A 57,671-nucleotide genomic window follows, 5' to 3' on the forward strand; every position below is an offset into this window, starting at 1 on the left:
GCGTTCAGCACCGCGCTGAGCAGCGCGGTCAGCCCGTAGAAGATGATCCCCGGCAGCACCAGGTAGGCGAACGCGGTGACCAGCGCCGGGTTCGCGGTGGGCGAGTCGGCGATGAAGAGCTTGGTCAGCAACGGCGCGCACGCCACCGCGACCACCGTGCCGACGGCGAGGACCGCCATGCCCATGCTGATCAACCACTGGGCGTACGACTCACCGCCGTCGCCGTCCTCCTTCTCGGCCCTGACCAGCAGCGGGATCGCCACGCTGGTCAGGATGCCGCCCAGGAGCAGCTCGTTGATCATGGTCGGCAGCGTGGAGGCCGCCTGGTACGAGTCGTTGAGAGTGGTGACGCCGAGCGCCGACACCAGCAGGACCTTCGACAGCAGGCCGGTGATGCGGCTGACGATCGTGGCGATCGCCATGGAGCCGCTGGCCCTGGCTACCGAGGGTGCCTGCTTCTGCTGCCCTGGCTCGGTGGTCGTGGCTGACTCGCTCACGCGCTCGACTTCTCCGGTGTCACGTTCTCGATGGACGGTGCGTCGTCGCCGTTCTCGCCGTTGCGAGCCCGGACCCGCCTGATGATCCGCCGTCCCGAGAGCAGGACGAGCGCGATCGCGGCCACCACGGTGACGATCACCGTGGTGGTGCCGTAGGCGGACGACGACACCTCCAGCTTGACAGTGTCACCCAGAGCGACGCCGTCGGGAGTGGTCAGCCGGACGTTGACCGGGAACCGGCCGGAGCGCAGCACCTCGACCGGCACCCGCACGACCCGCTCGCCGCGGGCGGGCAGCACCTGGTCAGCGAGCTCCTTGGCGCGGATGCCGGGCGTCTCGGCCAGCACGATCCGCACGGTCACGCGGACGTCGAGCTTGTTCGTGATGGTGACGGGGATGGGGCTGTCACCGGAGCCGAGCAGGATCGAGCTGTTCGGCGGCGTGACGCTCACGAGGCCGGACAGCCGGTTGATCTCGCTGTCGCTGATGTACGCCGCGGTGCGCGCGCCGTTCTCGTCACCGCGCCACGCGCTCGACATCGCCCGCAGCTGGCCCAGGCGCAGCGGGCCGGCCAGGTCGGCGGGAGCGGCGTGCTCGCGGTCCTCCTGCTGCATCGACTTCACCAGACCGGCGAGCGCGAGGTTCTGGCTCGCGACCGAGTCGGCGATCGAGGCGGGGATCTCCCGCGCGCCGGCCTCCGCCGGGTAGGTGAGCTTGGCTCCGGACGCCTCCGGCTTGGCCCTGACCAGCTCCTCCAGCCCGACCTGGGTCGCGTAGCCGGCCGTGACCAGGCGCTGGGCCGCCGACAGGAGCTCGTTCATCTCCGACAGCGGCGCGTTCCACCGGCGCGGCGGCGTGACCAGCACGGTGCGGCCGTCGCCCTGCCACCCGGCCCGGAACGCGAGCGCGGCCAGTGCGTTCTGCACGGACACCGGCTGGCTCTCCACCGGCGTCGTGACCCCGGACAGCGTGCGCGGGCGGGACTCGCCGCCCTGCAGCGCGTCGGACACCATCGAGTCGATCCGCACCGCGGTGACCGGGCGGTCCACGGAGAGCAGCCGGACGGGTGCGGTGCCGGGCGCGTCCGCGACGGCGGACGGCGCGAGCAGCACGGACTTCATGCCGTTGTAGTCGAGGTCCTCGTCAGAGGGGTGGTCCTGCCCTGAGCCCAGCTCGTCGAACGTCGCCTGGTCGAGCAGGCCGTCCTCGGGCCACACCAGCTCGGGCAGCGGCTGGACGGCGAGGATTCGCCTGACCTCGTTCACGCCGCCGCTGAGCGCGAGCGTGCGCATGTCGCCGAGCTTGGCCTTGGTGAGCGCCACGAGGTCGGCGTCGGCGTCCGGCATGGCCACGACGCACCGGCCGGCGACCGCGCGCTTGAGCCGGTCGAGCCACAGCTGGGCCTCCGCCCGGCCCCTGCCCTCGGCGCCACCGCGAATCCGGTAGCCGGTGGTCATCGCCTCGACGGTGCGCAGCAGGTCGGGGTCGACGGCCAGGCACAGCGAGGTGCTCATCGACGACACGGCCTGCTCGTAGGCCTGCAGCAGGCCGTACAGCCGGCCGTTGACCGACAGCGACAGCGCCAGCTCGTCGTCGACCAGCTCGGAGTCGCCCTCGCCGCCCAACCGGGCCAGCCTGGGCTTGTCCGCGATCGGCCACAGCATGGTCAGCTTCGCGGGGTCCCCCGCCTTGGTCTTCGTGCCGCCGCCGGGCACGCCGAGCACCGGCAGCAGCGTCGACAATGCGGCCAGCCGCGCCGTGCCGCCGTAGTCCGGCTTGCCGTTGATGTTGGCGAGGACCGGGTAGATGCCCGGCTCCTCGATGCCGAGCGAGGTGGGCGCGGAACCGCGCAACGGCACCTCGAGCGTGAAGTCGCGCTGCTGGCCCGGCTGGAGCTCGTCGGCGACCTCGGTGAACCTGGGCTGGACGAACTCGGCGGCCGCCGGCTCGCGCAACGCCTTGCGCAGGTCGTCCTCGGTGCCGAGCGGCTCACCGCGCTCCAGGCGCAGCACGATGTCGGACACCTTGCGGTCGCCGACGTTGACGACCCGGCCGCTGATCGTGATCTTGTCCGGCGAGTCGCCGGTGACGAACCGCGGGGTCAGCTGCGCAATGTCCATGCGCACGAACTGCGGCGGCTGCTGCTGGCCCGGCTGCGAGGACAGCGGCCTGGTCGCCCACACCTGGGTGGCGGGCGCCGGCGCGAACGGCAGCGCGTTGACCTGCTCGGGTTCGTCCTGCTGCTCGACCGCGAGCACCGGGGGTGTCGCTGTCAGCAGGAAGGCGCCGACGGCAGCTGTGCAGAGGAGCTTCCTGACGCTCACGCCGACTCGGCCCCTTCACGGGGGCGGCCGGAGAGCAGTTCGGCGGCTCGGCGGACCAGTCGGCGCTCGTCGGCATGCGCGAGTCGCTCGTCCAGTTCGCCGAGTGGCACCCACGCCACCTCGGTGACCTCCACGTCTTCGTCGGAAAGCTCTCCCCCCGTCGCTTCGAGGAGGAAGTGGTGAACGGTCTTGTGCACCCTGCGGTCGTCAGCGACGAACCAGTAATCGATCGACCCCAGCGGGCGCAGGACCCTGCTATGAATACCGGTCTCCTCGGCGACCTCGCGCACCGCGGTCTGTTCCGCGGTCTCGCCCGCCTCGATGTGACCCTTCGGCAAAGACCACAGCAACCGGCCGCGCCGGTCAAGTCTGCCGATCACCGCCGCCCGCTGCTCGCCGTCGAGCACCAGGCCACCCGCCGACGTCTCGTCGACGGTCTTGAGCCGCCGGCCCCGGCGCCGCTTCCGGCGCCCCGGCGTGGCACCTCCGGATCGAGCGGCTGACGGGGGCATACGGCCGATCGTACTTACGATCGTTGAGTACGCTGGTTTCTCGTGTCTCGACCGCTCCAGCAGAATGCGGTGGTGGAAGAGCCCACCATCACACCAGTCGTCGCCGAGCTCGCCGAGCGGTTCGCGACCGCCGGCAAGCGCCTCTACCTCGTCGGCGGCAGTGTGCGCGACGCCGTCCTGGGGCGCCGGACGAACGACTTCGACTTCACCACGGACGCGCGCCCCGCCGAGATCCAGAAGATCCTCACCGGCTGGTCCGACGCCCAGTGGGACACCGGAATCGCGTTCGGCACGGTCGGCGCGTCCAAGCAGGGCGAGATCATCGAGATCACGACCTTCCGCGCGGACGTCTACGACGGCGTCACCCGCAACCCCGAGGTCACGTTCGGCGACTCCGTCGACGGCGACCTGGTCCGCCGCGACTTCACGGTCAACGCCATGGCGTTCGACGTGGCCGCCCGGCAGTTCGTCGACCCGACCGGTGGCCTGGCCGCCGCGCGCGAGGGGGTGCTGGACACGCCGGCGACCCCGCAGGAGTCGTTCGGCGACGACCCGCTGCGGATGCTGCGCGCGGCGCGGTTCGTCTCCCAGCTGGGCTTCACCGCGGCGCCGCGGGTGGTGGAGGCGATGCGGTCGATGGCAGGCCAGCTCGCCCGCATCACGCCGGAGCGCGTGCAGGTGGAAGCTCTCGAAGCTCCTGTGCGGGGCGCACCCCCGCCGCGGCATCGAGCTCATGGTCGAGACCGGCCTGGCGGACATCGTCCTGCCGGAACTCACGGCCATGAAGCTGGAAATCGACGAACACCATCAGCACAAGGACGTCTTCGACCACTCGCTGGTTGTGCTGGAACAGGCGATCGATCTCGAAGATGTCGATCAGTCACCTGACCTGGTGCTGCGCATCGCGGCGCTGCTGCACGACATCGGCAAGCCGGCCACGCGGAAGTTCGAGTCCGGCGGCGGCGTCTCGTTCCACCACCACGAGGTCGTGGGCGCGAAGATGGTCCGCAAGCGCTTGCGGGCGTTGCGGTACTCGAAGGAGATCACCGAGGACGTCGCGAAGCTCGTCTACCTGCACCTGCGGTTCCACGGCTACGGCAACGGCGAGTGGACCGACTCGGCCGTGCGCCGGTACGTGACGGACGCCGGTGACCTGCTGACGCGGTTGCACAAGCTCGTCCGCGCCGACTGCACGACGCGCAACAAGCGCAAGGCGAACCAGCTGCAGCGGACGTACGACTCCCTCGAAGAACGCATCGGGCGCATTGCGGCCGAGGAGGACCTTGCGCGCGTGCGGCCGGACCTCGACGGCAACGAGATCATGAAGCTGCTCGGCCTGCCGCCGGGGCCGCAGGTCGGTGCCGCGTGGAAGTTCCTCAAGGAGCTGCGCCTGGACCGGGGGCCGCTGGACCGCGACGAGGCCGAGGCCGCGTTGCTCGACTGGGCCAGCGACCAGGGTCTTACGCCACCAAACGGGTGACCCATCGTGAGCGCATGAAATCCCCGCGTTAGCGAACTGACAGCGCGCCACGGCACCATGGGTACTGCTCATGGGGGTGATGCAGATGTTCACTTGGGGACTTTCCGCTGGTCCGGTCGTGCACGACCTGGACGAGCTGACCGACGACCAGCGGGCCGTGCTGCGCTGTCTCGCACGCGGTCACGCCGACCACGAGATCGCGCGCGTGCTCGGTCTCGGGCACCAGCGGGTGGCAGACGAGGTCGCCGACATCCTGCGGCGGCTCGACCTACCCGATCGGGTGGCTGCTGTCGTCTTCGCGCACGAGAGCGGCATGCTGCGCCTGCCGTTTCCGCGCTAGCAGGAGCAGGTAGGCGCCCAGACCGGCCAGGTAGAGACCGGCGGCGGTGACGATGAGAGCGGGCGAGCGCCCGTCCAGGGGGATCACCGTCGCCGTGAGGGACACCGCGGTGACCTGCATGACGTTGAACAGGGTGTCGTAGAGGGCGAACACCCTGCCGCGCACCTCGTCGCCGACGTCGTGCTGCACCGCGGTGTCCACGCACAGCTTGACGACCTGACCGGCGAAGATGAGGAAGAAGCTGGCCGCGAGGATCGACGGCAGCGTCATCGGCAACCCGAGCGCGAGCTGGGCCACCGCGGTCAGCACGAGCGTGCCGCAGATCGTGCGCTTGATGCCGAACCGGCTGACGATCCGGTCGGTGAGGACGCCGGCGAGCAGGATGCCCGCGCCACCGGCGATGGCGACCTCGCCGAGCCCGCCGATGCCGGCCTTGAGGATGCCGACGTCCTCCAGGGCGTAGCGCATCAGCAGCAGCGTGATGATGAGGTTCACGCCGAACGCGGCCCGGTGCGCCAGCAGCGCCGCGAGGCTGGCCGTGACGCTCGGCGTGCGCAGGGTGGCCTTCGCGCCGTCCAGCAGACCGCGGGCGACGGCCTTGACCGCGTTGTGCGGCTCGTCGACCTCGTCGGGCCCGAGGGCGCCCGCCTTGAACCGGCTGGCGATGAACGCGCTGAGCAGCATGCCGGCCGCGGCGATGCTGGTGGTCCACCCCGACCCGCCGTCACCGGCGCCGAGCACCGCGCGGAACGCGATCGCACTGGCCGCGCCGACCACCGACATGACCGCACCCGCGGTCGCGGCCAGCGCGTTCGCCTCGACCAGGTGGTCCGCCGGCACGACGTGCGGCAGCGCCGCGCTGAGCCCCGACCCGACGAACCGGCCGATGCCCATGACGATGAGCGCGAAGACGTACAGCGGCAGCCCGGACAGCCCCATGCCGACCGCGACGGCCGTGAACAGCACGAACGCGGCGCGCAGCAGGTTCGCGACGAGGACGACCCGCCTGCGGTCCCACCGGTCCAGCAGGGCACCGGCGAACGGTCCGATGAACGAGTACGGCAGCAGGAGCACGGCGAACCCGGCGGCGATCTCGGCCGGGTGGGCCTGCCGCTCCGGGTTGAACAGCACCGCTCCGGCGAGGCCCGCTTGGAAGAGCCCGTCACCCCACTGCGAGGCGAGCCGGGTGGCCAGGAGCCTGCGGTACGCCGGGATGCCGAGGAACCGGCGCGAGCCCCAGTGGTGCTTCCGCTCCGCAGCCGTTGTCACGCCTGCACTCTATGCTCGCCTGCCCGGAAACCACGAAAGCCGGACCTCACGGTCCGGCTCCCCTGGATCGGATGCCAGGTCGCCTCACGGCGCGGTGCACTACGCGGCTCCAGCCGTACGGTATTCCGCGAAGGCGGTTGTCTGTTGAGCCCGGGGGACACAAAGACATCCGACAGTTAAGTCTAACGGGGCGCGGCCCTGAGTTGTTCCGGCGATCACGGATGATTTCATGGTGACGTGCGTCCCGATGCCGAGGTCGAAGCTGGCTCCCTGTTGGTTGCCGCCCCGAGCCTGACCGACCCGAACTTCACGCGCACGGTCGTCTACATCATCGACCAGCGCCCAGAGGGAACCCTCGGCGTCGTGCTGAACCGCCCCTCCGAGGTGGCCGTCCTCGACGTCCTGCCGCCGTGGGGCCCGCACGTCACCCGCCCGCAGTGCATCCACATCGGCGGTCCGGTCGAGCAGAAGACGGCGCTGTGCCTGGCGGCGCTGAAGGCCGGTACCGACCCCGAGGAGGTCGAGGGCCTGGTCGGCGTGCAGGGCCCGGTGGCGCTGGTCGACCTCGACGCCGACCCGGAGAGCCTGCTGCCGCTGGTCCGCGGCCTGCGGGTGTTCGCGGGGTACTCGGGCTGGGGCGAGGGCCAGCTGGCCGGCGAGATCGAGCGCGGCGACTGGATGGTCGTCACGGGCCTGGCCGACGACGTGCTGGCCGGGGCGAACGTCGACCTGTGGGGCCGGGTGCTGCGCCGGCAGGGCATGCCGCTCGCGCTCCTGTCGACCTACCCGACCGACGTCCGCCTCAACTGATTCACGTGAAACGTCCGAGCCGCGAACGGCTCGGGTGGCTCAGAGACCGGCGAGCGGCGAGCAGCCGCCACCACCGCAGGCGCAGCCGCCACAGCCCTTGGGCTTGACCGGCTCCGGCAGCGCCTCGGCCGCGCGGTGCCCCAGCACGCCACCGGCGACGGCGATGCCGAGCGCGCCGACCAGGCCGATGACCCCGGCCGTGACGGCCAGGTCGGGCAGCGCGAACGAGACGGCGCCCGACACGACGGCCACGAGGCCGGCCGCGACGTTCGGCACCCCGGCGACGCGGTTGGCCAGCGCGAACGTCTCCTCGTCCCGCAGCGCCGCCGCCGTGCGCACCCCGACGAAGCGGTTGCGCCGCAGCTTGCCCTGCAGACCGAGCAGACCGACGGCGCCGAGAGCGACGCCGAGCACACCCAGGACGACCGACAGCACGATGTTCACCCCATGAGGGTAGGTGCTGCGCCGCGTTCACCGGAAAGTCACCCCGGCCCGGTGTGCCGCACGACACCGCCCGGTTCGGGTCGCTTGCGGTGCGCTGATACCGTTGACGGCATGAGCACGGCCCGCCTGCTCCTTATCTAGCCGCGACGACCTGATCGCAAGACGGTCGGCGCGGCAGCCCTCCATGCCCATCTGGGCTGGGGGGTTTCGTCATGTCAGGGGCAGGATCGATGGTGAGAGGGACGTTGAGATGAGCACGGACGCGGCGGAGATCCCCGCCTACCGCTACACCGCGGAGCTGGCGAACCGGATCGAGGAGCGGTGGCAGCGGTACTGGGAGGAACACGGCACCTACCACGCGCCGAACCCCGTGGGCGCGCTCAAGGGTGACGTCCCGGACGACAAGCTGTTCGTGCAGGACATGTTCCCGTACCCGAGCGGTTCCGGCCTGCACGTCGGCCACCCGCTGGGCTTCATCGGCACGGACGTGTTCGCGCGCTACCACCGCATGAACGGCCGGAACGTGCTGCACACGATGGGCTTCGACGCCTTCGGGCTGCCGGCCGAGCAGTACGCGGTGAAGACCGGGCAGCACCCGCGCAAGACCACCGAAGACAACATGAACACCTACCTGCGGCAGATCCGCAGGCTGGGGCTGGGCCACGACGAGCGCCGCCGCATCGCGACGATCGACCCGGGTTACTACAAGTGGACCCAGTGGATCTTCCTGCAGATCTTCAACTCCTGGTACGACGCCGACGCGGACAAGGCCCGTCCGATCACCGAGCTGGTCGCCCAGTTCGAGTCCGGCGAGCGTCCCACTCCGGACGGTCGCACGTGGTCTGAGCTGTCTTTTGCCGACCAGCAAAGGATCTTGGGCGATTTCCGGCTGGCGTACTTGTCGGAGGCGCCCGTCAACTGGTGCCCGGGACTGGGTACTGTGCTGGCGAACGAAGAGGTCACCGCGGACGGTCGCAGTGAGCGTGGCAACTTCCCGGTGTTCAGGAAAAACCTGCGCCAGTGGATGATGCGCATCACCGCGTACTCGGACCGGCTGATCGACGACCTGGACCGGCTGGAGTGGCCGGACAAGGTCAAGGCCATGCAGCGCAACTGGATTGGGCGCTCGCACGGTGCCCGAGTCCGATTTGCGGTGGGAAGCGAGAGCATTGAGGTCTTCACGACCCGTCCGGACACGTTGTTCGGCGCGACCTACGTGGTCCTGGCACCGGAACACGAGCTGGTGGACCAGATTGCGGCGCCCGATCGCGTGGCAGACATCGCCGCGTACCGGCGCGCGGCGTCCCTGAAGTCCGAGCTGGACCGCCAGGAGAACAAGGAGAAGACCGGCGTCTTCACCGGGGCGTACGCCACGAACCCGGTGAACGGCGCGGAGCTCCCCGTCTACGTCGCCGACTACGTGCTGATGGGCTACGGCACCGGCGCGATCATGGCCGTGCCCGGTCAGGACCAGCGCGACTGGGACTTCGCGAAGAAGTTCGACCTGCCGATCATCCGCACGGTCCAGCCGTCCGAGGGCTTCGAGGGCGAGGCGTTCACCGGCGAGGGTCCCGCGATCAACTCCGGGTTCCTGGACGGGATGCTGGTCGACGAGGCCAAGAAGACGATCATCGGCTGGCTGGAGGAGCACGGCCACGGCCGCGGCACCGTCCAGTTCAAGCTGCGCGACTGGCTGTTCAGCCGCCAGCGCTACTGGGGCGAGCCGTTCCCGGTGGTCTACGACGAGGACGGCACCGCGATCCCGCTGCCCGAGTCGATGCTGCCGATCGAGCTGCCCGACGTCGACGACTACTCCCCCCGCACGTTCGACCCGGAGGACGCGGACACCGTCCCGTCGCCGCCGCTGTCGCGCGCCGGTGAGTGGACGACGGTCGAGCTGGACCTGGGCGACGGGCTGAAGACCTACCGCCGCGACACGAACACCATGCCGAACTGGGCGGGTTCGTGCTGGTACCAGCTGCGCTACGTCGACCCGGTCGAGACCGAGCGGTTCGTCAACCCGGAGAACGAGCGGTACTGGCTGGGCCCGCGCACCGCCGAGCACGGCGCGAACGACCCCGGCGGCGTCGACCTGTACATCGGCGGTGTCGAGCACGCGGTGCTGCACCTGCTGTACTCGCGCTTCTGGCAGAAGGTCCTGTTCGACCTGGGGCACCTGTCGAGCGACGAGCCGTACCGCCGCCTGTTCAACCAGGGCTACATCCAGGCGTACGCGTGGACCGACGCCCGCGGCACGTACGTGCCCGCGACCCAGGTGGTCGAGGACGGCGGGAAGTTCTTCTACAACGGCGAAGAGGTCTTCCGCGAGTACGGGAAGATGGGCAAGAGCCTGAACAACGTCGTCACGCCGGACGAGATGTGCGAGACGTACGGCGCCGACACGTTCCGGTTCTACGAGATGTCCATGGGTCCGATGGACGTCTCCCGCCCGTGGGCGACCAAGGACGTCGTCGGTGCGCAGCGGTTCCTGCAGCGCCTGTGGCGCAACCTGGTCGACGAGACCGACGGCTCGCTGCGCGTCACCGACGAGGAGCCGTCCGCCGAGGCGCTGCGGCTGCTGCACAAGACGATCGCCGGCGTGCACGACGACTACGCGAACCTGCGCTACAACACGGCGGGCGCGAAGCTGATCGAGCTGAACAACTTCGTCACCAAGCACTACTCGGCGGGCACCCCGCGCGCCCTGGCGGAGCCGATGGTGCTGATGCTGGCACCGCAGGCGCCGCACGTGGCCGAGGAGCTGTGGACGAAGCTGGGCCACGAGGGCTCGCTGGCCCACGGCCCGTTCCCGAAGGCCGACGAGCAGTACCTGGTCGAGGACACGGTCGAGTACCCGATCCAGGTCAACGGCAAGGTCCGCTCGCGGGTCGTCGTGTCCGCCTCCGCCGCGCAGGACGAGATCAAGGCGGCGGCGCTGGCCGAGGAGAAGATCGCCGAGCTGGTCGCCGGTGGCGAGCCGCGCAAGGTGATCGTCGTCCCCGGTCGCCTGGTGAACGTCGTCCTGTAGGACGTCAGTCGACGAGGAGGCCGTTGCTCACCGAGCAGCGGCCTCCTCCTCGTCGAACCCGATGTCCGTGAGCAGCTGGTCGATCATGCTGTCGAACATCGGCTCCGGGTTGCTCACCGCGAACGGGAAGCGCCCGAACACCTCCAGCGCCACGTGCCCGTACAGCCGCACCCACGACTGCACCACGTAGTAGATCTTGCCCAGGCTGAGAACGTCGTCGCCGACGGTCACGCCGTGCTGCCCCACCACGTCGATCAGGACCTGCTGGAACCGCGCCAGGTCCTCGTGCAGCGCCTTCGGCACCGGGTCGTCCACGTGCTTGGCGCCCAGGTTGGACGCGATCAGCCCACCGGCGAGCTGCAGGAACACCGAACCGAACTGGTCGGCGCCGAGCGGGTCGCGGGGTGAGGCGAAGACCAGCGCGAACTCCTGCGGGTGGGCCAGCGCCCAGCGGCGGAAGCTGTGGCACACCGCCCGCACCTGGCAGTCCACCTGGTCGGACGTCTCCGCGGCCAGGTCGGCGTGCAGCGCGGCGCCCATGTCCTGGCAGATGTCGTCGCAGAGCTGGCGCAGCAGCGCGTCGTGCGAGTCGTAGTAGCGGTAGAGCGCCGGTGCGGTGATGCCCAGTTCGCGTGCGATCGCACGCAGGGTCACTGCGTCACGGCCGCGTTCCACCAAAAGGGCGCGGGCCGCCTGCCGAATCTCACGCTCTGTTTCTGCGCGAAGGCGGTCTCGGCGAGTGGCCTGGGTCATATGTCACTCCATCGGGTTGTAGACCCCGTGCACGGCCCCGTACGGTTTCAGTGAACGGTGTTTACAAGGTTCGGGTGTTCACGGTACTACCCAGGAGGCCGTCGTCCATGTTCGCGAAATGGGGCTCGCTCGCACACAGACGGCGTTGGGTGGTGCTGGTCGCGACCGTACTGCTCGCCGTCCTCGGCGGCGTGTGGGGACTGGGCGTGTTCGACAAGCTCAGCCAGGGTGGGTACGAGGCCCCGAGCAGTGAGGCCGCGCGTGCGGACAAGGTCGCTGAAGAGGCGTTCGGGCGCAAGAACGGTGATGTGATCGTCATCTACCGGGGTGACTTCGCGAACCCGCTCGAACTGAAGAAGGTCGCCGACCACGTCGCCGGACTGCCCGAGGAGGACGTCCTGGGCGTCGTCGGGCCCGTGCCTGCGGACGACCAGCAGCAGGCCCTCGTCGTCATCACGCTGAGCAGCAGCGACTCGAACGAGCAGATCAAGCAGTTCGAGGACGTTCAGCCGCGGCTCGCGATCGACGGGTTCAGCCAGCAGGTCGGCGGTCTCGTGCCGACCCAGAAGGCCATCAACGACATGTCGCAGGCGGACCTCACGCGGGCAGAGATGTTCTCGTTGCCGCTGGTCCTGCTCCTGCTGGTGGTCATCTTCGGTGGCCTGGTCGCCGCGTCGCTGCCGGTCGTCGTCGGTGGTCTCTCGATCATGGGCGCGCTCGGCGTGCTGCACGTCGTCGCCATCTACACCGAGGTCAACTCGTTCGCGGTCAACGTCGCCTCGCTGCTCGGCCTCGGCATGGCGATCGACTACGGCCTGTTCATGGTCGGCCGGTTCCGCGAGGAGCTCGCGCAGGGGCGCACGACCGAACAGGCCGTCGGCCGCACCGTCGCGAGCGCCGGCCGCACCGTGCTGTTCAGCGCGACGCTGCTGGTCATCGCCCTCGCCGGGTTGCTGATCTTCCCGCACGGCTTCCTGAAGTCACTCGCGTACGGCGGTGTCGCGGCGGTCGCGATCGCCGCGCTCGTCTCCCTCACGCTGCTGCCCGCGTTGCTGGGCGTGCTCGGCCACCGCGTCGACAAGCTCGCCATGCCGTGGCGCAAGAAGGAGCCCAGCGAACGCGGGTGGCGCACGCTCAGCGGCAAGGTCATGAAGCGGCCCGTGCTGGTCGCCGTGCCGATCATCGGTGTGCTCGTCGCGCTCGGCGCGCCGTTCCTCGGCGTGCAGTTCGGCCAGGTCACCGAGAAGGTGCTGCCCGAGGGCAACGCCGTCCGCGTGGCCACCGAGAACATCAACGAGAACTTCTCCGCGCTCTCCAGCACCGGCCTCAAGGTCGTCGTGAAGGGCGGGGACCAGGCCGCCGTCCAGCAGTACCTGGACCGGGTCAAGGACGTCTCCGGCATCGGTGACCTCCAGCCGCTCGGCCAGGGCAACGGCGTCACCGCCGTGTCCGCGGGGCTCGACCGGGACGCGCTGAGCGACGAGTCGAAGCAGGCGCTGAAGGACGTCCGCGCGCTGCCGGCCCCGCAGGGCGCCGAGGTGCTCGTCGGCGGCAACACCGCCATGGTCAGCGACTCGCTCGACGCGATCAAGGACGGGCTGCCGCTGATGGTCGCCCTGCTGGTCGGCGCGACGCTGGTGCTGATGTTCCTCGCGTTCGGCTCGGTCGTGCTGCCGCTCAAGGCCGTGGTCATGAGCGCCCTGTCGCTGTCGGCGACCTTCGGCGTGCTGGTCTGGGTGTTCCAGGAGGGCCACTTCGCCGACCTGCTCGGCGTGACGCCGGGGCCGCTCGAGTCCGGCATCGTCGTGCTGATGGCGGCGATCGTGTTCGGCCTGTCGACCGACTACGAGGTCTTCCTGCTGTCCAGGATGGTCGAGGCGCGCAGCAACGGCGCCACCACCGAGGAGGCGGTCACGACCGGTCTCGCCAAGACCGGCCGGGTGATCACCTCAGCCGCTCTGCTGCTGATCGTCGTCACCGGCGCGTTCGCGTTCTCGCAGGTCGCGATGATGCGGTTCGTCGGCGTCGGCATGATCCTCGCGCTGGCACTCGACGCCACCGTGGTCCGCATGCTGCTCGTGCCCGCCGTGCTGAAGCTGCTCGGCAACGCCGCGTGGTGGGCGCCCGGTCCCCTCAAGCGGATCCAGGAGCGCCTCGCGCTTCACGACGAGCCGGCGGACGACTTCGACGAGGAGGTCAAGGTCCCGGCCGCGGTCGGCTGACCAGGAGCGAAAGCGATCAGGGCCGCGTCGAACTGGCGCGGCCCTGTCGTTTCCACGAACGCGGTGGTGCGCATGGGGTAGGTCGCGAGCACCGCGTTCGAGCTGTCCAGCACGGTCGTCGTCGCCCCGGTCGCGAGGAAGACCCTCCGGTCACCTGGCGCGATGGCGACACCGGGCGCGTTGATCGGCAGGCGTTCCCGCACGGTCATGGTCGCCGCGTCGACCACCGCGACCGAGCCCTCCTTCGGCAGCGCGACGTAGACCGTCGCACCGTCCGGGGTCACCGCGACGCCGCCCGCCCCGGTGCCGATGCCCGCCGAGCCGACGACCCGGTTCGTGGCCGTGTCGATCACCGTCAGCGTGCCCGGCGTCCTCTCCCCCAGCCGCATGCCGCTCACGTAGAGCCGCGACCCGTCCGGTGACACCGCCAGGTGCTGCGGCAGGCCGCCGACGAAGACGGTCGAGGTCTGGAACGCGACGGCGGTGTCGACCAGGCTGATCGTGCCGTCCTGGGCGTTCGCCACGTAGAGGACCTTGTTGTTCGGGTGGACCGCGAGGCCCTGCGGCTGCCCGCCGACCTTGATCGCGGCCACCAGCCGGAACTCCCGCGGGTCCACCACGGCCACGCTGCCGCTCGCGCTCACGTACAGGCGCTGGCCGTCCGGGCGCATCGCCGCCTGGGAGAGCTGGACCTGGGTGAAGAGCCGGTCGCGCACCGCACCGGTGTGCGGGTCGACCTGGGTGATCGCGCCGGACCAGCCGTTGACCACGTAGACGCGCTCGCCGTCCGGTGACACCGCCACGCCCGTCGCGCGGCCCGCCGTGTCGGCCTCGGCCAGAACGGCACCGCTGCCGGTGTCGACGACCTGGACGAGACCGGTTCTGCCGACCACGTACGCGCGTGGCGCCGACGTGCCGGACGAGGTTGGAACGAGGTCGTGCTGCTGCTCGACACCCATCGCCGCGATGACCGCTGAGAGTGCCAGAACCGCGGCCACGAGGCGTGGCTTTGCCATAGCCCGAATCGGACCACTTCGGGGTTATTCGATCTACCTGCGTCACTCCGTCGAGGGGAATCTACGCCTGGTCGTAGTACGAACGCCGCCCGCGACGGCGGCGCGGGCGGCGTTCGTCCCGATCAGCAGGAGCGCGGAGCCACCGGAGTGGGCTCGTGCGGCTCGGGGGTCTTCCGCGACGCCACCAGTTTGGCGTAGCGGGCGCCCGCGGTGAGCAGCACCAGACCGGCACCGAGGAACGCCAGCACCCGCGCGAACCCGTCCAGCGCCGAGAGGTCGAACAGCAGCAGCTTCGCCACCGCCGCCGCGACCAGCACCAGGCCGCAAATCCGCAGCGCCGTCACGTTGATGCCCTTGACCAGCAGGAACAGTGCGGCGACGGTCCAGGACACGGTGACGATCGAGTGCCCGAACAGGAACCCGGTCTCGTTCGGCGACACCAGCAGCGCGCCGCAGATCACCAGGCCCGCCGCGCCGTAGAGCACCACCAGCCCGGACGCGATCCACGGCAGCGGGTTCTCCGCCGGCTCGCGCAGGACCCGCATCTTCCTGGCCGCCCACGGAACGGCCACCGCGAACGCGGCCAGCACCAGCGCCGTCACCATGCCCGCGGCGTAGTCACCGACGCCGGCCGGGCGGTAGCGCGGCTCGTCGAGCAGCCACGGCAGCGGCACCGCCTGCGTGATCGCCAGCAGGAACCCGAGCGCCCCGAACGCGATCGACCCGACCAGCGCGCTCTTCTTGCCCAGGCGGGCGGCGAGGAACGCCAGCAGGATCGCCTCGGCCAGCACGACCGCCGCGCGCACGTTGCCGTCGAGCGCGACCACCGTCGTCTGGAACAGCGCCAGCATGCCGGTCGCACCGGCCGCCGTCGCGAACGCCCGCGGCAGGTCCGGCACCATCCAGATCGCCAGCAGCACTGCGGCCACCGCTCCGACCAGCACCGACCCGGCGGTGCGGTCCAGCAGCGTGGTGGCGAACATCGACGGCAGCGCAGACCCGGCGACCAGTGCGATCGCGACGACGTCCGCCGGTCGCTTCCAGACGGTGATCAGGGCGACCGCGATGCCCACCGCGGTCGTGGCCGCCGCAACGCCGACGACCGTCCACTCGTAGTCCGCGGGGATCGCGCTCGCGGTGGCCAGCATCGACGCGATGATCGGCGGGAAGCCGCCGGCGATCGCGAGACCCGGCCAGTTGCGCTTGATCTGGACCGGCGTGCTGGCCATCTTCAGCACCAGCAGGAAGCCGACCAGCAGCACGGAGAAGCCCTCGGTGATGATCGGCGAACAGACGGCGCACGCTGCGACGACGCACACCGCGAGCGTTTGCGAGTCCCACCGCAGCGCCAGCACGACACCGGCGACGGCGACCACCAGGCCGACGACCAGGCCTGCGAACGGCGGCAGGTATCCGTACAGGCTGGTGGCGGCGATGACGTCGAGGTAGAGGCCCGCGAAGCCGGTCGCCGCGAGCGCGAACGCCCCGGTGCGGCCGGTCGGGTTGCGGTGCAGCCACATGCCGATGCCGATCATCGCGGAGCTGAGCACCGCGCCGCCGATCACGCGCGGCACCGGGCCGAGCCAGCCGCGCTGGATCGCGAGGACCATCAGCATGACCAGGCCGAGCACGGTGATCGCGCCACCGACCCAGGCCAGCAGCTTCGAGCCGGCGCCGTCCTTGCTGAGCTTCTGGAACAGCGTCTCGCGCGGCGGCACCGCCACCTGCTGCCACTGCGCCTGCCCCTGCTGCGGGAAGGCACGCGGGGGCCCCGCGTGTCCCACAGGGGTACGTGGGGTCCCCGCGTGCCCCTGAGGCCACTGGGTGGGGGGCGGGGGGAACTGCGGCTGTGCGGTCTGTGACCAGGGGTTGGGCGAGGGCGGGGGTGCGGCCGGTGCGGGCGCCTGGGGTGGAACGGGGGTGGCTGGCTCGGCGGGCGGTGCGACGGCCTCCGCGACCGGTGCTTCCGCAACCCGCGCCGGTGCCTCGGCCTCCGCCACGGCGACGGCCGAGTGCTGCTCGCGCATCTCCGCGCTGATCGTGGTCAGCCGCTGCCCGATCGCGGCGAGCTCCAACGCGAGGCGCTGCTCGTACCCGAGGCGATCCTGTCCGTTCATACGACAAGGGTGAGGCAGCACACGCCCGGTGACATCCGTACACCTACTCACCCGGCTTGACTGGACAGGTGTGTAATCGATTAACTACGCCCTCGTGACGACCATGAAGGACGTCGCGCAGCACGCAGGCGTCTCCACGGCCACCGTGTCGCGCGTGCTCAACGGCCACGCCGCGCCGACGCCCGAGACCCGTGAGCGGGTGCTCGCCGCGATCGAGGAGCTCGGCTACCGGCCCAACGCCCTGGCGCGATCCCTCAGGACCACCAGCACCCAGACCCTCGGTCTGGTCATCAGCGACCTGCTGAACCCGTTCTTCGCCGAGATCGCGCGAGCGGTCGAGGACGAAGCCCGGTCACACGGCTACTGCGTCGTGATCGGGAACGCCGACGAGAGCGCCGAGCAGGAGGCCACCTACGTGCGCACCCTGCTCGACCGCCGGGTGGACGGCCTCCTGCTGTGCCCCGCGACCGATGACCCCGCCCTGGTTCGCGAAGTGAGCGCAGGCGGCGTTCCGCTCGTCCTGCTCGACCGGACGGTCAGGGGCGCGACCTGCCCCGTCGTCCGCGCCGACGGCAGCGAGGCATTGACCGCGCTCGCCCGGCGGCTCGTCGGCGCCGGCCACTCCCGCATCGGTGTGATAGCGGGACCACCGGACACCTCCACCGGGAGAGAGCGCAGCACCGTGTTCACCGGTGCACTGGGCGGCCTCGCGCAGGTCGTGCACGGCGACTTCCGGCAGGAGAGCGGCAGCCAGGCCGCCGCCAGGCTCCTCGACGACGGCGCCACCGCTCTGGTCGCGATGGACAACCTGATGGGCCTGGGCGCGCTGGCCCAGATCAGGTCGCGCGGCCTGCGGATTCCGCACGACATCGCGCTCGCGGTGTTCGACGACCAGCCGTGGTTCCCGCTGCTCGACCCGCCGATCTCCGTCATCGCGCAACCGACGGTGGAGATGGGCAGGGCCGCCGCGCGCAGCCTGCTCGCCCTGATCAACGGGCAGCAGCCCGACGACGTCCGCCTCACCGCGAAGCTCGTGCTGCGCGGCTCGCTCGGGGAGGCCGAGCTGTGAAGACCCTCATCACCGCCCGCGGGATCACCAAGCACTTCGGCGCCACCAGGGCGCTGGACGGCGTCGACCTCGACATCAACGCGGGCGAGGTGCACGTCCTGCTCGGCGAGAACGGCGCGGGCAAGTCCACGCTGGTCAAGGTGCTCGCGGGCATCCACGGTCACGACGCGGGCACCATCGAGGGCCGCGCCAGCCTCGCCGTGATCCACCAGGAGCTGGCGCTCGTCCCCGAGCTGAGCGTCGCGGAGAACCTGTTCCTCAACCGGTTGCCGCGCAGGTTCGGGTTCGTCGACCGGGCCGAGATGCGCCGCCGGGCGCCCGAGCTGCTGAACCGCGTGGGCCTCGACGTCGACCCGAACGCCAAGGTCCGCGACCTCGGCATCGCCCAGCAGCAGATGATCGAGATCGCCCGCGCGCTCGACAAGGACGCCGGTGTCCTGATCCTCGATGAGCCGACCGCGGTGCTCACCGACACCGAGACCGACCGGTTGCTGCAGATCATGGACCAGCTGCGGCGCAACGGCGTCGGCCTCGTCTTCATCACGCACCACCTGGACGAGATCCAGCGCATCGCCGACCGCATCACGGTCCTGCGCGACGGCCGGTCCGTCGGCGTGCTCGGCCCGCGGGCCACCACGCGGCACATGATCGAGCTGATGGTCGGCCGCCCGATCGACGAGCAGTACCCGCGCGCGGCCGGTCGCCCCGGTCAGCCGTTGCTGCGGATCTCCGGCCTGACCAAGCGCGGTGTCTTCGCCGACGTCGACATCGAGGTGCGCGCGGGCGAGGTCGTCGGCGTCGCCGGACTGGTCGGCGCCGGTCGCACGGAGGTCGCGCGCGCGGCGTTCGGCGTGGACGACTACGACAGCGGCACGGTCGCGGTCGACGGGAAGCCGTTGCCGCGCCACGACGTGCAGGCCGCGATCAAGGCCGGTCTCGGCCTCGTGCCGGAGGACCGCAAGGGCCAAGGCCTGGTCCTCACCGCCACCGTCGGCTCGAACCTCGAACTCGTCACGCTGACCGACCGCGACCGGTCGAGGCTGCACGACATCGCGGGCAAGCTGCGCATCAAGGGCCGCGTCGACCAGCCCGTGAAGGAGCTGTCGGGCGGCAACCAGCAGAAGGTCGTCATCGGCAAGTGGCTGCTGGCCGACCCGAAGGTGCTCATCCTCGACGAGCCCACGCGCGGTGTCGACGTGGGCGCGAAGGTCGAGATCTACGAGCTCATCAACCGGATGACCGCCGCCGGACGGGCCGTGCTGCTCGTGTCCAGCGACCTGCCCGAGGTGATCGGGATGAGCGACCGCGTCGTCGTGATGGCCCACGGCCGGGTGGCCGGTGAGCTGCCGAAGGGCGCGACCCAAGACCAGGTGATGGCACTCGCCGTGCAGGAGATCCCAGCGTGAGCACGATCAGCATTCGCAAGTACGCAAGTGAGAACGGGGCCCTCGCCGGGCTCCTCGTGCTCGCCGTGGTCATCGCGGTCATGCAGCCGGCGTTCCTCAACGCGCAGAACCTGCTCAACGTCGGCGTGCAGGCCGCGGTCATCGCGATCATGGCGTTCGGCATGACGTTCGTGGTGGTCGCGGGCGGCATCGACCTGTCGGTGGGCAGCATCGCCGCGCTGGCCGCGATGGTCGGCGCGCTGACCGCGGGCCCGCTCGGCCTGGTCGTCGGCGCGCTGTGCGGTCTCGTCAACGGCGCGCTGGTCAGCTACGGCAAGCTGCCGCCGTTCATCGCGACGCTCGCGATGCTCAGCGTGGCCCGCGGTCTCACGCTGGTGTTCTCCGAGGGCCAGCCGCACGAGACCGACGAGCTGGTGACGTTCCTCGGCTCGAACCTCACGCCGTCGCTGCCGTTGCCGCTGCTGCTGATGCTGCTGTTCTTCGGCGTCACCGGTCTCGTCCTGACGCGCACCAACCTCGGCCGCCGCATGTACGCGATCGGTGGCAACGAGGAGGCCGCGAAGCTCAGCGGCATCGACGTGCGCCGCACCAAGCTCTGGATCTACGCGTTGTCCGGCCTGTTCGCCGCCGCCGCGGGTCTCGTGCTCGCGGGACGGCTCGGGTCCGCCGGTCCGCAGGCCGCGGCCGGCTACGAGCTCGACGCCATCGCCGCTGTCGTCATCGGTGGTGCGTCGCTGTCCGGTGGTATTGGCCGCGCCACCGGGACGTTGGTCGGCGCCCTCGTGCTCGCCGTCCTGCGCAACGGCCTCAACCTGCTCCAGGTCCCGCCGTTCTGGCAGCAGGTCGTCATCGGCGCGGTGATCGCACTCGCCGCGTTGCTCGACTCCCTTCGCCGTCGCTGAGACAACCCGCAACAGGTAAGGAAGACACCAATGAAGGTGACCCGACGGATCGCGCTGACCCTGGGTGCCGCCGCGCTGCTGGCGTCCGGGTGCAGTGGGACCGGTGCGTCCGGAGGCCAGATCACCATCGGCCTCGCCGTGTCCACCCTGAACAACCCGTTCTTCGTGGAGCTGCAGCAGGGCGCGCAGGCGATGGCGGACAAGCTCGGCGCCAAGCTGACCGTGGTCGACGCGCAGAACGACGCGACGAACCAGGTCAACCAGGTGCAGACGCTGGTCACGCAGGGCGTCAAGGCGATCATCCTGAACCCGGTCGACTCCAAGCAGTCCGCCCCCGCGGCCAAGGCCGCCGAGCAGGCGAACATCCCGCTGATCTCGGTCGACCGCGCCGTCGAGGGCAAGGTCGCGGCCGAGGTCGCGTCGAACAACGTGCAGGGCGGCAGCCTCGCGGCCATCGAGCTCGGCCGTGCGGCCTCCGGCGAGGTCGCGCACCTCAGGGGCATCTCCGGCGCGTCCGCGTCGCGTGACCGCGGTCAGGGCTTCGAGCAGGGCCTGAACAGCGGGAACATCAAGGTCGTCGCCACCGCCGTGGCCGACTTCGACCGCGCCAAGGGCCTCAACGAGACCACGAACCTGGTGCAGGGCAACCCGAACATCAAGGGCATCTTCGCCGAGAACGACGAGATGGCGCTCGGCGCGATCAAGGCCCTCGGCGCCCGTGCCGGCAAGGACGTCATGGTCGTCGGCTTCGACGGCACGCCCGACGGCCTGAAGGCGATCCAGGACGGCACGCTCTACGCGACCGTCGCCCAGCAGCCGAAGGTCCTCGGCGAGAAGGCCGTCGAGCAGGCCGTCCACGCCGCGAAGGGCGAGGCCGTCCAGCAGGTCGTGGACGTCGAGGTGAAGGTCATCACCAAGCAGAACGTGGCAGAGTTCCTCAAGTGACGAACACCCTGCTGGTCCTCGGGTCCGCCAACGCCGACCTCGTCGTCGAGGTCGGCCGGCGGCCCGCCGGCGGTGAGACCGTGCTCGGCGGCGACACCGTCGTGCTGCCCGGCGGCAAGGGCGCGAACACCGCCGTCGCCGCCGCTCGCGCCGGTGCGCCGGTCGCGCTCGTCGGTGCGCTGGGCGGCGACGGGTACGGGTCGCTGCTGCGCGACTCGCTGGAGTCGTCCGGTGTGGACACCGCGCTGGTGAAGACGTCCGAGCGGCCCACCGGGATCGCGTACATCACCGTGACGCCGGACGGCGAGAACTCGATCGTGGTCTCGCCCGGCGCGAACCTGGACGTGTCGAAGTCCGAGGTGGACGCGCTGTCGTTCGACGGCGTGCGCGTGCTGGCGTGTTCGCTGGAGGTCCCGCTGGAGACCGTGAGCCACGCGATCGAGGCCGCCGCGGCCGCCGGTGTGCGGACGGTGCTGAACCTGTCGCCGGTCGCGCCGCTGCCCGCCGCCACGCTGGAACGGCTGAGCGTGCTGGTCGTCAACGAGCACGAGGCCGCCGAGCTCGCGCCGACGTGGCAGGGCCTGCTGGAGCTCGGTCCCGAGGCGGCGATCGTGACGCTCGGGTCGCGTGGCGTCGCCGTGGTCGCCGAGGGCGGAACGGTCGAGGTGCCCGCTGTCGAGGTGGCCGAGGTGGTGGACACGACCGGTGCCGGTGACGCGTTCGCCGGTGCGTTGTCGGCCCGGCTCGCCGCGGGCGACACCCTGCCGGACGCCGCGCGCTACGCCGTGAAGGTGGCCGCCCTGTCCGTCACGAAGGCCGGCGCGCAGCCGTCCTACCCGACCGCGGCCGAGGTCAGCGCCCTGCCGGAGTGACCTCTTGCGTTAAGACCACATGACGAGCGTCGCGGCGTTCCGCGCCCTGCGGCTGGATTGGTCACACTGAGCTGTCCTCAGAATCCAGCTGAAGGGTATGGTCTAGACCATGTCGAGCGCGCGGCTGAGCGGTGTCGGTGTGAGCAGCGGCCGGGCTTCCGGTCCCGTGGTGCGGGTCGCGGAGGCCCTGCCGGAACCCCCGACGGGACCGCGACCCGCGGACACCAAGGACGAGGCCTCCCGCATCCGCCCGGCCACCGAGGTCGTCGCGCAGCGCCTGATGGAGCGCGCGAAGACGGTCGAGGGCGACGCCCGCGCCGTGCTGGAGACGACCGCCGCCATGGCCGGCGACCCCTCCCTGATCAAGGCCGCGGAGAAGCTCGTCGTCGACGAGTCGCTGCCCGCTGCCCGCGCGGTGCACCAGGCCGCGCAGAAGTTCGTGACCGCGTTGCAGGCCGCCGGCGGCTACATGGCCGAACGCGCCCGCGACGTGCAGGACGTCCGCGACCGCGTGGTGGCCGAGCTGCTCGGCCTGCCCGCGCCCGGCGTTCCCGACCTGGCCTCGCCGTCCGTGCTGGTGGCCCGCGACCTCGCGCCCGCCGACACCGCGGGCCTCGACCCGTCGAAGGTCCTCGCGCTGGTCACCGAGGAGGGCGGCCCCACCTCGCACACCGCGATCCTCGCCCGTTCCCTGGGCATCCCCGCCGTCGTCGCGTGCCGCGGCGTGCTGGCGCTGGACGTCCCCGCGCTCGACGTCGACGGCGACACCGGCGTGGTGCGCGAGTCCGACGGCAAGGTCCGCGCCGCCGGCACCGGCCAGAAGGCCGTGTGGAACGGCGTCGGCGTGCTGAAGGACGGCCACCGCGTGAAGGTCCTCGGCAACGTCGGCTCCCCCGCCGACGCCGCGGCCGCCGCTGCCGCCGGAGCCGAGGGCGTGGGGCTCTTCCGCACCGAGTTCTGCTTCCTCGACGCCGCGGAGGAACCGTCCGTTGCCGATCAGACCGCTGCTTACGAGGCTGTTCTGGCGCCGTTCCAGGGCAAGCCGGTCGTCGTGCGCACCCTGGACGCGGGTGCCGACAAGCCGCTGGCGTTTCTGAGCCCCGACCCCGAGCCGAACCCGGCCCTCGGCGTCCGCGGCCTGCGCGTGGCGTTCGACCGCCCCGAGGTCCTGGACCGCCAGCTGGAGGCGATCGCGGCCGCAGCGAAGTCCACCGGCGCCGACGTCTCCGTGATGGCACCGATGGTCGCCACCGCCGCCGAGGCAGCCTGGTTCGTCGAACGCGCCCGCGCCGCCGGGATCGCCCGTGCCGGCGTGATGGTCGAGGTCCCGTCCGCCGCGCTCTCGGCCCGCGAGATCCTGCAGGTCGTCGACTTCATCTCCATCGGCACCAACGACCTGGCGCAGTACGTCTTCGCCGCCGACCGCCAGCTCGGCGGCGTCGCCGCGCTGAACGACCCCTGGCAGCCCGCGCTCCTGCGCCTGATCGCCCTGGTCGGCGAGGCCGCCACCGCCGCCGACAAGCCCGTCGGCGTGTGCGGCGAGGCGGCGGCCGACCCGCTGCTGGCGTGCGTGCTGGTCGGCATGGGCGTGACGTCGCTGTCGATGAACCACACCGCACTGGCCGACGTCGGCGCCCGCCTCGCCACCTCCAGCCTCGACATCTGCCAGCTCGCGGCCCGCGGCGCACTGACCGCCCACGACCCGGCCTCGGCCAAGCTCGCCGCCCGCGCCCCGCACTAGCCCACCGCGGTCACACGGATCTCCACGCGCATCTTCGGGTGACCGAGGGCGGTGACCCCGCTCTCGGTCCAGATCGGCGCGCGCTCGCCCATCCGCGCGCGGAACTGCTCGACCATGACCCGGTTGTGGTCGTCGAACGTGTCGTCGCCCAGCACGTGGTACGAGTTCACGTGCACCACGTCCGCCCAGCTCGCACCGGCGGTCTGGAGCGTCCGCTCGACGTTCTCGAAGGCCTGCACGATCTCCGCTTCGAGGCTCTCCGGAAACTCGAACCCGTCGTCCCAGCCACCCTGCCCCGAGGTCTCGACCCGGTCGCCGATCCGCACGGCCTGGCTGTAGTGCATGTTCTCGCGCTGCGTCTCGCCGTACCCCGGCGTCGCGAAGAACTCCGGCATGTCCCGCTCCTTTCACTTCACGCTTGAAGTCAACCGTACACGACTTCAAGCGTGAAGTAAGCTGCCGCCCATGGAGTGGCTGAACGCCGACGAGAAGGACGCCTGGACCGGCTTGATCTCCCTGGTCCTGCTGCTCCCCGGCCGCCTGGAGGCCCCGCTGCAGTCCGAGGCCGGCCTGTCCCTCTTCGACTACCTGGTCCTCAGCCACGTCTCCGAGGCCCCGGCCCGCACCATCCGCATGAGCGAGCTTCGCCCACCTCGCGAACGGCTCCCTCTCCCGCCTGTCCAACGTCGTCAAGCGCTTCGAACAGCGCGGCTGGGTCACCCGCGCCCCCGACCCCGACGACGGCCGCTACACCCTCGCCACCCTCACCGACACCGGCTACGACGTGGTCGCCGCCGCGGCCCCGGTGCACCTGCGCAGCGTGCGCGAACACGTGCTCGACCCGCTGACGGCGGCGGACCGGGAGGCGTTGACGCGGATCGCGGCGAAGCTGCGGGTGACGATCCCCCCGCCCTAGCGACCACCGGATCGGGTGACAACGCCGGGCCGCGGTCACGGCGTTTGAGTCCCATGACCGACTGGATCACCAAGAACGGCAGACGCATCCCGCTCAACGGCGGCGGCAAGAAGGGCGCGGGTGTCGTGGTGGCCGGCGCGCTGGCCTTGAGCGTCGCCGCTGGTACCGGCTCGCTCTCCGTCGGCGGCGCGGGCTCGGCGGAGCTGGGCTCGGGAACGTCGTCGGCACGGCTCGGCCCGCGCAAAGCGGAAGGGCAGAAGGCCGCGCGCAAGGGCGACACCGGCGGTGCCTGGCAGCGCCTGGGCATGCGACAGCTCAACCGCACCGCCCGGCAGCAGGCCGAGTGCGTGGCGGCGTCGTTCGGCGAGGTGCGCGAGTTCTTCACCCGCAACCGCTGCACCTCGCTGGACCGGGTGCTGTTCGCGGTCACCGACGGAGCCGGGAACACGGCGGTCGTCTCGGTCGTGTGGGTGGGTCTCGCGTCCACCGGCGACGCCCGCGCGTTCGAGTCCGTCATGGCCCGGCACGGCAGCGGTGACGTCCACCCGCTCGGCGCCGCGTTGCTCGGCATGGCCGACATCCGCTTCACCGGCCTGCGCTACGGCAGCGACCGCGACGGCAAGCGCGTGACCATCGCGGAGGCCGAGACCGCCACCGGCCGCATCGACCACGACACCCTCGACGCGCTCGCCGAGGTCGCCGCCCACCTGCCGCCGGTCTAGCGGCCTGCGGCCCGTTGCAGCTCCCGGAGCACCGTCTGCACCAGCGGGTGCTCCTCACTGCCCCGCCGGACCGCCGCCACCACCCGCCGCAACGGCGCCACGCCCGCCACCGGCACCCCGGCGATGGCGTTCCGCGGCGCCAGCGCCACCCCGGCACCCGCCGCCACCAGCGCCTCGATGGCGCGGAAGTCGTCGGACGTGTGGCGGATCCGCGGTGCGAAACCGGCCTGGGCGCAGGCCATCTCCACGACGTCCCGCAGCGGGTTGCCGGGCAGGGTCACGACCCAGTCCTCGTCGGCCAGCGCGGCCAGGTCGACCGGGCCGGTCAGCGGGTGGCCCGGCGGCAGCACCACGTCGAACGGCTCGGTGTAGAGCGGGAAGCACGTGAAGCGTTCGGTGGTGCGGTGTTCCTCGGTGATGGCCACGTCGATCTCGCCGTCCAGCAGCAGCCGCACGCTCTCGTGGCCCTCGGCGTCGCGCACCGACAGGTCGATGGACCGCTCCCGCAGCGCCGCCAGTGCCGGGGCCACCACCTGCGTGATGGCCGAGGCGAACGACGCCACCGCCAGCCGACCGGCAGAGCCCGAGGCGAGGGCGTCCAAAGTGGCCTGTGCGCGTTCCAGCTCCGCCGCGACGACGTGGGCGTGCGCGACGAGCAGCTCACCGGCCGGGGTCAGCGACACCCGGCGGCCGTAGCGGCGCAGCAGCGGGTGACCGGCCTCCGACTCCAGGGCCGCCAGCTGCTGTGACACCGCCGACGGCGTGAGGTGCAGTGCGGCGGCAGCGGCGGTCACGGTGCCGTGGTCGGCCAGCGCGCGCAGGACTCGGAGGCGTCGCGGATCGATCACCGCTCAATGATGGGGGATTCCACTCCGCCGTTCACGGGCACGTCCCGCGGCAGGATCGGGTCGATCGACGTGCTGTCCAGCAGGAGGTACTTCTCCTCCGCGATCGGCATGCCCGCGGGGAGGCCGAGCTGCGCCGTGGTGAGCACGTCCCGGCGTTCGACCGGCAGCCCGGTCTCCGGGTTGACCACCAGGCGGGTCTCGACGTCGGAGAACTGGAAGGTCGGCGGCGCGGCGATCGCCACGGCGACGCCCCTGCGGTCGGCGCCCACCGGGACGTCGGTCAGGAAGCGCACCCCGTCGAGGGTCTTGAGCAGCTCGAACACCGCCCGCCGCTGGGCATCGCTCACGTTCGCGGTCATCAGGTCCATCGCGAGCGTCGCGGTCCGGTACGCGTCCTCGGTGCCGACCAGGGACTCCAGCACCTTCCGCAGCTCCACCGGGTCCGTGGGCAGCGAGCTGAACGAGTCGAGCCGCACAGGGCTGTGCAACGACATCTGGAACCCGGACACGGCGGCCTTCTGCACGGCGGGCTTCATCGGCCCGATGCGCACGGAACGGGACCCGCCGATCTGGGGTGCGGTGGCCGGCTTGCCCGCCGCGGTCCACCGCTCCTCGTCCTCACTTGAATAGGGCGACACCTCGCCGTCCTTCTGCACGACCGCGACCTCGGTGTCGGCGTTGAGCCACCGGTCCGTCTTCGACTCGAACTCCACGAGGTACGGGTTGGTCGGCTCGCCGACGCGCATCAACGACCAGTGCTGCGTCAGGACGTGCCACCACCGCGGCGGCTCGGCCGGTCGCGCGGGGTCGACGGGCCGCGGCAGCAGCACGACCACCAGCGCGATCACCCCGGCCACGACCAGCGGTGGGGCGAACCGGAGCACGAACTGCCGCTTGGCCGGCCTGTCCCTCGGCAGCGCGGTGATGCGGGCCAGGTCGCGTTCCGCCCGCGCGGGGTCGACCTCCGGTGTCGGCGGCTTGGCCCTGGCCAGGCTCTTCATGAGGTCTTCCATGACTCCCTCGCACGGTCGGAGTTCGGTGCCGAGAGAGCGGCCTGCAACCGCCGTCGGGCTCGGTGCAGGCGCACGAAGAACGTTGCCGTGGTGCACCCGAGCACCTGCGCGGCCTCCGCGGCGCCCAGGCCGTGCCACGCGATGAGCGTGAGCACCTCCTGGTCGGCGTCGGACAGGCCCGCGAGCGCCGCCCGCAGCTCGACCACCGCGAAGGCGTCGTCACCCGGCAGGTCGGCGAGCTCGTAGTGCGTCGTCTGCCGGCGCGCCTCCCTGACCAGGTTGCGGGCGATCCCGATCAGCCACGGCAGCGCGTTCGCCGGCATGCGGTCGAGCCTGCGCCAGGCGATCGTGAAGGTCTCGCTGGTGATGTCCTCGGCGAGCCGCGACCCGGCGTGGCTCGCCACGTAGGCGAGCACCCGCGGGTAGCACTCGCGGTAGACGGCGGAGAAGTCCTCCACGATCGCCCCTCCCTCTTCACGAGGTAGTGCGCAGACCGTGCCGATTCTTACTGCGAGGTGACCCGGATCACATCTTTGCGCGAGCGGCGACGAACGCGTCGACGGCGCGGTTCACGTCCTCCGTCGAGTGCGCGGCCGACATCTGCGTGCGGATGCGGGCCTTGCCGTGCGGCACCACCGGGTAGGAGAAGCCGATCACGTAGATGCCCTGCTCCAGCAGCAGGTCGGCCAGGCGGCCGGCCTCCGCGGCGTCGCCGATCATCACCGGGATGATCGGGTGCTCGCCGGGCAGCAGGTCGAAGCCCTCCTCGGTCATCCGGCGGCGGAACAGCTCCGTGTTCGAGCGCAGCTGGGTGAGCAGTTCCGAGGACGACGACAGCATGTCCAGCGCGGCGATCGCGGCGGCCGTGATCGACGGCGCGAGCGAGTTCGAGAACAGGTACGGCCGCGACCGCTGGCGCAGCAGCTCGACGATCTCCGCGCGACCGGACGTGTACCCGCCGGACGCACCGCCCAGCGCCTTGCCCAGCGTGCCGGTCACGACGTCGACCCGGTCCTGCACGCCGAACAGCTCCGGCGTGCCGCGACCGGTCGGCCCGGTGAAGCCCACCGCGTGCGAGTCGTCGACCATGACCAGCGCGTTGTACCGCTCGGCCAGGTCGCAGATCTCGTCCAGCGGCGCGAGGTAGCCGTCCATCGAGAACACGCCGTCGGTCGCGATGAGGCGGTAGCGCGCGTCGGAGGCGTCCTTGAGCTGGCGCTCCAGGTCGTCCATGTCGCGGTTCTTGTAGCGGAACCGGCGGGCCTTCGACAGCCGCACCCCGTCGATGATCGACGCGTGGTTCAGCTCGTCGGAGATGATCGCGTCCTCGGCGCCCAGCAGCGTCTCGAACAGGCCGCCGTTCGCGTCGAAGCACGAGCTGTACAGGATCGTGTCCTCGGTGCCGAGGAACGACGAGAGCTTCGCCTCCAGCTCCTTGTGCGGCTCCTGGGTGCCGCAGATGAACCGCACGGAGGCCATGCCGAAGCCCCACTCGTCCAAAGCGGACTTCGCGGCCTCGATGAGCCGCGGGTGGTCGGCGAGTCCCAGGTAGTTGTTGGCGCAGAAGTTCAGCACCTCGTCACCGGAACCGACGCGGACGGCGGCGTTCTGCGGGGTCGCGATCACTCGCTCGGCCTTGTAGAGCCCGGCCTCCCGGATCTCCCCGATCGTCTTGACCAGGTCGTTCTTCAGCTCGCCGTACATCAGGCTCCCGTCCAGTCGAGGATGACCTTGCCGCACTTGCCCTCGCGCGCCGTGGCGAACGCCTCGGCGTGCTGCGTGTGGTCGTACCGGTGCGTGATCACCGGTGCGAGGTCGAGGCCGCGCTGCAGCAGCACGGTCATCGAGTACCAGGTCTCGAACATCTCGCGGCCGTAGATCCCCTTGATGTGCAGCATCTTCAGCACGACGCTGCTCCAGTCGACGGGGAACTCCTCCGCGGGGAGCCCCAGCATCGCGATGCGGCCGCCGTGGGCCATGTTCGCGATCATGTCGCGCAGCGCGACCGGCTTGCCCGACATCTCCATGCCGACGTCGAAGCCCTCGGCCATGCCGAGCTCGGCCTGCGCGTCGGCGATCGACTTCTCGGCCACGTTCACCGCGAGGTCGACGCCGACCTTGCGGGCCAGGTCCAGGCGGTGCTCGGAGATGTCGGTGATCACGACGTTGCGCGCGCCCGCGTGCTTGGCGACGGCGGCGGCCATGATCCCGATCGGACCGGCGCCGGTGATGATCACGTCCTCGCCGATCACCGGGAACGACAGCGCGGTGTGCACGGCGTTGCCGAACGGGTCGAAGATCGCGGCCACGTCCAGGTCGACCTGCGTGCGGTGCACCCACGCGTTCTGCTCGGGCAGCACCACGTACTGCGCGAACGCGCCGTCGGAGTGCACGCCCAGGCCACGCGTGTTGGCGCACAGGTGCCGGCGGCCCGCCTTGCAGTTGCGGCACGTGCCGCACACCAGGTGGCCCTCGCCGCTGACCAGGTCACCGACCTTCACGCCGGTCACCGAGCCGCCGACCTCGACGACCTCCCCGACGAACTCGTGCCCGAGGACCAGCGGCGCCTTGATGTTGGCCGCGGCCCAGTCGTCCCACGAGTCGATGTGCAGATCGGTGCCGCAGATGCCGGTGCGCAGGACCCTGACCAGCACGTCCGTCGGACCCGGCGTGGGGTCGGGGACGTCGGTCAGTTCGAGTCCAGGCCCAGCGGCGACCTTGACGAGAGCCTTCATGCGGGAAGTCTCACCCTTTGCTGCTTGTGCAGTCCATCAGGACTTTCTGAAGTTCTTGTGCAGCTCAGCTTCATTGGCGATGTTGCGCACCATGCCGCCGAACACGATGCCGTGGAAGGGGTAGACGGCCCACCAGTAGAGGTGTCCGACCAGCCCCTTGGGCACGAACACGGCACGTTGGCGGTAAGTGGACCCGTGTCCCTCGTTGCCCGCCACTCGAAGCTCCAGCCAGGCCTTCCCCGGCACCTTCATCTCGGCGCGCAGCCGCAGCAGCCGACCGCGCTCGATCTCCTCGACGCGCCAGAAGTCGAGCGCCTCCCCGACGTGCAGGCGGTGCGGGTCCCGCCGCCCGCGCCGCAGCCCCACCCCGCCGGCCAGCCGGTCCAGCCAGCCGCGCACGGCCCACGCCAGTGGGAACGAGTACCAGCCGCGCTCACCGCCGATGCCCTCCACGACCTCCCACAACCGCTCGGGCGTGGCGTTGGTCCTGGCCTCGCGCTCGTCGGTGTAGACAGAGCCGCCGGACCAGTCGGGGTCGGTCGGCAGCGGCTCGCTCGGCGCACCCGGTGTGGACGCGCCCGACCAGCGGGTCTCCACGTCGGCGTCGCGGATCTTGCTCAGCGCGAGCTCGACGGCCCTGTCGTAGCCGATGTTCTCGCCGGGCAGCACCGCGCGGATGTCGTTCTCCCGGCACACCACCTCGTGCACCAGCGACTCGATCAACGGCTTCGCGATCGACTTCGGCACCGGCGTCACGACGTTGACCCAGTGCGAGGACAGACCGGGCGTCAGCAACGGCACGGGCAGCACGCGCCGCTTCGGCAGCCCGGCGACCTCCGCGTACCGCATCATCATCTGCAGGTACGTCAGCACGTCCGGCCCGCCGACGTCGAACGTCCGGTTCTGGTCCTCCAGGGTCGTCGCCTCGACCAGGTACCGCAGCACGTCCCGCACCGCGATCGGCTGGATCCGGTTGTGCACCCACCTCGGCGTGACCATGACCGGCAGCCGTTCGGTGAGGTAGCGCAGCATCTCGAACGACGCCGAGCCCGACCCGATGATCATCGCGGCCTGCAGCACCACGGCCTGCACCGGCGAGCGCAGGAAGACCTCGCCGACCTCCTTGCGCGAGGCGAGGTGCGGCGACAGCTCCGTGCCCTCCGGGTGCAGCCCGCCCAGGTAGACGATGCGCCGGACGCCCGCGCGCTCCGCGGCCGCCGCCGTGTTCTCCGCGGCCTCGCGGTCGGCGTTCGCGAAGTCCTTCGAGTGCAGCGAGTGCACGAGGTAGTGCACGACCTCGACGTCGCGCATGGCCTCGTCGAGGTCGCCGAGCACGTCACCGCGCACGACCTCGACGTCAGCGGCCCACGGGACGTCGCGCAGCTTCTCGGGCGAACGCACGAGGCAGCGGACCTCGTGCCCTTCTGCCAGGAGCCGGGGCACGAGCCGTCCGCCGAGGTACCCGGTCGCACCGGTCACGAGACAACGCATGCCTCGATCCTGCGGGGTACCGGGTGTTCGCGCAGATTCAGCGCTTGGAGCGCTTGATCACCACGGTCCCGCCGCGCACCGCGCCCCTGAGCCGGAAGCGCGGGCTGCCCGCGGTGCTGCGGACCTTGTCCTTCACCTCGCCCGCGGTGACCTCGACGGCGTCGGCGTCGACCGCGGCCCCGGCGGGCAGCAGCAGCTTCACCGTGCCGAGCGACACGTCCAGGTCGACGGTGACGACCGGCGGCACCTCGGCGGCGGTGAAGTCGAGGTTCGTGGTGCCGAGGGTGTTGCGGATGACGAGCTCGTTCGGCACGATCCAGTGGCCCTTGCGGGTCGTGGTGCTCATCGTGCTCTTCAGCTCGGTGCGCTCACGGGCCACCTCGGTGTTGACCATGCCCGGCAGGTCGACCAGCACCACGTTCAGGTCGGCCCTGGTCACGGCCGCCAGCGCGGTGTCGGTGCGGGTGGTGAACTCGTCGAGCGTGATCATGCCGCGGCCGACTGCCTTGTTCAGCAGGCCGACGACGTGCTCGCGCTCGGCGTCGGACACGCGCAAAGCTCTGGGGTCTGTCATCTCTCTGCCTCCGGTTCGCTGTCGAGACCGTGCTCGATGGCATAACGCGCCAGCTCCACCCGGTTGTGCAGTTGGAGTTTCCGCAAAGTCGACTGGACGTGGTTCTCGACCGTGCGGTGGGAGATCACCAGGCGGTTGGCGATCTGGCGCGCGGTCAGCCCCTTGGCCACCAGCCGCAGCACCTCGGTCTCCCGTTCGGTCAGCTGCGGCTTCTCCTCCGCGTCGTCGGGCGCGGCGGCCATCCGCCGGTACTCGCCCAGCACCAGGCCCGCGAGACCGGCGGTGAACACGGCGTCGCCGGCCGCGGTCCGGCTCACGGCCTCGACCAGCTCCTCTGCGGACGCGGACTTCACCAGGTAGCCCGACGCGCCCGCCTTCACCGCCTGCAGCACGTCGTCGTGCTCGCCGCTCGCGGACAGCACCAGCACCCGCGTCTCCGGCAGCTCACCGGTGATCATGAGGGTGGCGTCGACACCGGACAGCTCACCCAGGTTGAGGTCCATCAGCACGACGTTGGGCCGCACGGTCTTCGCGATGCGCACGGCGGAGGCCGCGTCACCCGCGGTCGCCACGACCGAGAAGCCGCGCTCCTGCAGATCGCGTGCCACGCCCTCGCGCCACATCGGGTGGTCGTCGACCACCATCACCGAGACCGTCACCGCACCGCCTTCTTCCTGAACACGCGAACCTCCCACTCCGTGCCCTCCCCCGGCCCGGTCTGGAGCTCCAGGGTGCCGCCCAGCGACGCCACCCGGCCCCTGATCGACTTCGCGATGCCCATCCGGCCCTCCGCCTCCGCGGAGGCGATCCGGCCCTCCGGTATCCCTGGTCCATCGTCCCTGACGCTCAGCACCACCTCGTCCCCGAGGTCTTCCAGCAGCACCCACGCCCTGGCGTCACCGCCGGCGTGCTTGTCCACGTTGGACAGCGCCTCGCGGACCAGCGACGTGAGCTCGCCCGCGGCCGCCGCGTCGAACATGACCTGCGTCGCCGGCGTGGAGACCTGGATCCGCGGCGTGGCGAGGAGCTGCAACCCCGGGCGGAGGTCGACGTCGCCGTCCACTGTGGAGTCGGTGGGGGCGGCGGCCACGAGGTTGCGCAGCGCCACCTCCTGCTCGCCGGCCAGCCGCGCCAGCTCCGCCGCCTCACCGCCGACCTCCGCTCCGCGCTTGCGGACGCGCGCCAGCACCTGCAGCACGCTGTCGTGGATCGACCGGGCCAGCCGCTCGCGTTCGGCCGTCGCCGCCTCCGTGCGCAACGCCTGCGCCAGCCGCACCGCCGAACGCCGCGCCGTGGCCGAGGCCATGCCGACGACCATGCCGGCCCCCGCGAGCAGCACGACGTCGCGCAGCAGGTCGAGGCTCGGCACGCGCTTGGTCAGGTAGGTGAACAGGCCGACGGTCAGACCACCGGCGAACCCCGCCGCCGACCCGCCCAGCGCGCCCATGGCCACGACGGGCACGCACGCCCAGATCGTGGTGATGAGCGGGACGTTCTCGGTGAGCAGCTGGTGGCTCGACATGATCAACGGCGACAGCGACATGAGCCCGCAGGTCAGCACGAGGTCGACCAGCACGACCGGCCAGCGCCGCCCCCACGTCGTGCTGTAGGCGCGGCTGGTGAACACCGACCACAGCGCCATCGCCCCGAGCGCGCTCCACGCGAGCCACGGCCGGATGTAATCGGAGTGGTTCGCGATGACGTTCGCCGCCGCGAAGAGGAATGTGACTATGCGTAGAGCAACAGCCCCGCGCCACAGGGGCGTGGCCGGGTCGTCGATCACCTTCGTCACACGTTCGGCAGGCTGCTCGGGCACGCTGTGCTCCTTTCGCACCCCATCCTGCCGCGTGAACGTGCGCTGGCTAACCCCCAGGTGGCCGTCTTCTGCCGAACGGAGGAATGTGCGACGCTTCCCGGGTTCGGGGCAGCGCTCCCGTTGGACGGGGAGGGCAAGTACACGTGCGCGACTGGCCGGTGTGGACACTGCGACGGCCTGCCCTCGGCTACTGGTTGTTGATCGACGGATCAGCTTTTGCGGTCGTGACGTACGTGATCGTCTCTTCCGGACAGCCGTCGCCCTCCGAGATCGCCCGGTTCGCCGCGATCGCGGGCACGGCCGGCGCGGTGGTCATCCTCAGCTCCATCTACAGCCACCGCATGGGCGAGACGGAGCGCAACCCGTGGGCAGCGCACCTCTCCTACCTGACCGCGGGCATCCTCGCCCTGCCGCCGAACCTGCTGGTGCTGCTGCTCTTCGGCCCCGCGCTGCACTGCCTGCTCACCCAGCGCCCGGAGAGCCACCGCTGGGTCTTCACGCTGAGCGCGACCGCGTTGTCCGTCTTCGCCACCCGCTACCTGCTCGGCTGGACCAACCCCCACGCGGGCCTGCCGATGATGGTCTTCGCCGCGACCGTCCTGCTCGTCCTGCGCGCCGCCCTGATCGCAGTGGGCCTGAAGCTCCGCCGCCCGTCCGACACCTTCGAGGAGAACGTCGGCGAACCCATCGACGCGGTCCTCGGCATCGTGGCCGTCTCCATCGGCGGCCTGATGGGTTGCGTCGCCGAGGCGAACGCCATCCACGCCCTCATCGCCGGCCCACCCCTGGCCCTGCTGGAACGAGCCGCGCAACTCCCCCAATGGCGCCGCTCCGCCCAACGCGACGCGAAGACCGGCCTCGCCAACGCCGTCCACTGGGACAGCCGCGCCCGCTACGAGCTCACCAAGGGCGCCACCCGCACCCGCCCCATGGCCGTGATGCTCCTCGACCTCGACCACTTCAAGCGCGTCAACGACGAGGTCGGCCACCTCGCCGGCGACGCCGCACTGGCCGCGATCTCCCTGCTGCTGCGCGGCACCGTCCGCCGCGGCGACCTGGTCGGCCGCTTCGGCGGCGAGGAGTTCGTGGTCCTGCTGCCGGAAGCCACCCCGGACGAGGCCGAGTCCGTCGCCGAACGCGTGCGCAAGGCCGTGGCCGCCCTGCGCGTGCCGACCATGGGCACCGACGGCAAACCGCACGAGCTGCGCGGCCTGACCGTCAGCATCGGCGTGTCGACGACGACCCGCTTCGGCTACGAGCTGCCGGACCTGCTGGTGGCGGCCGACGCGGCACTGCTGGCCGCGAAGGCGTACGGCCGCAACCTGGTCTCGATGGCCTGACCGCGGCCTACAGCTCCCTCTGCCGCTCGCTCCGGTCGTCCCGCGGCGCGGTCTCCTGCGGTTCCAGCACGTCCACCTTCTCCGGCTTCTGCTCCGAGTCCGCGTCCGAGAGCAGCGACCGGATGCCGGAGTTCAGCACCGCCAGCAACGGCACCGAGAGCAGCGCACCGGCGATGCCGCCCGCCACCAACCCGACGGCGATCGCGATCACGACCGCCAGCGGGTGCAGCTTCACCGCGCGGCCGAGCAGGATCGGTTGCAGCACGTGGGACTCCAGCTGCATCACGCCGATCAGCACCGCCAGCACGATGAGCGCCGCGATCGGGCCGTTGGTCACCAGCGCGATCAGCACCGCCACCGCGCCCGTGAACACCGCACCGATGATCGGGATGAACGCGCCGAGGAACACCAGCGCCGACAGCGGCACGACCAGGGGCACCCCGATGATCGCCAGGCCGATGCCGACACCCACGGCGTCCACGACCGCGACCGCCGCCGTCGCGCGCACGTAGGAGACGAGAGAGGCGAAGCCGCGGCGGCCGGCGACGTCGACGCGGGGGCGGACGTCGCGCGGGAACGCGCGGGTCACGAACTTCCAGATGCCGTCGCCGTCGTGCAGGAAGAAGATCAGCGTGAACAGCGCCAGGAGCAGGCCCGTCAGCGCCTCGCCCAGGGTGGCCGCCGTGGTGAGCGCGCCGGACGTGATCTCGGTCTGGTTGTCCTTGATCGTCTTCACGAGGTCGTTGAGGTAGCCCTGCAACTGCGCGTCGGACAGGTGCGCCGGGCCGTCCTTCAGCCACTGCTGGATGGTGTCGAGCGAGGCCGACACCTGCGTCTGCAGCTCGGGCAGGCCGCGGGAGAACTCGCTGATCACGAACGTCAGCACGCCGCCGAGCACGCCGATGCCGATGATCATCATCACCGTCGTCGCGACACCGCGCGGGACCCGCCACTCGACCAGCTTCGCCACACCGGGCGAGAGCAGGGCGGCCAGCAGCAGCGCCACTGCGACGGGGATCACGATGGAGGCGAGGTAGCCCAGGACGTACGCGACCACGTACAACGCGGCCACCACAACGACGAAGCGCCAGCTCAGGGCAGCGCTGACCCTCAGCAGCCTGGGGACGCGGCTGCTGATCTCCGACTCCGGTGCGCTCACGTGCCTCACGTTAACTGTTCGGACCCTGGCGAAGGCGGAACCCGGAAGGGATGATCCGCTTTGTCGGGGGAGGACGAAGTGATCAAGCCGGAAGACTTGACCGAGGTCGAACGCCAGGTCGCCGGGGCCTACGCGGGTGGCACCGAGATCGACCTGACCGGGCAGAGCGTGCGCGGCGAGGTGCTCACCGGGTTGCTGACCGGCATGTACCGGGTGCCGCGCAAGGGATTACCCGCTCTGCGACTTCAAAACGCCCGTGTGACCGGGAAGTTCGAGCTGGAGGGCACCCGCGTCACGCGGGTCATCGACCTGACGCACTGCACCTTCCAGGAACCGCTGGACCTCCGCATGGCCCGGCTGATCGGCCTGCGGCTGCGCGGCACCCGCGTTCCCGGCATCCAGGGCCGCAACCTCCGGGTGTTCAGCGACCTCGTCCTCGAGGCCGGGTTCACCTGCACCGGCACCGTGGACCTCACCGACGCCGCCGTCGACGGGACGCTGCGGCTGGCCGGTGCCGTCCTGCGCAGCACCACCGACCACGCGCTGCTCGGCGCGCGGCTGCGGGTGAGCGGGTCCGTCCAGGCCATCGCGTTGCGGGCCAACGGGGAGGTGCGGCTGCGCGGTGCGGCGATCGGCGGCAGCGTCCACCTCGGCGGCGCGCGGCTGGTCAACAGCGGCAGGGACGCGCTGGAGGCGTCCGGGATCGTGGTGACGGGCAACGTCTTCTGCAACGCGGAGGGCGGCCGGTTCAGCGCGGACGGCCGGGTGCTGTTCGACGGCGCCCGCGTCGGCGGCAACCTCGAGTTCACCGGCGCCCGGCTGAACTCCGCCCACCGGGTCGACCACCAGGTGCTCGTCCTGCCGCACGGACTGGCCGACGAGGCCGCGACGCTCGTGGGCGACCGCATCCGGGTCGAGGGCAACGTCGAGCTCGACGACGGCTTCACCAGCACCGGCACCGTGCGGCTGCCGAACGCGAGCATCGGCGGGTACCTGCGGCTGTCCGGCGCGGTGATCGGACCGCGCGAGCTCGCGGAGGAGCTCGCGGGCGACATCACCAACCGCATCCCGGTCGCCCTGCACGCCGACGGCATGCAGGTGCGCGGCGATGTCGAGGCCCGCAGCGCGGCCAACGGCTCCGGCCTGCGCTCGCCCGCACTGCAGACCTACGGCCAGGTCCGGCTGTCCAACGCGCACATCCAGGGCAGCGCCAGCATGTCCGGCGTCTCGCTGCACGGCCCCGGCATCGACGTCCTGTTCGCCGACCGGCTGGAGATCGGCGGCACGCTCTTCCTGCGCGAGCTCAGGGCGAAGGGCTCGATCCGGCTGCAGAACGCGAACATCGGCTCCACGCTCGACCTCTCCGGCGCCTCGCTGACGTTGCCGCGGCTGCGACCGAACGGCACGCAGAAGCCGTCGCTCGACGCCCGTGCCATCACGATCGGCAAGGACCTGCTGTGCAGCCGCGGGTTCACCGCCGTCGGCGGCGTGCGGATCCGGCTGGGCGAGGTCGGCAAGATGGCCACGTTCAGCGACTCGCACCTCGGCTCCACCGCGGCCGACATCGCGCTCAACGCCTACGGGCTCACCGTCCACCAGTTCCGCCTGCACATCCCCGAGGGGCAGCAGCCCAAGGGCAAGATCGTGCTGAGCCGGCTGAAGGCCGTGTCGGTCACCGACGGCCCCGGGCTGTGGGACGCGGAGGGCGGGGTCGCCGTCGACGACTTCACCTTCGACGGCATCACCGCCGACCCCGACGTGTCGGTGGACACCCGGTTGCAGTGGCTGCGCAAGGTGCAGCCCGACTTCGCGCCCGGACCGTACGAGCAGCTGGCCGCCGTGTACCAGCAGGGTGGCGAGGAGGAGCTCGCGCAGAAGGTCCAGCTGGAGAAGCAACGCCGCCGCTACTCCGAGCTGGGCAGGGCCGGCCGGGTCTGGGGCGCGGTGCAGCGGTGGACCGTCGGGTACGGCTACCGGCCGTGGCTCGCGATCTGCTGGCTGGGCGTGTTCTGGCTGGGCGGTGCGCTGTGGTTCACCTGGCACCCGCTGGTCAAGCTCAACAAGGACGAGGACCCGGTGTGGAACGCCGCTCTCCTCGCGCTCGACCTGCTGATCCCGATCATCGACTTCGGCCACGACGGCAAGTGGCAGTTCACCGGTGCGTCGCAATGGGTCTCGGCGCTGCTCATCGCCGTGGGCTGGGTGCTCGCCTCCACCGCGGCGGCCGGTGCGGCACGCGTGTTGAAGCGGGTGTGATCGTCACACGATGTAGTTAATCGGACGCTCTGGGCGTGCGTTCGGGGCGCCGCGGCTGGCAGAGTCGCGGCGTCGGCTTGATCGTGTTGGTCGTCGGCGAACTTCCCCGAGTGCCCCCGAAAGTAGCGAGGTTCCCGCGTTGTCCTCTGCCGGTCTGCGAGCGAAGACGGGAGCGAACGGCATCCGCCGGTTCGCCACCCGAGCGCTGCTCGCCGTCGGTGGAGCGGTCGCGGGCACGGCCGTCGCCTGGGTGCTCTCGACGACCGCGGCACACGCGGCCGACGACGCGGAGCAGTTCGACGTGGTGACCAAGATCGCCACCGTGGACGAGAAGCTGCCGGTCGTCGTCCCCGCCACCGAGGCCGTCCACAAGATCGACGAAGCGTTGCGCGCCGAGCACGAGAAGGCACGCGATGCCCTGCCACAGGTGCAGGTCCAGCAGGCGGTCGAACAGATCACCGAGCGGGTCCTGCCCCGAGTCACCACGGTCGTCACGCCCACCACTCCCGCGGTCGCGCGGGCAGAGGACGTGACGTACGTGGCGACGCCGGCGGACGCCCCCGAGACCGGACAGTCGCCGGTCGCGAAGGTGATTTCGCAGCTCACCGGCCCCTCCGGTGCTACCTGGACGAAGCTGCTCGAGACGCGCCACCTCGTGGTGCCCTCGGCGCAGCACCCGTCCCTGCCCGCAGACCCGTCCCCCGAACTGCCTGTCCCGGCCCCCGCGCCGGTGCACTGCACGTGCAGTTCCGACGGCTCGGGTGCTGCTGGCGGCAGCAACAAGGCTGCCTTCGCTGCTCCTGGCTCCGTTCACGACACCGCTGTGGCGAGCGCTCTCGCGCCGTCCACCGCCGAGGTGTCCGTGAAGCCGGGCAAGCAGCCTGGTACCACCCCCGACTGATTTCAGCGCGCGGTCCGCGGCAGCCCACTCCCCGGCTGTCCGGAAGTCGACCGTCGCGCTTTTTTTCATGCGCTCCTTCCGGTCGGCACCGCGTGCTCTCCCCCGGTGATGACGCGATCCCCACGCGTCCGGCCCACCCCCCGTAACCCCCCTACAACAGGGGCTTTGGAAGGAGATCGAATGCAGACCTGGGCAAAGCGCGGAATCCAGTCCGCGTTTGTCACTGGTGGTTTGCTGATGCTCGGTACGGGCATCGCTTCTGCCCAGGAGAACGTCAACCCGGATGCAGCTCCTCCGGTCGTCGACGCGGGTGCCTCCGTTCCGGTCAAGATCGACCAGAACAACCTGGCCACGCCGGCCAGGGACCTGAACGTTCCGAAGGTCGACCGCACGGTCAGCACGGACCGCGTCACCAGCGCGGTGCCGACGAGGGCGGACGCCCCGGTCGCCAACCCGCTGTTCCGCTCGATGAGCGGACGCCTGCAGGACACCGCCACGCAGAACGCCCGCGGCAACAGGCTCCAGGCGTACGCCGACGTGCCGGTCACCGTCTGCGGCAACCAGGTCTCGGCTCTGGCCGACGGTGCGACGAGCGCCGACTGCGAGCAGAGCGTGAGCCGCAAGGGCGGTGTCACGACGACGGGTGAGCGCCAGGCGCTCGCCGGCAACGTCGTGGGCGTCAACCACGTCCTGCCCGCGCAGGTCACCGGCAACTCGATCGGCGCGGGCGGCAACGCCGCCAACGACACCACCGCGCGCCAGACCGGTACGACCGGCGGCAACATCACCACCAACGGTGACAAGGGCTCCATCTCCGGCAACATCCTCGCCGAGCAGGGCGCGACCCCGCTCCAGGTGACCGGCAACGCCGTGGGCGCCGGCGGCATCGCCGAGTCCCGCTCCACCGCGGACACCGTTGCCGAGTCGAACGGCATGATGCGGACGAGCGGCAAGGACAGCACGCTGTCCGGCAACGCGGGCCAGGTCCCGCTGGCCCCGCTGTTCGAGGTGAACGGCAACTCGGCCGCCGGTGCGGGCAACGCCGACACCCACTCGACCCAGTCCGGCACCGCTCACGCCGGCGACCGCGTCTGGACCGACGGCGACCCGGCCACCCTGGCGGGCAACGTCGCGAAGACGCCGCTCGCCGGCCCGGTCACGATCAGCGACAACGCGGGTGGCGTGGGCGGCAACTCCTACGCGACCAGCGAGACGGTCAACCAGTCCTTCGCCGGTGGCAACACCAACACCGCGGGCAACGGCTCCTCGGCCTCGGGCAACATCGCCGACACCCCGATCTCGCTGCCCGTCTCGGCCGGTGGCAACGCCGCGTCGCTCGTCGGCAACAGCGGTGCCGATCACACCAACACCGCCGAGTCGGCCGCGGGTGGCAACAACTGGACCAAGGGCCACGACTCGGTCCTGTCCGGCAACGTCGCGAACGTCCCGCCGGCCACGGCCGTGGACGTGTGCGGCAACGGTGCCTCCGGTGCCGGCCAGTCCGTCGGCACCTGCGTCAACGACGTGGACTCCGGCACCGGCGGCTACCAGGGCACGACCGGTGACGACTCGGTCCTCTCCGGCAACGTGGCGCAGACCCCGCTCGCCGCGCCCGCCGAGCTGTACGGCGCCGCCGCGACCGTCGGTGGCCAGGCCACCGGTTCCGCGGACGAGGTCAAGGACATCCGCTCCACCGGTGAGCCGAACACCGTGGACGACCGAGGCACCGTCTCGTCCAACATCATCACCGCGCCGACCGCCGTGGCCGCGCAGGTCTTCGGCGACACGGCCGGCCTGGTCGGCAACACCACGTCGACCAGCGCGAACGACACCAGGGTCCGCGCGGGCGACGACCCCAAGGCGAGCGGCCAGAAGTCCTCGGTCTCCGGCAACATCATCCAGGCCCCGACCTCGACGCCGGCTCAGGTCTTCGGCGACGGCGTCACCCTCGTCGGCAACAACGAGGCGCACGCCGACAACGCGACCGACATGCAGGCCGGTGGCGACGCCAAGACCGACGGCCAGCAGAGCTCCATCGGCGGCAACGCCATCTCGGCGCCGGTCGCGTCCGCCACCCAGGTCATGGGCTGGTCGGTCGGCGGCGGCAGCAACGTCAACTCCACCGCCACCAACGACCTCAAGTCGGCGGCGGGCGGCGACGTCCGCAGCACCGGTGAGCGCGGCTCGCTGGCGGGCAACCTGCTCGGCGCGCAGGCCACCCCGTTCGTGCCGGTGCCCGGCAACACGATCTCGGCCGCGGGCATCGCCACCTCGGACAGCGACACCGACACCCAGGTCCAGGCCGGCGAGGACTCGCAGACCTCGGGCAAGGACGGCTCGGTCTCCGGCAACCTGCTCCACGTGCCGGCCAACGCGGCCGTGCAGCCCTACGCGGACGCCATCGCGGCCGCGGGCTCGGCCTCGACCTGGACCGAGAAGGACTCGGAGACGCAGGCCGGCGGTCAGACCGACACCCTGGGCGAAGGCCCGCTGGCCGGCCGCGAGATGACCGTTCCCGCGGAGGCCGCAGCCAGCGTCCGCCGCATCCCCGTCGAGCTGGTCGGCCAGGCCTTCACCGGCGGCACCAGCGACGACACGCAGCTCACCGGCGAGGACACCGACACGCTGCGGGCCACCGAGCTCAAGGGCATCGAGCTCCCCCAGGGCGTCGACATGCTCATGGGCGCCACCGAGGTCCCCTCGTACAGCGGCGTCCCGTCGTTCAAGGGCCTGCCCGTGAACACGCTGCCCTCGCTCGGCGGCCTCGGCGGCCTCGGCGGCATCACCGGTCTGGCCGGCCAGCTGCCGATCGGCCAGCTCCCCGTGGGCCAGCTGCCGATCGGTCAGCTGCCCGTGGGCCAGCTCCCGGTGGGCCAGCTGCCCGTCCGCGAGCTCCCCGCGGGTCAGCTCCCGGTCGGCAAGCTCCCCGTCGGCAAGCTGCCCGTCGGTCAGCTGCCGGTGACCAAGCTCCCGGTCGGCAAGCTGCCCGTGGGTCAGCTGCCGGTGACCAAGCTCGCCAAGCAGCGCGCGGAGCTGCCGGTGGGCCAGAACGCCGCGAACGTGGCCCCGAACATCCAGGGCCTGCCGCTCGCGCAGGTGCTGGAGGCCGCGAAGAAGGTGCTCCCCGGCACCGCGACCCAGCGCTCGGTGCCGTCGCTGCCGGTGACCGCTCCGGCCATGCCGGCGCTGCCCGTCCCGCTGCCGATCCCGACCGAGCGTTCGGTGCCCGTCCTGCCCACCACCCGTCCGACCAACGTCTCGGGTCTGAACCTGAACCCGACCGCCGCTCTGGTTCCGGCGCGTGAGCGCTCCATGCCGGGGCTGCCCGTGACCGCTCCGGCGATCGCGCACCTCAAGCCGGGCAACGTGTTCGACCGCGTTGCGGGCACGCTGTAAGGGTCGTACGACCCCGTAAGATCACCCCGGGTTCGCCCGGATTGCTCCACACCCTCCTCCGGTGAAAAGCCGAGCCCCGGTGACACGACGGTGTCACCGGGGCTCGGTGCTGTTCGGGGTCAGTGCTGCTCGGCGGTCGCGATGACCTCCTCGACGGGCGTGTCCCCGTCGCTCGTCACCCAGTGGACGCGGGCGCCTTCGCCCACGAGCTGCCGCACCAGCGACGCGATCGGCGAGCCGTCGCCGAAGTCGTGGTCGGCGAGCACGGCCAGGGTGTCGTCGCGGTACCGGGCCACCGTGAAGTCCGGGCGCAGCCCCGCGCGCAGGGTCCGCGCCGCCAGCAGCGAGGTCGGTGCGGTGACGAGGACGAGCGTCACGAGGGTGCCGCGGGTGCGGGCGCGGACGAGCGACTGCTCCAGGCGGTCCAGCAGCAGCGCGTAGCCGGGCAGGCCCGTGAACGGGTCGTGCAGCACAAGCCGTGTCCAGTCCACGAACCGGCCGCTGACCAGCGAAGTCACCCGTGTGTCACGGGTGCGGGGACGGCTTTCTCCGCCGCGCGGCTGGTCTGCTCCCAGGCCGCCCAGGTGTCCATGCGGTGCCGGGAGAGGTCGAACGCCAGGTCGTAGACCATGCTGCCGAGCAGCAGCCGCAACGGCGGGGCGTCGCTGTCGACGAGGGTCATCACCGCCTCGGCGGCCAGGCGCGGTTCGCTGTCGATCGAGCCTTCTGCCCACTGCTCCTCCAGCTCCGCGCGCAGCTCGTCGTAGGCGGGGTCCGGGGTGGTGGCCCTGCTGCTGGTGTAGAGGTCGGTCCAGTACCCGCCCGGCTGGACGATGGTGACCTTGACGCCGAACCGCGCGGCCTCGGCGGCGAGTGCTTCGCTCATGCCTTCGAGCGCGAACTTGCTGGCGCTGTACAGGCCGGTGCTCGGGAAACCGCTGAGCGCGCCGATGCTGGAGACCTGCAGGACGTGACCGCTGCCCTGCCGGCGCAGGTGCGGCAGCACGGCCTGGCTCACCCAGAGCGCACCGAAGAAGTTGACGTCCAGCTGGGCGCGGGCCTCCTCCTCGGTGAACTCCTCGACCATCCCGGCGAACAGCGCGCCGGCGTTGTTGACGACGACGTCGAGCCGGCCGAAGTGCGCGACCGCCCGGTCGACGACGGCGAAGACCGCGGACCGGTCCGTGACGTCCAGGTCCAGCGCGAGCAGCCGGTCCGGGTGCCGGGTGGCGAGGTCGGCCAGCGGTGCGATGTCCCTGGCCGCGCCGACGACCCGGTCACCGGCGGCGAGAGCGGCCTCGGTGAACGCGCGGCCGAGACCGCGGCTTGCGCCCGTGACGAACCAGACGCGAGTGGGGGCTTCCATGCGGTCTCCTTCGCAGTGACGAGACGAACCGTTCCGTCTCGTTGATGGGAGGAGCATGCACTGCGTCAGATCGGCTTGTCAAGACGGACCGTCTCGTCTCATTCTGCGCTAGGGTGACCGCCATGCCCACGAAGGTCGCCCCGGACCCCAGCCGCCGCAGCGAGACCGCACGCAGGGCCATCCTCGGCGCCGCCATCGACCTCGTCGGCGAGGTGGGCTACGCCAAGCTCAGCATCGAGGGCATCGCCCAGGCGGCGGGCGTCGGCAAGCAGACCATCTACCGGTGGTGGTCCTCGAAGGGCGCGCTGCTCTTCGACGCCTTCCTCGCACTGGCCGGCGAGGGCGAGGCCGCGGCGCTGCCCGACACCGGTGACCTGGCGGCGGACCTCAAGCTGGTCCTGCGGGCCACCGTCGACGAGCTGAACGACCCGCGCTTCGACCAGGCCATGCGCGCCATGCACACCGAGATCGTCCACGACCCGGCCCTCGCCGCCGACTACGCGCGCCGGCTCGACGGCCCGATGCGCGAGCTGAAGAAGGCCCGGCTGCGCGCCGCCCAGACCGCGGGCCAGCTCGCCGGCGACATCGACCTCGACGTCGCCGTGGACCTGGTGTTCGGCCCGGTCCTCAACCGCTGGCTGCACCGCAACGGCCCGCTGACCAGCGAGTACGCCGACCAGGTGGTGGACACGGCGCTACGCGGGCTGCACCCGCGCGACCGGTAGCGCCGTACCGCCGGTGGTCATCGCCGCGGCGGAACGGACTTGCTGAGCATCGTGCCGCGCGGGGTGAAGCCGCGCGACGAGTAGAACGACACGGCCGGAGCGTTCGTCGCGAAGATGACGGCGTGCAGCGCGGTGACCCCGTGAGCCGCGGCGACCTGCTCCGCGGCGGCCACCAGCGCGGTGCCGATGCCCTGCCCGCGGTGGGTGTCGAGCACGACCGTGTGGATGTCGGCGCCGGTCCGCGGCACCAGGATCTGGTGGTCGGGCGGCGGCGGGAGCAGCACGACCTCCGCCATGCCGACCACCGCGCCACCGACCTCGGCGACCGTGATCAGCGACGACCCCAGCGTCAGCGCGAAGTGGCGGCGCACCGCCCCGGCGTCCGGCACGCGGAAGTCGTCCGGTGCCAGGGCGACGTGCCGGGCGGCGTTCGCCAGGCGCAACGCGACGAGCGCCGGGATGTCGGCGGGTGCTGCCGGGCGGACCACCGGCGGGTGTGCGGGTTCTCGATACACGTGACCCACCGGTCGTTCAGCGGGACGTCACTGCTGGGCGAGGTCGGAGAAGCGGCTGTAGTGCAGCTGGTGCGCGACGGTGATCGTGGCGGTGGGACCGGCGCGGTGCTTCGCGATGATCAGGTCGGCCTCGCCGGCGCGGGGGTCGTCGCGCTCCCAGGCGTCCGGGCGGTTGATCAGGATGACCATGTCGGCGTCCTGCTCCAGGGAGCCGGACTCACGCAGGTCGGAGAGCATCGGGCGTTTGTCGGTGCGTTGTTCCGGACCGCGGTTCAGCTGGGAGATCGCGATGACCGGGACCTCGAGCTCCTTGGCGATCAGCTTCAACGACCGGGAGAACTCCGAGACCTCCTGCTGGCGGGACTCGGAGCGCTTGCCGGAGCTCATCAGCTGGAGGTAGTCGACGACGACGAGCTTGAGGTCGTGGCGCTGCTTCAGCCGGCGGGCCTTGGCGCGGATCTCCATCATCGTCAGGTTCGGGCTGTCGTCGACGAACAGCGGCGCCTCGCTGATCTCGCTCATCCGGCGGGCGAGACGGGTCCAGTCGTCGTCGCTCATCTTGCCACCGCGCATGTCACCGAGGCGAATGCGCGCCTCCGCGGAGAGCATGCGCATCACGATCTCGGTCTTGCTCATCTCCAGGCTGAAGATGGCGCTGGTCAGGCCGTGCTTCACCGAGCACGACCTGGCGAAGTCGAGACCCAGCGTCGAGTTGTGGGTCGGGATCATCGTCTCGCCGGCCAGGTACAGGTGGTCGTGGTTGTCGACCTCCACGCACCGCACCGGCACGGACGCGACCGGGCGCACCGCCACGATCTCCACCTGCGCGTGCTCACCGAGACCGGCGATCAGCTCGTCCACGTCCCGGCGCAGCCGCGCGAACCGGCCGTCGACGTGCAGAGCGGCCAGCAGCTCGGAGCGCTGGGCTCGCGACGCCCGCAGGTACGCGGCCGGGATGTGCGGCTCGTCGGCGACGCCCAGCTCCTTGGCCGTGCGCAGCTCCTCGTCGGTCAGCTCCAGCTCGCCCAGGCCGGACAGGAACTTCCCCAGCGCGGAGGGCGCGAGCGGCAGCTCGGCGGCGGGCAGCTCCCAGGCGGCCGACATGCGGATGAACACGCGGCACTCGCCGACGCGGTGGAACAGCTGCTGCGTCGTGCGGATCGCCCAGAACCCACCGGTCTCGCTGCACGACTCGGTCAGCCACTGGTGCTCGGCGTCGGCGACGATCACCGTGCCGTCGGAGAACGCCACCTCGAAGCACGGGCGGCCGGTCATCACCCCGGTCGCGGCGACCACGCGGGTCGGCCGGCCGTCGGCGCCGATCAGGAAGTCGCCGGCGCCCACGGCGCCCATCGTCGTCCAGCCGGACGGCGTGGGCAGCGGGGTGTCCAGGGCGAGCGCCTTGCCGACACCCGGCCGGGCCGCGACGATGATCATCTGGCCGGGGTGCAGGCCGTTCGTCAGCTCGTCGAGGTCGGCGAAGCCGGTCGGGATGCCCAGCGACTGGCCACCGCGCGAGGCGATGGCGTCGATCTCGTCCATCGTCGGCTGGAGCAGGTCCTCCAGCACCGAGTAGTCCTCGGTCGTGCGGCGGTCGGTGACCTCGTAGATCGCCGACTGCGCGCGGTCGACCACCTCGTCGACGTCCGCGCCCTCCGCGCCGTTGTACCCCAGCTGCACGATGCGCGTGCCCGCCTCGACCAGCCTGCGCAGCACCGCCTTCTCGGCCACGATCTCGGCGTAGTACCCGGCGTTGGCCGCCGTCGGCACCGTCGCGATCAACGTGTGCAGGTACGGCGCGCCACCGACGCGCAGCAGCTCGCCGCGCCGTTCGAGCTCGGCGGAGATCGTGATCGGGTCGGCCGGCTCACCGCGGCCGTAGAGGTCGAGGATGCAGTCGTAGATGGCCTGGTGGGCGGGGCGGTAGAAGTCGTTGGGCGCAAGCGCCTCGATCACGTCCGCGATGGCGTCCTTGGACAGCAACATGCCGCCCAGCACCGACTGCTCAGCGGCGAGGTCCTGCGGCGGCTGACGTTCGAAACTGGGCTCCGCCATACCCCGGTCGTCGACCAACGCCACTGCTGAATCACCCCTGCGAAGACGTCGAGAGCCGGTGCCTGCCACCTAGTTGTACCGCGCGGCACCGACAATTCCGGGCGGCCACACTGTGCGATGGTCCTGCCCGCGCTGCGACGCTAGAGGGCCCCGTCCGGAGCAAGCAAACCAGCGTGTGGATCGCCCTGTGGACAACTGGGGGACAACTTGTGGATGGTTGCCCACAGGGACCAAGACGCTGGGGACAACCTGGGGACAACCGGTGGAGTGACAGAAATAACCCCAGCTCAAAGGCTGTGTACAACTTGTGGAAAAAGTTGTGCGCCACAGCCCCGGCGTGTCGCGAGAAACACCTTCTTCGGCGTGTCGCCAGGTGGCCGGACCCTGCGTTTATCCACAGGACGTGGACAGAACTCCGCTGGTCCGAACGAGCGAAAGCGCCACCCACCCGGAGCATTCCGGATGAGCGGCGCTTCTGCAAACGAGCACGTGTGGACCATCCCTGACGGGATGTCCCCGAGCTTCGTCGAGCGGTCTTACTCGGCCGCGGTGACGATGAGCGGCAGCGCGACGGTGACCTCCGGGTGGAGGCGAACCGTCACCGAGTGCTTGCCGGTGGTCTTGATGTGACCCGGCAGCTCGATGGCGCGCTTGTCCAGGGTGAGGCCACCCGCGGACTTCTTGACCGCCGCCGCCACGTCGGCGGTGGTGATCGAGCCGAACAGCTTGTTGGAGCCGGCCGCAGCCTTCGCGGTCAGCGTCACGCCGTCGAGGCCCTCGAGCTTGGCCTTGATCTCCTTGGCGTGGTCCAGGTCGCGCACGCGGCGGTTGTCCTGCGCACGGGTGATGACCTGGATCTGCTTCTGCGCACCGCGGGTCGCGACGATCGCGAGACCGCGCGGGAGCAGGTAGTTGCGGCCGTAGCCGTCCTTGACCTCGACGACGTCGCCGGGAGCGCCAAGGCCGGAAACGTCAGCGGTGAGGATGAGCTTCATCGCAGGAGTTCCCTTCTCTTAGCGGGCGGTCGAGGTGTAGGGCAGCAGCGCCATCTCACGGGCGTTCTTCACGGCAACAGCGACGTCGCGCTGGTGCTGCGAGCAGTTGCCGGTGACGCGGCGGGCACGGATCTTGCCGCGGTCGGAGATGAACTTCCGAAGCAGCGTCGTGTCCTTGTAGTCGATCAGGTTCGCGCTCTTGTCCTTGCAGAAGGCACAAACCTTCTTCTTGGGCTTGCGCACAGGCGGCTTGGCCATGTGTCTCTAACTCCTGGAATACGCAGTGATCAGGTTCTGGATGACCGGTGCAGCGGTCTAGAAGGGGGGCTCGTCGGCGAAACCACCCGAGCCGGCCGGCGGGGCGGAACCCCACGGGTCGTCCGCGGGTGCGCCACCGCCGCCACGAGACTGCTGACCGCCGCCGCCGCCGAAGCCGCCGCCACCGCCGCCGTCTCCACGGCTGACCTTGTTGACCTTCGCGGTCGCGTAGCGCAGCGAGGGGCCGATCTCGTCGACCTCCAGCTCCACGACAGTGCGCTTCTCGCCTTCCTTCGTCTCGAAGGAACGCTGGCGCAACCGTCCGGAGACGAGCACGCGTGAACCGCGGGTGAGCGACTCGGCCACGTTCTCGGCGACCTGCCGCCACACGTTGCACCGCAGGAACAGCGCTTCGCCGTCCTTCCACTCGCCGGACTGGCGGTCGAAGGTGCGGGGCGTGGAGGCGACCGTGAAGGACGCCACCGCGGCACCGCTCTGGGTGAAGCGGAGTTCCGGGTCGGCGGTCAGGTTCCCGACCACCGTGATCGTCGTCTCGCCAGCCATGTCTTGGGAGCTCCCCCTAATCGAGGTTCGTCAGGCCCTGGCAGCGGCCTTGGCCGCCGACTTGGCCGACTTGGCGTCCGCCTTCGCCGCGGCCTTGGCGGCCAACTTGGCGGCCTTGGCGGGCTCGCGGCGCAGGACCTTCGTCCGGAGCACCGTCTCCTGCAGACCGAGCTGGCGGTCCAGTTCCTTCACCGCGTCCGGCGTCGAGGTCAGGTCGAGCACCGCGTAGATGCCCTCGCTGCTCTTGTTGATCTCGAAGCTCAACCGGCGCTTGCCCCACACCTCGACCTTCTCAACGTTGCCGCCCGTGGTGCGGATGACGTTGAGGAACGTGTCGAGAGACGGCGCAACCGTGCGCTCGTCGAGACTGGGGTCGAGGATGACCATCACTTCGTAATGACGCATGAGGACCACTCACCTCCTGTGGACTCGCGGCCACGGGCTTTCCGTGGCAGGAGGGTCGTCGCGTCAGCAACTGAAGAAGGTTAACAGAGCGCGTCCAACGACTACGCAGGGGTGCGGCGCAGCACCCAGGTCCGCACCAGCGCGCCCGTCACGCAGGCCAGCAGCAGCACCGCGACCAGCACGGGGAGGCCGACGCCGCCGGGGCCGGACGTCCTGGGCAGCGCGGTGGCGCGGCCCGCGGTCTGCACCGCCTCGTCCAGGCCGTTGCCGCTGGACGCGCGCGGCACCTGCGAGCCGTACCGCACACCGGGCGACGGCGAGTAGAGACCGGGCATCGCGAACGGCAGCGAGCCGTAGCTGAACAGCGGCACGCGGCCGAAGTTCGTGCCGAGCGAGTACAGGGAGAAGTCGCGGTTGATCGGCGTGCCGGCCGGGGAGCCGGGCAGGACACCGGGGCTGGTGCCCGGCTGGGTCCCGGGGTTCGTGCCCGGCTGGGGCTGGGGCTGCTGAGCAGGCGGTTTCTGCTGGCCGGGCAGCTGCGGCGAGGCGTTCTGGGACGCGTCGGCGATCGCCTTGCTGCCGTCCTGGATCGGCGCGCTCACCTGGTTGACGCCGGTCACGACCACCTTGCAGCCGGCGGACAGCGTCTGGCGCACGGTCTGGTCGAGGGTCACGAGGATCGGGCCGAGCAGCGGGATCTTGCGCACCTCGACCATCACCGCGTTCGCGATGGTCGCGCCGCTGATGGTCGTCGTGCCGACCTGGACGACGCCGATCGGCATGGGCTTGGCCTGCGCGAAGCCGTCCTGGAACGGCTTGACCAGCGGCGGGCCGAGCACCGGCACGGCGCGGACGAGGTCGGTCACCGGCTGCACCACCGCGGCCGGGCTCAGCGAGACGGGCTGACCGGGCACGCCCTGCACCGAGGTCGCGCAGCTGCCCACGACGATGGGTTCCGCCGCCGTCGCCGGGACCAGGCCCACCGAAGCGGAGGCCAGCGCCAGCAGCGTCGCGGTCGTGACGCTCAGCAGTCGCATGTGCACCCCTGTCTCACCTCGTTACCTACTCTCAAGTAACGACCGTAGGTCCTGGTGGTGACGCGAGCCACCCCCGGTTTTCGCAATTACTCCTATCGGCGGCGGCTGCGATGGCGTCAGGCGTGCCGACTACCCTCGTGGTCATGCGCATCGGGGCACATGTCCGCGACGACGACCCGGTCGGCGCCGCGGCCGAACGCGGTGCCGAGGTCGTCCAGTTCTTCCTGTCCGACCCGCAGGGGTGGAAGAAGCCGAAGCCTCATCCGCACGCGGAGGCGTTGCTCGCCTCCGACCTCGAGGTGTTCGTCCACGCCCCGTACCTGATCAACGTCGCGTCGCTGAACAACAAGATCCGGATTCCCAGTCGCAAGAACGTGGTCCAGCACGCGGAGGCCGCCGCCGCCGTGGGTGCGAAGGGCCTGGTCGTGCACGGCGGGCACGTCACCAAGGGCGAGGACCCGGCAGAGGGCTTCGCGAACTGGCGCAAGTTCTTCGAGCGGCAGGTCGCGGAGGGCGGGTTCGCCGTGCCGGTGCTGATCGAGAACACCGCCGGCGGCGACGGTGCGATGGCGCGCACGTTCGACTCGCTGAAGCTGCTCTGGGACGCGGTCGGCGAGTTCGGCGCGGGCTTCTGCCTGGACACCTGCCACGCGTTCGCCGCGGGTGAGGACCTCGTCGGCATCGTCGAACGGGTGAAAGCGATCACCGGGCGGATCGACCTGGTGCACCTCAACAGCTCGCGCGACGAGTTCGGCTCGTCCCGCGATCGGCACGACAACATCGGGACTGGCACGATCGACGCAGATCAACTGGTGGCCGTGGTCGCCAGTGCCGGATGCCCGGTCGTGGTGGAGACGCCGGACGAGGGCCAAGCCGACGACATCGCGTTCCTGCGCGACCGCGCCGGCCGGTGAACAGCGTGCACGAGGTGGTGAGCGTGACGCCCGACCGAGGTGATGCCGCGGGCTCCGCGCACCGCTTCGGCAGGGCGGCACTGGCCGTGCTCGTGCTGCTCTGCGGCCTCACGCTGCTGCTGGGCTTCGCCAACAAGGACCGCTGCACCGGTCCCGCGTTCGACCAGTGGGGCCGCACGCAGCCCGACTACGACGAGCGCAACAAGGAAGAGGTCTGCTACTCCGACATCCAGCACCTCTGGATCGGGCGCGACATCGACCGGCACGTCTTCCCCTACGTCGACGGCGCGATCAACGAGCAGGGCATCCTCATCGGCGGCTCCGTCGAGTACCCGGTGCTCAGCGGCCTGCTGATCTGGGCGGGCGCGATCTTCGCGCACAACGACGCGGAGTACCTGCTCTACTCGTCGCTGCTGATGGCGCCGTTCGGCCTGCTCACCGGCTACCTGCTGGGCAAGCTCGCCCGCTGGCGCGCCCTGCTGTGGGCGATCGGGCCGCCGCTCGTGCTGTACGCGTTCCACAACTGGGACCTGCCGGTCGTGCTGTGCTCGGTGGCCGCGGTCTACGTGGTGCACCGCTGGAACCGGCCGCTGGTCGAACGCGCCACGGTGGCGTCCGTGCTGCTCGGGCTCGGGTTCGCGTTCAAGGTCTATCCGGCGATCTTCGTGCTGCCGCTGATGCTGTTCGTCGCGACCGGCGGCCTGCGCGGCCAGGAGCTGCCGGAACGCGTCCTGCGCGCGGGCAAGAAGGTCGACGTCGCCGGCGCGGTCAGGGTCGCGCTGGCCTCGATCGGCACGGTCGTGCTGGTCAACCTGCCGTTCGCCATCGCCGGCTACGACGGCTGGCTCGCGTCGTTCGAGTTCCAGGGCCAGCGCCGGGTCGACATCACCACGAACTCGATCTGGTACTGGGGCCTGCGGCCGTTCATCGGCGACGACGCGATGCAGTCGCTGGTCGGCGTCATCTCGCCGATCCTGATGCTCGTCTCGTTCGGCGTCGCCGCCGGGTACGGCTGGCTGCGGTTCCGGCGCGAGGGCAGCTACCCGTGGATCGCGGTGTCGGCCGCGATGATGTGCGGGTTCATGCTGCTGCACAAGGTCCACTCACCGCAGTACACGCTGTGGCTGGTGCCGTTCCTGGTGCTCATGCGGGCGCCGCTGGTCTGGTCGTTCGCCTACTTCGTCGTCGACCTGGCGATGGGGATCGGGATCTTCCGCTGGTTCTGGGCGATCGAGTTCGGGCAGCCGGCCGGGATCTACGACAGCTTCTCCGCGCAGGCCGTGATGATCGGCGTGTGGGGCCGGGCCGCGCTGCTGGTGGCGTTGTTCATCGTGTTCCTCAGGGCGAGGGACGTGACCGAGGACGAACAGCCCGACGACCGGAAGTTCCTCCGCGGAGCCGTAGCCGCGGAACGCTGATCAGCCGCACACTGCACCCGTGAGGGTGATCATCGTGCTGGCGTTGCTGCTGGTCTGCGGTGCCTCCGGCGCGCACGACCGGGGCGCGCCGGTGCGCTGGCTGCCGGTGTGGCAGGCGGTGCCCACCCTCTCGGCGGCCACACCGGACCAGGTCGTGCGCACGACCGTCGACCTCACCGCGGGCGGAACGGCGGTCCGGGTGCGGCTGTCGAACCTCATGGGCATCAAGCCGGTCCGGGTCGACCGGGTCGCCGTCACCGCGAACGGCGAGACGCGCGAGCTCACGTTCCGCGGCGCGCGCGGCGTGCTGATGAGGGCCCGTTCCGAGGTCTACAGCGATCCCGTGCAACTGGCCGTCACGCGAACGCTGGAGATCACCACCTACGCACCGGCGGGTACGCCGTGCCAAGCGCGCGCACTGCGCACGATCACCTCCGCACGTGACCACGTCTGCCTCGTGTCGGCCGTCGAGGTCGCCGGGTTCACCGCACCGGGAGCCGTGGTGATGTTCGGCGACTCGATCACCGAGGGGAACTCCACCGGCACGTGGCCGTCCATGGTGCGCACCGACTACGCCGTCCTGAACGCGGGCATCAGCGGCAACGGCCTGCTGACCGGGGACGCCCCGATGATCACCCGCCTCCAGCGGGACGTCCTGTTCAGCGCGGAGGTGCGCAAGGTCGTGCTGCTGGCGGGCATCAACGACATCCAGAACGGCATCAGCGCGGACAACGTCATCGCCGGCATCCGCACCGTCCAGCTGCGGTGCCGCAACGAGGGCGTGCCCGTCGTCGTCGGCACGATCACGCCGTGGCGCGGCTGGGTCAACTGGACGGAGGAACGCGAGCAGCAGCGCCTGAGGACCAATGCGTGGATTCGCGCCAACGTCCCCGGCGTGATCGACTTCGACGCCGCGCTGCGCGACCCCGCCGACCCGCTCAGACTGCGTCCGGAGTTCGACTCCGGTGATCACCTGCATCCGAACGCGTCCGCATTCGGTGCGATGGCTCGCCTCGTGCGGGTGTGACGAGCTGCCGGTCCGGCGCGTCCTCCAGCACGCCCGCCAACGGGTCGTCGCCCGCCATCCGCACCCGGTCGCGCTCCGGGTGGTAGATCTCCCGCAGGACCAGCACGCACAACCCGATGACCGCGGCGTCGCGCAGCAGCACGGCACCGAGGAACCAGTCGATCGGCAGCCCCTTGTTCTCCGTGCCCAGGTAGAAGTACATCCGCGGCACCCACACGAGCGCGTCGACCGTCATCCACGCCAGCAGCAGCTTCCACCGCGGCAGCGCGAGCACCGCCAGCGGCACCAGCCACAGCGAGTACTGCGGGCTCCACACCTTGTTCGTCAGCAGGAACGCCGCCACGACCAGGAACGACAGCTGCGCGAGCCGCGGCCGCGTCGGCGCCGACAGGGTCACGTACGCGATCCCGGCGCAGCAGACGATGAACAGCACCATGCTGACCGTGTTCAGCACGGTCGGCGCCTGCCCCTGGGTGAGACCGGGGTCGAAGCCCTGCCACCCGGTCCACTGCACCAGCACGTTGTAGAGCGTGTCCGGGTCGGCGTTGCGCTCGGTGTTGAGCCGGAAGAACTCCTTCCAGCCAGTGTGCGACGCCGGGTTCAACGCGATCGGCGCGTTCACGAGCGCCCACGCCCCGATGGCCGCCGCGGTGGCGGCGAAACCGGCCTTGAGCCGTTGCGAACGCCAGCACAGCAGCAGGATCGGCCCCAGCAGGAACAACGGGTACAGCTTCGCCGCACCGCCGAGCCCGAGCAGCACACCGGCCAGCACGGGCTTCTTCCGCGCCCACGCCAGCAACCCGGCCGTGGCGAACGCGGTCGCGATCGTGTCGAAGTTCGTGAACGCGTGCACGACGACCAGCGGCGACACCGCCACGATCGCCGCGTCCCACATCCGCCGCCGCGCGATCCGCGCCACCGAGAACACCGTGATCAGCCACGCCACCGCCAGCCAGAACGCCGTGACGTTGAAGTACACGATCACCGTCATCGGCAGCCCCGGCACCAGCACCGCGAGCCCCTGCGCCACCCGCGCGTTCAGCCACTGGAAGAGCCCCGTGACCACCGGGTACTCCATGTAGCGGACGTGCTCGGTCGGCTTGCCCTCGTCGTCCTTCCACGAGGTGATGTACGGGAACGACCCGCGCTGGTCCAGCCGCTCCGCCGTGTAGAGCGGCACGGTGTCGGAGTAGCAGAGCGCCGTGAACTGCTTGCTCCCCCGCCAGTCCAGCTGCACCTGCCCCTTCTCGTCCACGTACTGCTGGATGCACGGCGACTTCTGCAGGTACCCGAGCAGCAGCGTCAGCACCGCGAGCAGCAGCACCACCCGCAGCGCCGACCAGAACCAGTGCCGCCCGACCTGCGCGTGCCGGCCCAGCGGACCGCCGAACGGTCTGCTCAGGGTGCGGGCGAGCGACTCGGTCCAGGTGGGCGCGACCCGCTGCTGCGGGGTGAGCGAGTCGGTGTCCTCTGCGGGGAGCTCGACCTGGTTGGGCTCAACAGGGCTGGGCACGGGCGGGATGTTACGGCCAAGACCGTTTCGCCGTGGTCAACATCCGGGCCGGGGCACACCGCGCCCTTCACGGCGAAGGGGCCCGACGGCGGTGCGTCGGGCCCCTTCGCTTCCTGCCGGACAGCGGAACTGCTACGTGTCACCAGGGTCTCGGCCACCCGTGGGGTTGCCGGGTCCTGGCTTCGTGGTCGTCGGCTTGGTGCCCGACGGCGGGCACGGCAGGATGCCGCAGTTGCCGTTGTCCGGGTCGGTCGTCTTGGTCGGCGGCGTCCGCGTCGGCTCGGTGGTCGTCGTGTTCGTCTGCGTGCTCGGAGCGGTGTTCGACACCGGCGCCTTGGACGGCGGCGGCGGGTTGAAGTTGCCGAGCGGCCTGGGCTTCGCGAACGACTCCTTCTGGTAGCCGTCCAGCGCGGCGTCCATGAACTTCTTCCAGATCAGACCGGGCAGGCCCGAGCCGAAGACCGGCTTGCCCGACCGGTCCCTGATCGGCTGGTCGCCCTTGTCCTTGCCGACCCACACGGAGGTGGACAGCTGCGGCGTGTAGCCGACCATCCAGGCCTTCGAGTTCTGGTCCTTGCTCTCGGGGAGCTCGTGCGTACCGGTCTTGCCGGCGCACGGGCGGCTCGCCGCGCACGCGATCTTGCCGGTCGGGATCTCCTTCAACGTCTCGGTGACGTTGTCGGCGATGTCGCGGCTCTTCTCCTCGACCGGGTCGAACGCCGGCGTGCTCTTGTCCACGTGCTGGTAGAGCAGGTCGCCGTTCGGCGCCTCGATCTTCGTCACGAAGAACGGCGGGCGGTACATGCCGCGGGCGGCGAAGGTCGCGTACGCCGAGGCCATGTCGAACGGACGGACGCGGGCGTTGTCCGCACCGATGGAGATACCGGTGTTGGGCGGACCGCCGCCTTCGCCGACGAGCGTCTGGAACGGCTTGCCGTCGTACGGCACCGTCTCCGGGATGCCGGCCGCGTGGGCCGCGTCCGCGACCGCCTTGGGGCCGGTGTCGTTCGCCACCATGTCGTAGAACACGGTGTTGAGCGACTCCTTCATGGCCTGCTTGATCGGGCACTGCGGGCCGCAGGTGCTGCTGGAGGCGTTGCGGATCTCGACGCCGGCGATCTTGCGCGGCGAGGTGCCGTCGTAGGTGTCGCCGATGCCCTTGCCGATCTTCAGGGCCGCCACGAGGTCGAACGGCTTGAACGACGAGCCGGCCTCCTGGATCGTGCCCTTCGCGTAGTCAATGCCCTTCAGGCCGTCCTTGCCCGGGTAGTACGCCCGGACCGCGCCCGTGGTCGGGTCGATCGCGCTGAGCGAGGTGCGCAGGTCGGGGTCCTCGCCGTTCATCACGGCGTTGACCGCTTCGACCGCGGCGTTCTGCATCTTCGGGTCGACCGTCGTGTGGACGGTGACGCCGACCTTCTGCGCGCGCTCCATGGTCAGGCCGACCATGTCGCTGTCGATCTCGTTCTGGACCTGCTGGCTCACGCGGGCGAGCGGACCCTCGAGGCTCTGCGGCTGGGTCTCCTCGAACGGCAGCGGGACCGGGACCTTCTGGGCGTCGTAGTAGGCCTGGTCGATCCAGCCCTTCTGGAGCATCTGCCCCATCACGAACTCCCAGCGCCCCTGCGCGTGGTCCTTGTCCTCGGAGTACGACGGCAGCTGGATCATGCCCGCGATGTAGGCGGCCTCGGAAGGAGTGAGGTCCTTCATCTCCTTCTTGTAGTAGACCTGGGCGGCGGCCTTCATGCCGTTCGCGCCACGACCGAAGTACACCGTGTTGAGGTACGCGGTGAGGATCGTGTTGTGGTCCGACTCGTTGCTCATCTTGTAGGCCTTGACGAGCTCGGTGAACTTGCGGGTGAGAGTCGCTTCTTCTTTGCCCGTGGCCTTCTTGATGTACTGCTGGGTCAGGCCGGAACCACCCGAGCTGCCGCCGGTCGCCTGGATCCACACGGCGCGGACGAT

At 70.7% G+C, this 57,671-nt stretch carries 49 protein-coding genes and 2 pseudogenes (2 of these 51 cut by a window edge); 21 read left to right on the forward strand and 30 right to left on the reverse strand.

Annotated features, from left to right (window positions below):
- The 3 genes in view from murJ to ACVDFE_RS06200 are tightly spaced (each overlapping or abutting the next) and all read right to left on the reverse strand, a layout consistent with a single transcriptional unit that may run on beyond the window.
- Window positions 1-497 carry the 5' portion of a murein biosynthesis integral membrane protein MurJ gene (gene murJ / locus ACVDFE_RS06190; protein WP_458429838.1) on the reverse strand. Its footprint begins 1,144 nt before the window's first position, so the window shows 497 of its 1,641 coding nt (coding positions 1-497); the start codon lies at window positions 495-497; its stop codon lies beyond the left edge, outside the window.
- Entirely contained in the window at window positions 494-2,821 is a 2,328-nt protein-coding gene (locus tag ACVDFE_RS06195; protein ID WP_360393775.1) for a DUF6049 family protein, read from the reverse strand. The genes murJ and ACVDFE_RS06195 overlap by 4 nt, the downstream gene beginning before the upstream one ends.
- Window positions 2,818-3,333, reverse strand: coding sequence for an NUDIX hydrolase (locus ACVDFE_RS06200; RefSeq protein ID WP_360393777.1), 516 nt, complete (start codon window positions 3,331-3,333; stop codon window positions 2,818-2,820). The genes ACVDFE_RS06195 and ACVDFE_RS06200 overlap by 4 nt, the downstream gene beginning before the upstream one ends.
- Before the next feature lie 42 nt (window positions 3,334-3,375).
- Between ACVDFE_RS06200 and ACVDFE_RS06205 the strand changes: the two are divergent.
- Window positions 3,376-4,813, forward strand: a pseudogene (locus tag ACVDFE_RS06205) (CCA tRNA nucleotidyltransferase).
- Between the two features lie 85 nt (window positions 4,814-4,898).
- On the forward strand, window positions 4,899-5,153 hold the full coding sequence (locus ACVDFE_RS06210; RefSeq protein ID WP_360393783.1) for a LuxR C-terminal-related transcriptional regulator: 255 nt from the start codon (window positions 4,899-4,901) through the stop codon (window positions 5,151-5,153).
- On the opposite strand, the gene ACVDFE_RS06215 is transcribed toward ACVDFE_RS06210, so the two are convergent.
- Complete coding sequence (locus tag ACVDFE_RS06215; RefSeq protein WP_458429839.1) at window positions 5,082-6,422, reverse strand: MFS transporter; 1,341 nt, start codon at window positions 6,420-6,422, stop codon at window positions 5,082-5,084. The genes ACVDFE_RS06210 and ACVDFE_RS06215 overlap by 72 nt on opposite strands.
- 237 nt (window positions 6,423-6,659) lie before the next feature.
- On the opposite strand from ACVDFE_RS06215, the gene ACVDFE_RS06220 reads away from it, so the two are divergent.
- Window positions 6,660-7,232, forward strand: coding sequence for a YqgE/AlgH family protein (locus ACVDFE_RS06220; RefSeq protein WP_360393789.1), 573 nt, complete (start codon window positions 6,660-6,662; stop codon window positions 7,230-7,232).
- Between the two features lie 39 nt (window positions 7,233-7,271).
- Here ACVDFE_RS06220 and ACVDFE_RS06225 read toward each other — a convergent pair whose 3' ends face one another.
- A complete protein-coding gene (locus ACVDFE_RS06225) occupies window positions 7,272-7,676 on the reverse strand; it encodes an SdpI family protein (RefSeq protein WP_360393792.1) in 405 nt (134 codons plus the stop codon).
- Window positions 7,677-7,926: 250 nt separating this feature from the next.
- Between ACVDFE_RS06225 and leuS the strand changes: the two genes are divergently transcribed.
- Entirely contained in the window at window positions 7,927-10,704 is a 2,778-nt protein-coding gene (gene leuS / locus ACVDFE_RS06230) for a leucine--tRNA ligase (protein ID WP_458429840.1), read from the forward strand.
- Window positions 10,705-10,731: 27 nt separating this feature from the next.
- Here the strand turns inward: leuS and ACVDFE_RS06235 are convergent, their stop codons facing one another.
- Window positions 10,732-11,457 carry a TetR/AcrR family transcriptional regulator gene (locus ACVDFE_RS06235; RefSeq protein ID WP_458429841.1) on the reverse strand — a complete coding sequence of 242 codons (726 nt, stop codon included), beginning with the start codon at window positions 11,455-11,457 and terminating at the stop codon, window positions 10,732-10,734.
- Between the two features lie 152 nt (window positions 11,458-11,609).
- On the opposite strand from ACVDFE_RS06235, the gene ACVDFE_RS06240 reads away from it, so the two are divergent.
- Window positions 11,610-13,679, forward strand: a complete 2,070-nt coding sequence (locus ACVDFE_RS06240) for an MMPL family transporter (protein WP_360393801.1) — start codon at window positions 11,610-11,612, stop codon at window positions 13,677-13,679.
- Here ACVDFE_RS06240 and ACVDFE_RS06245 read toward each other — a convergent pair.
- Complete coding sequence (locus ACVDFE_RS06245) at window positions 13,619-14,695, reverse strand: beta-propeller fold lactonase family protein (RefSeq protein ID WP_360393803.1); 1,077 nt, start codon at window positions 14,693-14,695, stop codon at window positions 13,619-13,621. The two genes, ACVDFE_RS06240 and ACVDFE_RS06245, sit on opposite strands and share 61 nt — an antisense overlap.
- 122 nt (window positions 14,696-14,817) lie before the next feature.
- Window positions 14,818-16,812, reverse strand: coding sequence for a DUF2339 domain-containing protein (locus ACVDFE_RS06250; protein WP_458429844.1), 1,995 nt, complete (start codon window positions 16,810-16,812; stop codon window positions 14,818-14,820).
- A 103-nt stretch (window positions 16,813-16,915) separates the two neighbouring features.
- Between ACVDFE_RS06250 and ACVDFE_RS06255 the strand changes: the two genes are divergently transcribed.
- The 6 genes from ACVDFE_RS06255 to ptsP all read left to right on the forward strand — a co-directional run bounded on the left by ACVDFE_RS06255 (window position 16,916) and on the right by ptsP (window position 23,747).
- The gene (locus ACVDFE_RS06255) at window positions 16,916-17,881 is read left to right on the forward strand and encodes a LacI family DNA-binding transcriptional regulator (RefSeq protein ID WP_360394804.1); all 966 of its coding nucleotides are present in this window, start codon (window positions 16,916-16,918) and stop codon (window positions 17,879-17,881) included.
- A complete protein-coding gene (locus ACVDFE_RS06260) occupies window positions 17,878-19,287 on the forward strand; it encodes a sugar ABC transporter ATP-binding protein (RefSeq protein ID WP_458429845.1) in 1,410 nt (469 codons plus the stop codon). The genes ACVDFE_RS06255 and ACVDFE_RS06260 overlap by 4 nt, the downstream gene beginning before the upstream one ends.
- On the forward strand, window positions 19,284-20,189 hold the full coding sequence (locus ACVDFE_RS06265; RefSeq protein WP_458429846.1) for an ABC transporter permease: 906 nt from the start codon (window positions 19,284-19,286) through the stop codon (window positions 20,187-20,189). The genes ACVDFE_RS06260 and ACVDFE_RS06265 overlap by 4 nt, the downstream gene beginning before the upstream one ends.
- Window positions 20,190-20,219: 30 nt before the next feature.
- A complete protein-coding gene (locus ACVDFE_RS06270) occupies window positions 20,220-21,134 on the forward strand; it encodes a substrate-binding domain-containing protein (RefSeq protein ID WP_360393814.1) in 915 nt (304 codons plus the stop codon).
- The gene (locus tag ACVDFE_RS06275) at window positions 21,131-22,006 is read left to right on the forward strand and encodes a ribokinase (RefSeq protein ID WP_458429847.1); all 876 of its coding nucleotides are present in this window, start codon (window positions 21,131-21,133) and stop codon (window positions 22,004-22,006) included. The genes ACVDFE_RS06270 and ACVDFE_RS06275 overlap by 4 nt, the downstream gene beginning before the upstream one ends.
- A 109-nt stretch (window positions 22,007-22,115) precedes the next feature.
- Complete coding sequence (gene ptsP, locus ACVDFE_RS06280) at window positions 22,116-23,747, forward strand: phosphoenolpyruvate--protein phosphotransferase (protein ID WP_458429848.1); 1,632 nt, start codon at window positions 22,116-22,118, stop codon at window positions 23,745-23,747.
- Here the strand turns inward: ptsP and ACVDFE_RS06285 are convergent.
- Window positions 23,744-24,142 carry a Rid family hydrolase gene (locus tag ACVDFE_RS06285; RefSeq protein ID WP_360393822.1) on the reverse strand — a complete coding sequence of 133 codons (399 nt, stop codon included), beginning with the start codon at window positions 24,140-24,142 and terminating at the stop codon, window positions 23,744-23,746. The two genes, ptsP and ACVDFE_RS06285, sit on opposite strands and share 4 nt — an antisense overlap.
- Window positions 24,143-24,212: 70 nt before the next feature.
- Between ACVDFE_RS06285 and ACVDFE_RS06290 the strand changes: the two are divergent.
- Both ACVDFE_RS06290 and ACVDFE_RS06295 read left to right on the forward strand, forming a co-directional pair.
- Window positions 24,213-24,663 (forward strand): annotated as a pseudogene (locus ACVDFE_RS06290) (MarR family winged helix-turn-helix transcriptional regulator).
- Window positions 24,664-24,716: 53 nt separating this feature from the next.
- Complete coding sequence (locus ACVDFE_RS06295; RefSeq protein WP_458429849.1) at window positions 24,717-25,385, forward strand: hypothetical protein; 669 nt, start codon at window positions 24,717-24,719, stop codon at window positions 25,383-25,385.
- Here the strand turns inward: ACVDFE_RS06295 and ACVDFE_RS06300 are convergent.
- From ACVDFE_RS06300 to macS, 9 genes are all read right to left on the reverse strand, one after another.
- Complete coding sequence (locus ACVDFE_RS06300; RefSeq protein WP_360393831.1) at window positions 25,382-26,233, reverse strand: LysR family transcriptional regulator; 852 nt, start codon at window positions 26,231-26,233, stop codon at window positions 25,382-25,384. The genes ACVDFE_RS06295 and ACVDFE_RS06300 overlap by 4 nt on opposite strands.
- A complete protein-coding gene (locus ACVDFE_RS06305; protein WP_360393834.1) occupies window positions 26,230-27,246 on the reverse strand; it encodes a hypothetical protein in 1,017 nt (338 codons plus the stop codon). Before ACVDFE_RS06305 ends, ACVDFE_RS06300 begins: the two co-directional genes overlap by 4 nt.
- Entirely contained in the window at window positions 27,231-27,704 is a 474-nt protein-coding gene (locus tag ACVDFE_RS06310) for an RNA polymerase sigma factor (RefSeq protein WP_360393836.1), read from the reverse strand. The genes ACVDFE_RS06305 and ACVDFE_RS06310 overlap by 16 nt, the downstream gene beginning before the upstream one ends.
- 67 nt (window positions 27,705-27,771) lie before the next feature.
- Complete coding sequence (locus ACVDFE_RS06315; RefSeq protein ID WP_360393839.1) at window positions 27,772-28,950, reverse strand: glycine C-acetyltransferase; 1,179 nt, start codon at window positions 28,948-28,950, stop codon at window positions 27,772-27,774.
- Window positions 28,950-29,981 carry an L-threonine 3-dehydrogenase gene (gene tdh, locus ACVDFE_RS06320; protein ID WP_360393841.1) on the reverse strand — a complete coding sequence of 344 codons (1,032 nt, stop codon included), beginning with the start codon at window positions 29,979-29,981 and terminating at the stop codon, window positions 28,950-28,952. Before tdh ends, ACVDFE_RS06315 begins: the two co-directional genes overlap by 1 nt.
- A gap of 36 nt (window positions 29,982-30,017) precedes the next feature.
- Window positions 30,018-31,472: an SDR family oxidoreductase gene (locus tag ACVDFE_RS06325; protein ID WP_458429851.1), complete on the reverse strand. Its 1,455-nt coding sequence runs from the start codon at window positions 31,470-31,472 to the stop codon at window positions 30,018-30,020.
- 37 nt (window positions 31,473-31,509) lie between these two features.
- Window positions 31,510-32,046 carry a DUF1707 SHOCT-like domain-containing protein gene (locus ACVDFE_RS06330; RefSeq protein ID WP_458429853.1) on the reverse strand — a complete coding sequence of 179 codons (537 nt, stop codon included), beginning with the start codon at window positions 32,044-32,046 and terminating at the stop codon, window positions 31,510-31,512.
- A complete protein-coding gene (locus ACVDFE_RS06335) occupies window positions 32,043-32,690 on the reverse strand; it encodes a response regulator transcription factor (RefSeq protein ID WP_360394807.1) in 648 nt (215 codons plus the stop codon). The genes ACVDFE_RS06330 and ACVDFE_RS06335 overlap by 4 nt, the downstream gene beginning before the upstream one ends.
- A gap of 11 nt (window positions 32,691-32,701) precedes the next feature.
- Window positions 32,702-33,862: a MacS family sensor histidine kinase gene (macS, locus tag ACVDFE_RS06340; RefSeq protein WP_360393850.1), complete on the reverse strand. Its 1,161-nt coding sequence runs from the start codon at window positions 33,860-33,862 to the stop codon at window positions 32,702-32,704.
- Between the two features lie 224 nt (window positions 33,863-34,086).
- Between macS and ACVDFE_RS06345 the strand changes: the two genes are divergently transcribed.
- Window positions 34,087-35,202 (forward strand): GGDEF domain-containing protein, encoded by a 1,116-nt coding sequence (locus ACVDFE_RS06345; RefSeq protein ID WP_458429856.1) that lies wholly within the window; start codon window positions 34,087-34,089, stop codon window positions 35,200-35,202.
- A gap of 7 nt (window positions 35,203-35,209) precedes the next feature.
- On the opposite strand, the gene ACVDFE_RS06350 is transcribed toward ACVDFE_RS06345, so the two are convergent.
- Window positions 35,210-36,361, reverse strand: coding sequence for an AI-2E family transporter (locus tag ACVDFE_RS06350; RefSeq protein WP_360393856.1), 1,152 nt, complete (start codon window positions 36,359-36,361; stop codon window positions 35,210-35,212).
- Window positions 36,362-36,439: 78 nt separating this feature from the next.
- On the opposite strand from ACVDFE_RS06350, the gene ACVDFE_RS06355 reads away from it, so the two are divergent.
- From ACVDFE_RS06355 to ACVDFE_RS06365, 3 genes are all read left to right on the forward strand, one after another.
- The gene (locus tag ACVDFE_RS06355) at window positions 36,440-38,617 is read left to right on the forward strand and encodes a translocation/assembly module TamB domain-containing protein (protein ID WP_360393859.1); all 2,178 of its coding nucleotides are present in this window, start codon (window positions 36,440-36,442) and stop codon (window positions 38,615-38,617) included.
- Between the two features lie 139 nt (window positions 38,618-38,756).
- Window positions 38,757-39,518, forward strand: coding sequence for a hypothetical protein (locus ACVDFE_RS06360; protein ID WP_360393862.1), 762 nt, complete (start codon window positions 38,757-38,759; stop codon window positions 39,516-39,518).
- Window positions 39,519-39,755: 237 nt separating this feature from the next.
- Window positions 39,756-42,914, forward strand: a complete 3,159-nt coding sequence (locus ACVDFE_RS06365) for a beta strand repeat-containing protein (RefSeq protein ID WP_458429858.1) — start codon at window positions 39,756-39,758, stop codon at window positions 42,912-42,914.
- 119 nt (window positions 42,915-43,033) lie between these two features.
- Here ACVDFE_RS06365 and ACVDFE_RS06370 read toward each other — a convergent pair whose 3' ends face one another.
- Both ACVDFE_RS06370 and ACVDFE_RS06375 read right to left on the reverse strand, forming a co-directional pair.
- The gene (locus tag ACVDFE_RS06370) at window positions 43,034-43,432 is read right to left on the reverse strand and encodes a hypothetical protein (protein WP_458429859.1); all 399 of its coding nucleotides are present in this window, start codon (window positions 43,430-43,432) and stop codon (window positions 43,034-43,036) included.
- Window positions 43,429-44,280, reverse strand: a complete 852-nt coding sequence (locus ACVDFE_RS06375) for an SDR family oxidoreductase (RefSeq protein WP_458429860.1) — start codon at window positions 44,278-44,280, stop codon at window positions 43,429-43,431. The genes ACVDFE_RS06370 and ACVDFE_RS06375 overlap by 4 nt, the downstream gene beginning before the upstream one ends.
- 122 nt (window positions 44,281-44,402) lie before the next feature.
- Here ACVDFE_RS06375 and ACVDFE_RS06380 point away from each other — a divergent pair, with 122 nt between their 5' ends.
- Window positions 44,403-45,005, forward strand: a complete 603-nt coding sequence (locus ACVDFE_RS06380) for a TetR/AcrR family transcriptional regulator (RefSeq protein WP_458429862.1) — start codon at window positions 44,403-44,405, stop codon at window positions 45,003-45,005.
- A gap of 17 nt (window positions 45,006-45,022) precedes the next feature.
- On the opposite strand, the gene ACVDFE_RS06385 is transcribed toward ACVDFE_RS06380, so the two are convergent.
- The 7 genes from ACVDFE_RS06385 to ACVDFE_RS06415 form a co-directional block, all read right to left on the reverse strand.
- Complete coding sequence (locus tag ACVDFE_RS06385) at window positions 45,023-45,520, reverse strand: GNAT family N-acetyltransferase (protein ID WP_360393877.1); 498 nt, start codon at window positions 45,518-45,520, stop codon at window positions 45,023-45,025.
- A 27-nt stretch (window positions 45,521-45,547) separates the two neighbouring features.
- Entirely contained in the window at window positions 45,548-47,575 is a 2,028-nt protein-coding gene (gene dnaB, locus ACVDFE_RS06390; RefSeq protein WP_458429863.1) for a replicative DNA helicase, read from the reverse strand.
- Window positions 47,576-48,111: 536 nt separating this feature from the next.
- Window positions 48,112-48,570: a 50S ribosomal protein L9 gene (gene rplI / locus ACVDFE_RS06395; RefSeq protein ID WP_360393883.1), complete on the reverse strand. Its 459-nt coding sequence runs from the start codon at window positions 48,568-48,570 to the stop codon at window positions 48,112-48,114.
- 18 nt (window positions 48,571-48,588) lie between these two features.
- On the reverse strand, window positions 48,589-48,828 hold the full coding sequence (gene rpsR / locus ACVDFE_RS06400) for a 30S ribosomal protein S18 (RefSeq protein ID WP_030465683.1): 240 nt from the start codon (window positions 48,826-48,828) through the stop codon (window positions 48,589-48,591).
- A 57-nt stretch (window positions 48,829-48,885) separates the two neighbouring features.
- Window positions 48,886-49,392 carry a single-stranded DNA-binding protein gene (locus ACVDFE_RS06405; protein ID WP_065915547.1) on the reverse strand — a complete coding sequence of 169 codons (507 nt, stop codon included), beginning with the start codon at window positions 49,390-49,392 and terminating at the stop codon, window positions 48,886-48,888.
- A gap of 30 nt (window positions 49,393-49,422) precedes the next feature.
- On the reverse strand, window positions 49,423-49,797 hold the full coding sequence (rpsF, locus tag ACVDFE_RS06410) for a 30S ribosomal protein S6 (RefSeq protein WP_360393888.1): 375 nt from the start codon (window positions 49,795-49,797) through the stop codon (window positions 49,423-49,425).
- 101 nt (window positions 49,798-49,898) lie between these two features.
- Window positions 49,899-50,834 (reverse strand): hypothetical protein, encoded by a 936-nt coding sequence (locus tag ACVDFE_RS06415; protein ID WP_458429864.1) that lies wholly within the window; start codon window positions 50,832-50,834, stop codon window positions 49,899-49,901.
- A 143-nt stretch (window positions 50,835-50,977) separates the two neighbouring features.
- Here ACVDFE_RS06415 and ACVDFE_RS06420 point away from each other — a divergent pair, with 143 nt between their 5' ends.
- Genes ACVDFE_RS06420 through ACVDFE_RS06430 form a run of 3 tightly spaced genes read left to right on the forward strand, consistent with a single transcriptional unit; the run spans window position 50,978 to window position 54,193 of the window.
- Window positions 50,978-51,748 carry a deoxyribonuclease IV gene (locus tag ACVDFE_RS06420; RefSeq protein WP_360393894.1) on the forward strand — a complete coding sequence of 257 codons (771 nt, stop codon included), beginning with the start codon at window positions 50,978-50,980 and terminating at the stop codon, window positions 51,746-51,748.
- 23 nt (window positions 51,749-51,771) lie between these two features.
- Window positions 51,772-53,166: a glycosyltransferase family 87 protein gene (locus ACVDFE_RS06425; RefSeq protein ID WP_458429865.1), complete on the forward strand. Its 1,395-nt coding sequence runs from the start codon at window positions 51,772-51,774 to the stop codon at window positions 53,164-53,166.
- A 19-nt stretch (window positions 53,167-53,185) separates the two neighbouring features.
- Window positions 53,186-54,193 (forward strand): GDSL-type esterase/lipase family protein, encoded by a 1,008-nt coding sequence (locus tag ACVDFE_RS06430; protein ID WP_458429866.1) that lies wholly within the window; start codon window positions 53,186-53,188, stop codon window positions 54,191-54,193.
- Here the strand turns inward: ACVDFE_RS06430 and ACVDFE_RS06435 are convergent.
- Complete coding sequence (locus ACVDFE_RS06435) at window positions 54,105-55,706, reverse strand: glycosyltransferase family 87 protein (RefSeq protein WP_360393903.1); 1,602 nt, start codon at window positions 55,704-55,706, stop codon at window positions 54,105-54,107. The genes ACVDFE_RS06430 and ACVDFE_RS06435 overlap by 89 nt on opposite strands.
- Before the next feature lie 132 nt (window positions 55,707-55,838).
- Window positions 55,839-57,671: the 3' portion of a transglycosylase domain-containing protein gene (locus ACVDFE_RS06440; RefSeq protein WP_458429867.1), read on the reverse strand. Its footprint extends 258 nt past the window's final position; the window shows 1,833 of its 2,091 coding nt (coding positions 259-2,091); its start codon lies beyond the right edge, outside the window; its stop codon occupies window positions 55,839-55,841.

The organism is Lentzea chajnantorensis, assembly GCF_054300775.1.

Bases quoted from the DNA above. Each gene is read 5' to 3' on its own strand.
- ACVDFE_RS06200 (WP_360393777.1), bottom strand. From the start codon at position 3,333: ATGCCCCCGTCAGCCGCTCGATCCGGAGGTGCCACGCCGGGGCGCCGG.
- ACVDFE_RS06210 (WP_360393783.1), top strand. From the start codon at position 4,899: ATGTTCACTTGGGGACTTTCCGCTGGTCCGGTCGTGCACGACCTGGAC.
- leuS (WP_458429840.1), top strand. From the start codon at position 7,927: ATGAGCACGGACGCGGCGGAGATCCCCGCCTACCGCTACACCGCGGAG.
- ACVDFE_RS06235 (WP_458429841.1), bottom strand. From the start codon at position 11,457: ATGACCCAGGCCACTCGCCGAGACCGCCTTCGCGCAGAAACAGAGCGT.
- ACVDFE_RS06245 (WP_360393803.1), bottom strand. From the start codon at position 14,695: ATGGCAAAGCCACGCCTCGTGGCCGCGGTTCTGGCACTCTCAGCGGTC.
- ACVDFE_RS06250 (WP_458429844.1), bottom strand. From the start codon at position 16,812: ATGAACGGACAGGATCGCCTCGGGTACGAGCAGCGCCTCGCGTTGGAG.
- ACVDFE_RS06255 (WP_360394804.1), top strand. From the start codon at position 16,916: ATGAAGGACGTCGCGCAGCACGCAGGCGTCTCCACGGCCACCGTGTCG.
- ACVDFE_RS06270 (WP_360393814.1), top strand. From the start codon at position 20,220: ATGAAGGTGACCCGACGGATCGCGCTGACCCTGGGTGCCGCCGCGCTG.
- ptsP (WP_458429848.1), top strand. From the start codon at position 22,116: ATGTCGAGCGCGCGGCTGAGCGGTGTCGGTGTGAGCAGCGGCCGGGCT.
- ACVDFE_RS06285 (WP_360393822.1), bottom strand. From the start codon at position 24,142: ATGCCGGAGTTCTTCGCGACGCCGGGGTACGGCGAGACGCAGCGCGAG.
- ACVDFE_RS06295 (WP_458429849.1), top strand. From the start codon at position 24,717: ATGACCGACTGGATCACCAAGAACGGCAGACGCATCCCGCTCAACGGC.
- ACVDFE_RS06305 (WP_360393834.1), bottom strand. From the start codon at position 27,246: ATGGAAGACCTCATGAAGAGCCTGGCCAGGGCCAAGCCGCCGACACCG.
- ACVDFE_RS06315 (WP_360393839.1), bottom strand. From the start codon at position 28,950: ATGTACGGCGAGCTGAAGAACGACCTGGTCAAGACGATCGGGGAGATC.
- tdh (WP_360393841.1), bottom strand. From the start codon at position 29,981: ATGAAGGCTCTCGTCAAGGTCGCCGCTGGGCCTGGACTCGAACTGACC.
- ACVDFE_RS06325 (WP_458429851.1), bottom strand. From the start codon at position 31,472: ATGCGTTGTCTCGTGACCGGTGCGACCGGGTACCTCGGCGGACGGCTC.
- ACVDFE_RS06330 (WP_458429853.1), bottom strand. From the start codon at position 32,046: ATGACAGACCCCAGAGCTTTGCGCGTGTCCGACGCCGAGCGCGAGCAC.
- ACVDFE_RS06335 (WP_360394807.1), bottom strand. From the start codon at position 32,690: ATGGTGGTCGACGACCACCCGATGTGGCGCGAGGGCGTGGCACGCGAT.
- ACVDFE_RS06365 (WP_458429858.1), top strand. From the start codon at position 39,756: ATGCTCGGTACGGGCATCGCTTCTGCCCAGGAGAACGTCAACCCGGAT.
- ACVDFE_RS06375 (WP_458429860.1), bottom strand. From the start codon at position 44,280: ATGGAAGCCCCCACTCGCGTCTGGTTCGTCACGGGCGCAAGCCGCGGT.
- ACVDFE_RS06380 (WP_458429862.1), top strand. From the start codon at position 44,403: ATGCCCACGAAGGTCGCCCCGGACCCCAGCCGCCGCAGCGAGACCGCA.
- dnaB (WP_458429863.1), bottom strand. From the start codon at position 47,575: ATGGCGGAGCCCAGTTTCGAACGTCAGCCGCCGCAGGACCTCGCCGCT.
- rplI (WP_360393883.1), bottom strand. From the start codon at position 48,570: ATGAAGCTCATCCTCACCGCTGACGTTTCCGGCCTTGGCGCTCCCGGC.
- rpsR (WP_030465683.1), bottom strand. From the start codon at position 48,828: ATGGCCAAGCCGCCTGTGCGCAAGCCCAAGAAGAAGGTTTGTGCCTTC.
- ACVDFE_RS06405 (WP_065915547.1), bottom strand. From the start codon at position 49,392: ATGGCTGGCGAGACGACGATCACGGTGGTCGGGAACCTGACCGCCGAC.
- rpsF (WP_360393888.1), bottom strand. From the start codon at position 49,797: ATGCGTCATTACGAAGTGATGGTCATCCTCGACCCCAGTCTCGACGAG.
- ACVDFE_RS06415 (WP_458429864.1), bottom strand. From the start codon at position 50,834: ATGCGACTGCTGAGCGTCACGACCGCGACGCTGCTGGCGCTGGCCTCC.
- ACVDFE_RS06420 (WP_360393894.1), top strand. From the start codon at position 50,978: ATGCGCATCGGGGCACATGTCCGCGACGACGACCCGGTCGGCGCCGCG.